Annotated in this window: 46 protein-coding genes, 1 tRNA gene and 3 pseudogenes; 9 read left to right on the top strand and 41 right to left on the bottom strand. The window is 40.0% G+C overall.

The genetic code is table 11. From position 1 onward, the window contains the following. Positions 1 to 53: 53 nt before the first annotated feature. The 3 genes and pseudogenes from FJR77_RS03100 to FJR77_RS03090 all read right to left on the bottom strand — a co-directional run bounded on the left by FJR77_RS03100 (position 54) and on the right by FJR77_RS03090 (position 2685). Positions 54 to 549: pseudogene (locus FJR77_RS03100) on the bottom strand (YkgJ family cysteine cluster protein). A 133-nt stretch (positions 550 to 682) separates the two neighbouring features. Further along, complete coding sequence (gene ptsP, locus FJR77_RS03095) at positions 683 to 2416, bottom strand: phosphoenolpyruvate--protein phosphotransferase (protein ID WP_140860042.1); 1734 nt, start codon at positions 2414 to 2416, stop codon at positions 683 to 685. A gap of 5 nt (positions 2417 to 2421) precedes the next feature. After that, positions 2422 to 2685 (bottom strand): phosphocarrier protein HPr, encoded by a 264-nt coding sequence (locus FJR77_RS03090; RefSeq protein WP_000146947.1) that lies wholly within the window; start codon positions 2683 to 2685, stop codon positions 2422 to 2424. 351 nt (positions 2686 to 3036) lie between these two features. On the opposite strand from FJR77_RS03090, the gene nrdH reads away from it, so the two are divergent. From nrdH to FJR77_RS03070, 4 genes are all read left to right on the top strand, one after another. Then, positions 3037 to 3255 (top strand): glutaredoxin-like protein NrdH, encoded by a 219-nt coding sequence (gene nrdH / locus FJR77_RS03085; protein WP_000259240.1) that lies wholly within the window; start codon positions 3037 to 3039, stop codon positions 3253 to 3255. An 80-nt stretch (positions 3256 to 3335) separates the two neighbouring features. Beyond that, positions 3336 to 5495 (top strand): class 1b ribonucleoside-diphosphate reductase subunit alpha, encoded by a 2160-nt coding sequence (nrdE, locus tag FJR77_RS03080; protein ID WP_140832583.1) that lies wholly within the window; start codon positions 3336 to 3338, stop codon positions 5493 to 5495. Between the two features lie 194 nt (positions 5496 to 5689). Continuing rightward, positions 5690 to 6652, top strand: a complete 963-nt coding sequence (nrdF, locus tag FJR77_RS03075) for a class 1b ribonucleoside-diphosphate reductase subunit beta (protein ID WP_140832580.1) — start codon at positions 5690 to 5692, stop codon at positions 6650 to 6652. Positions 6653 to 6794: 142 nt separating this feature from the next. After that, positions 6795 to 7562, top strand: a complete 768-nt coding sequence (locus FJR77_RS03070; protein WP_000917575.1) for a DeoR/GlpR family DNA-binding transcription regulator — start codon at positions 6795 to 6797, stop codon at positions 7560 to 7562. Between the two features lie 103 nt (positions 7563 to 7665). Here the strand turns inward: FJR77_RS03070 and FJR77_RS03065 are convergent, their stop codons facing one another. The 29 genes from FJR77_RS03065 to gyrA all read right to left on the bottom strand — a co-directional run bounded on the left by FJR77_RS03065 (position 7666) and on the right by gyrA (position 37815). Further along, entirely contained in the window at positions 7666 to 7923 is a 258-nt protein-coding gene (locus tag FJR77_RS03065; protein ID WP_140832577.1) for a DUF3884 family protein, read from the bottom strand. A 42-nt stretch (positions 7924 to 7965) separates the two neighbouring features. Then, positions 7966 to 9372, bottom strand: a complete 1407-nt coding sequence (gene lacG, locus FJR77_RS03060) for a 6-phospho-beta-galactosidase (protein ID WP_140832574.1) — start codon at positions 9370 to 9372, stop codon at positions 7966 to 7968. Positions 9373 to 9709: 337 nt separating this feature from the next. Then, the gene (locus FJR77_RS03055) at positions 9710 to 11401 is read right to left on the bottom strand and encodes a lactose-specific PTS transporter subunit EIIC (RefSeq protein ID WP_140832570.1); all 1692 of its coding nucleotides are present in this window, start codon (positions 11399 to 11401) and stop codon (positions 9710 to 9712) included. Next, entirely contained in the window at positions 11401 to 11718 is a 318-nt protein-coding gene (locus FJR77_RS03050; RefSeq protein WP_001078331.1) for a PTS lactose/cellobiose transporter subunit IIA, read from the bottom strand. Before FJR77_RS03050 ends, FJR77_RS03055 begins: the two co-directional genes overlap by 1 nt. A 35-nt stretch (positions 11719 to 11753) precedes the next feature. Further along, positions 11754 to 12590, bottom strand: coding sequence for a PRD domain-containing protein (locus FJR77_RS03045; protein WP_000285745.1), 837 nt, complete (start codon positions 12588 to 12590; stop codon positions 11754 to 11756). A gap of 234 nt (positions 12591 to 12824) precedes the next feature. After that, positions 12825 to 13805 (bottom strand): tagatose-bisphosphate aldolase, encoded by a 981-nt coding sequence (gene lacD / locus FJR77_RS03040; protein WP_140832567.1) that lies wholly within the window; start codon positions 13803 to 13805, stop codon positions 12825 to 12827. Between the two features lies 1 nt (position 13806). Continuing rightward, positions 13807 to 14736, bottom strand: coding sequence for a tagatose-6-phosphate kinase (locus tag FJR77_RS03035; RefSeq protein WP_060805560.1), 930 nt, complete (start codon positions 14734 to 14736; stop codon positions 13807 to 13809). Positions 14737 to 14746: 10 nt separating this feature from the next. After that, a complete protein-coding gene (lacB, locus tag FJR77_RS03030) occupies positions 14747 to 15262 on the bottom strand; it encodes a galactose-6-phosphate isomerase subunit LacB (protein WP_140832564.1) in 516 nt (171 codons plus the stop codon). A gap of 148 nt (positions 15263 to 15410) precedes the next feature. Beyond that, on the bottom strand, positions 15411 to 15836 hold the full coding sequence (gene lacA, locus FJR77_RS03025; RefSeq protein WP_000029277.1) for a galactose-6-phosphate isomerase subunit LacA: 426 nt from the start codon (positions 15834 to 15836) through the stop codon (positions 15411 to 15413). A gap of 284 nt (positions 15837 to 16120) precedes the next feature. Then, a complete protein-coding gene (locus tag FJR77_RS03020; RefSeq protein ID WP_140832562.1) occupies positions 16121 to 17017 on the bottom strand; it encodes an aldose 1-epimerase family protein in 897 nt (298 codons plus the stop codon). A gap of 101 nt (positions 17018 to 17118) precedes the next feature. Further along, a complete protein-coding gene (locus FJR77_RS03015) occupies positions 17119 to 18594 on the bottom strand; it encodes a PTS galactitol transporter subunit IIC (RefSeq protein ID WP_000382514.1) in 1476 nt (491 codons plus the stop codon). Positions 18595 to 18646: 52 nt separating this feature from the next. Next, complete coding sequence (locus FJR77_RS03010) at positions 18647 to 18952, bottom strand: PTS sugar transporter subunit IIB (protein WP_000590547.1); 306 nt, start codon at positions 18950 to 18952, stop codon at positions 18647 to 18649. A gap of 38 nt (positions 18953 to 18990) precedes the next feature. Then, positions 18991 to 19467: a PTS sugar transporter subunit IIA gene (locus FJR77_RS03005; RefSeq protein WP_000521980.1), complete on the bottom strand. Its 477-nt coding sequence runs from the start codon at positions 19465 to 19467 to the stop codon at positions 18991 to 18993. Positions 19468 to 19728: 261 nt separating this feature from the next. Then, complete coding sequence (gene lepA / locus FJR77_RS03000) at positions 19729 to 21552, bottom strand: translation elongation factor 4 (RefSeq protein ID WP_001047207.1); 1824 nt, start codon at positions 21550 to 21552, stop codon at positions 19729 to 19731. A gap of 78 nt (positions 21553 to 21630) precedes the next feature. Beyond that, entirely contained in the window at positions 21631 to 22359 is a 729-nt protein-coding gene (locus FJR77_RS02995; protein ID WP_140832559.1) for a metallophosphoesterase family protein, read from the bottom strand. Position 22360: 1 nt separating this feature from the next. After that, a complete protein-coding gene (recN, locus tag FJR77_RS02990; RefSeq protein ID WP_140832556.1) occupies positions 22361 to 24028 on the bottom strand; it encodes a DNA repair protein RecN in 1668 nt (555 codons plus the stop codon). Between the two features lie 6 nt (positions 24029 to 24034). Continuing rightward, complete coding sequence (locus FJR77_RS02985; RefSeq protein WP_020900686.1) at positions 24035 to 24466, bottom strand: arginine repressor; 432 nt, start codon at positions 24464 to 24466, stop codon at positions 24035 to 24037. Continuing rightward, the gene (locus FJR77_RS02980; protein ID WP_140832553.1) at positions 24459 to 25274 is read right to left on the bottom strand and encodes a TlyA family RNA methyltransferase; all 816 of its coding nucleotides are present in this window, start codon (positions 25272 to 25274) and stop codon (positions 24459 to 24461) included. The genes FJR77_RS02985 and FJR77_RS02980 overlap by 8 nt, the downstream gene beginning before the upstream one ends. Then, positions 25267 to 26142 carry a polyprenyl synthetase family protein gene (locus tag FJR77_RS02975; protein ID WP_140832550.1) on the bottom strand — a complete coding sequence of 292 codons (876 nt, stop codon included), beginning with the start codon at positions 26140 to 26142 and terminating at the stop codon, positions 25267 to 25269. Before FJR77_RS02975 ends, FJR77_RS02980 begins: the two co-directional genes overlap by 8 nt. Beyond that, a complete protein-coding gene (locus FJR77_RS02970) occupies positions 26139 to 26351 on the bottom strand; it encodes an exodeoxyribonuclease VII small subunit (protein WP_000043226.1) in 213 nt (70 codons plus the stop codon). The genes FJR77_RS02975 and FJR77_RS02970 overlap by 4 nt, the downstream gene beginning before the upstream one ends. Beyond that, a complete protein-coding gene (gene xseA, locus FJR77_RS02965; RefSeq protein ID WP_140832547.1) occupies positions 26329 to 27669 on the bottom strand; it encodes an exodeoxyribonuclease VII large subunit in 1341 nt (446 codons plus the stop codon). Before xseA ends, FJR77_RS02970 begins: the two co-directional genes overlap by 23 nt. Positions 27670 to 27796: 127 nt before the next feature. Beyond that, on the bottom strand, positions 27797 to 28435 hold the full coding sequence (gene udk, locus FJR77_RS02960; protein ID WP_001181376.1) for a uridine kinase: 639 nt from the start codon (positions 28433 to 28435) through the stop codon (positions 27797 to 27799). 112 nt (positions 28436 to 28547) lie between these two features. Continuing rightward, the gene (gene truB, locus FJR77_RS02955) at positions 28548 to 29426 is read right to left on the bottom strand and encodes a tRNA pseudouridine(55) synthase TruB (RefSeq protein WP_140832544.1); all 879 of its coding nucleotides are present in this window, start codon (positions 29424 to 29426) and stop codon (positions 28548 to 28550) included. A gap of 9 nt (positions 29427 to 29435) precedes the next feature. Beyond that, positions 29436 to 30710 carry a DUF2130 domain-containing protein gene (locus tag FJR77_RS02950; protein ID WP_140832541.1) on the bottom strand — a complete coding sequence of 425 codons (1275 nt, stop codon included), beginning with the start codon at positions 30708 to 30710 and terminating at the stop codon, positions 29436 to 29438. A gap of 95 nt (positions 30711 to 30805) precedes the next feature. Further along, positions 30806 to 32086: an O-acetylhomoserine aminocarboxypropyltransferase/cysteine synthase family protein gene (locus tag FJR77_RS02945; protein WP_060805569.1), complete on the bottom strand. Its 1281-nt coding sequence runs from the start codon at positions 32084 to 32086 to the stop codon at positions 30806 to 30808. Positions 32087 to 32232: 146 nt separating this feature from the next. Then, entirely contained in the window at positions 32233 to 33030 is a 798-nt protein-coding gene (locus FJR77_RS02940) for a formate/nitrite transporter family protein (protein ID WP_140832537.1), read from the bottom strand. 291 nt (positions 33031 to 33321) lie between these two features. Next, a complete protein-coding gene (locus tag FJR77_RS02935; RefSeq protein WP_140860040.1) occupies positions 33322 to 34119 on the bottom strand; it encodes a formate/nitrite transporter family protein in 798 nt (265 codons plus the stop codon). A gap of 484 nt (positions 34120 to 34603) precedes the next feature. Next, positions 34604 to 35347, bottom strand: coding sequence for a class A sortase (locus FJR77_RS02930; protein ID WP_049535229.1), 744 nt, complete (start codon positions 35345 to 35347; stop codon positions 34604 to 34606). Beyond that, positions 35347 to 37815 carry a DNA gyrase subunit A gene (gene gyrA, locus FJR77_RS02925; protein WP_140832531.1) on the bottom strand — a complete coding sequence of 823 codons (2469 nt, stop codon included), beginning with the start codon at positions 37813 to 37815 and terminating at the stop codon, positions 35347 to 35349. Before gyrA ends, FJR77_RS02930 begins: the two co-directional genes overlap by 1 nt. Positions 37816 to 38008: 193 nt before the next feature. Here gyrA and FJR77_RS02920 point away from each other — a divergent pair, with 193 nt between their 5' ends. Then, a complete protein-coding gene (locus FJR77_RS02920; protein ID WP_000176427.1) occupies positions 38009 to 38995 on the top strand; it encodes an L-lactate dehydrogenase in 987 nt (328 codons plus the stop codon). Positions 38996 to 39550: 555 nt separating this feature from the next. On the opposite strand, the gene pyk is transcribed toward FJR77_RS02920, so the two are convergent. The 3 genes from pyk to FJR77_RS02905 form a co-directional block, all read right to left on the bottom strand. After that, positions 39551 to 41056 (bottom strand): pyruvate kinase, encoded by a 1506-nt coding sequence (gene pyk / locus FJR77_RS02915; RefSeq protein WP_049535225.1) that lies wholly within the window; start codon positions 41054 to 41056, stop codon positions 39551 to 39553. A 56-nt stretch (positions 41057 to 41112) separates the two neighbouring features. Then, positions 41113 to 42120, bottom strand: a complete 1008-nt coding sequence (pfkA, locus tag FJR77_RS02910; protein WP_140832528.1) for a 6-phosphofructokinase — start codon at positions 42118 to 42120, stop codon at positions 41113 to 41115. Positions 42121 to 42201: 81 nt separating this feature from the next. After that, on the bottom strand, positions 42202 to 45303 hold the full coding sequence (locus FJR77_RS02905) for a DNA polymerase III subunit alpha (RefSeq protein ID WP_181146563.1): 3102 nt from the start codon (positions 45301 to 45303) through the stop codon (positions 42202 to 42204). A 379-nt stretch (positions 45304 to 45682) separates the two neighbouring features. Here FJR77_RS02905 and FJR77_RS02900 point away from each other — a divergent pair, with 379 nt between their 5' ends. Both FJR77_RS02900 and FJR77_RS02895 read left to right on the top strand, forming a co-directional pair. Continuing rightward, on the top strand, positions 45683 to 47965 hold the full coding sequence (locus FJR77_RS02900; RefSeq protein ID WP_140832522.1) for a Xaa-Pro dipeptidyl-peptidase: 2283 nt from the start codon (positions 45683 to 45685) through the stop codon (positions 47963 to 47965). Positions 47966 to 48487: 522 nt separating this feature from the next. Then, the gene (locus FJR77_RS02895; RefSeq protein WP_140832520.1) at positions 48488 to 48958 is read left to right on the top strand and encodes an arginine repressor; all 471 of its coding nucleotides are present in this window, start codon (positions 48488 to 48490) and stop codon (positions 48956 to 48958) included. 472 nt (positions 48959 to 49430) lie between these two features. On the opposite strand, the gene FJR77_RS02890 is transcribed toward FJR77_RS02895, so the two are convergent. The 4 genes from FJR77_RS02890 to FJR77_RS02875 all read right to left on the bottom strand — a co-directional run bounded on the left by FJR77_RS02890 (position 49431) and on the right by FJR77_RS02875 (position 55417). Next, positions 49431 to 51734, bottom strand: coding sequence for a DNA translocase FtsK (locus FJR77_RS02890; protein WP_140832517.1), 2304 nt, complete (start codon positions 51732 to 51734; stop codon positions 49431 to 49433). An 85-nt stretch (positions 51735 to 51819) separates the two neighbouring features. Then, positions 51820 to 53772 (bottom strand): fructose-specific PTS transporter subunit EIIC, encoded by a 1953-nt coding sequence (locus FJR77_RS02885; RefSeq protein ID WP_140832514.1) that lies wholly within the window; start codon positions 53770 to 53772, stop codon positions 51820 to 51822. Further along, positions 53769 to 54680: a 1-phosphofructokinase gene (pfkB, locus tag FJR77_RS02880; RefSeq protein ID WP_060805578.1), complete on the bottom strand. Its 912-nt coding sequence runs from the start codon at positions 54678 to 54680 to the stop codon at positions 53769 to 53771. The genes FJR77_RS02885 and pfkB overlap by 4 nt, the downstream gene beginning before the upstream one ends. Then, positions 54677 to 55417, bottom strand: a complete 741-nt coding sequence (locus FJR77_RS02875) for a DeoR/GlpR family DNA-binding transcription regulator (protein ID WP_140832511.1) — start codon at positions 55415 to 55417, stop codon at positions 54677 to 54679. The genes pfkB and FJR77_RS02875 overlap by 4 nt, the downstream gene beginning before the upstream one ends. Positions 55418 to 55578: 161 nt before the next feature. Between FJR77_RS02875 and FJR77_RS02870 the strand changes: the two genes are divergently transcribed. Continuing rightward, positions 55579 to 55666 (top strand) — tRNA-Ser (locus tag FJR77_RS02870). 111 nt (positions 55667 to 55777) lie between these two features. On the opposite strand, the gene FJR77_RS02865 is transcribed toward FJR77_RS02870, so the two are convergent. Both FJR77_RS02865 and FJR77_RS02860 read right to left on the bottom strand, forming a co-directional pair. Further along, positions 55778 to 57235, bottom strand: a complete 1458-nt coding sequence (locus FJR77_RS02865) for an IS1182 family transposase (protein WP_140832805.1) — start codon at positions 57233 to 57235, stop codon at positions 55778 to 55780. A 120-nt stretch (positions 57236 to 57355) separates the two neighbouring features. Next, positions 57356 to 57544 (bottom strand): annotated as a pseudogene (locus tag FJR77_RS02860) (divalent metal cation transporter); the annotation flags it as partial. 56 nt (positions 57545 to 57600) lie between these two features. Between FJR77_RS02860 and FJR77_RS02855 the strand changes: the two are divergent. Further along, positions 57601 to 57671: pseudogene (locus FJR77_RS02855) on the top strand (transposase); the annotation flags it as partial.

Raw genomic sequence — 57671 nt, 5'->3', positions numbered from 1 at the left:
TATCAGATACTTCCGCCCTAGAATCTTTGTACAAGATTTAGAGGTGTAAACTTCTATAACTTATCCTTTAATTTCTCAACAAAGAGATAGGCTGCTGGACAGGTCAAGGTATTCTTAATCGTCAAATGGTTGATTTGATGGATCTTTTTACGGTCTGTATGGGGGAACTCTCGGCAGGCCTTTGGACGAACGTCATAAATGGAACAGAGGTTATCTCCTCCTAAAAATGGACAGGGCATGGATTTGAAAATCTTATCCCCATCTTCATCTACCTGAAGAAATTCAGCTTCAAAAGCTGGTAATTTCATCTTAAAATACTTGGCAATTCGTGTAATATCCGCTTCCTTGAAGTCGGGACCCAAAGTCTTACAACAGTTAGCACAGGCAGTGCAATCAATCTCCTCAAAGACTTCTTGGTGAATCTGTTGAGCTATCTTATCTAGATTTTTTGGTGGTTTTTTTCTTTAGATTTGCTAAAATTTTACGGTGCTCCTTCTGCTTTTGCAAGGCTAGCTGGTGGTAGTACTCAATATCAATTTCTTTAGACATGGTTTCTCTCTTATTCTATTTGTTTCCCCCTATTATATCATGCCTCTGACTCATTGAAAAGTGGACTTTATAAGAGCATACTTTTCCAAAATGCGTCAAAAAACCTTGCAACTAGGTTACAAGGTTAATGACATTAATCAAAGTTAACGTATTCTTTTTGAAGTTCAAGTACTTCTTCCATTGTTGAACACTCTGTAAGGGCACGGTTAGCGTACTCTTCCATCTTAGCAGTATCCAATTTCTTCATCAAGCTACGTGTACGGAGTACAGATGTTGCTGACATAGAGAATTCATCCAAGCCCATTCCGACAAGAAGTGGAACAGCTTTTTGATCGCCAGCCATCTCACCACACATACCAGCCCATTTACCTTCAGCGTGAGCTGCCTTGATAACGTTGTTAATCAAGCGAAGGATTGATGGGTTATATGGTTGGTAAAGGTATGAAACTTGCTCGTTCATACGGTCTGCTGCCATTGAGTATTGGATCAAGTCGTTTGTACCAATTGACATGAAGTCTACTTCTTTTGCAAATTGGTCTGCAAGCATTGCTGCTGCAGGGATTTCAATCATGATACCAACTTGGATATCATCCGCAACTGCAACTCCTTCAGAAAGAAGGTTTGCTTTTTCTTCTTCATAAACTGCTTTAGCTGCACGGAATTCTTTCAAAAGGGCAACCATTGGGAACATGATACGCAATTGACCATGAACAGAAGCACGAAGAAGGGCACGGATTTGTGTACGGAACATTGCATCTCCAGTTTCAGAAATAGAGATACGAAGGGCACGGAATCCAAGGAATGGGTTCATTTCGTGTGGCATATCAAAGTAAGGAAGTTCCTTATCTCCACCGATGTCCATAGTACGAACAACCACTGGTTTACCATTCATTCCCTCAAGAACAGCCTTGTATGCTTCATACTGCTCATCTTCAGTTGGGAAGTCTTGAGAATCCATGTACAAGAACTCTGTACGGTAAAGCCCAACAGCTTCTGCACCGTTGTTGTTAACACCTTCAACGTCTTTTGGAGTACCGATGTTAGCTGCCAACTCGAAGTGTTTACCGTCAGCAGTCACTGTTTGAGCATCTTTCAAAAGTGCCCATTCAGCTTTTTGTTTAGCATAAGCTTCACAAGCTGCTTTAAATTCCGTCGCTTGTTCATCTGTTGGGTTGATAATCACTTCACCAGTAATTCCGTTAACGGCAAGGATATCGCCGTCTTTCACTACTTCAGTGATGTTATTTGTTCCCAATACAGCTGCAATTTCAAGTGTACGCGCCATGATAGCTGAATGGCTTGTACGTCCACCGATGTTAGTTACAAAAGCTTTTACAAAGTTTTTGTCCAATTGAGCTGTATCAGATGGTGTCAAGTCATGTGCAATCACGATTACTTCTTCGTTAATAGATGCTGGGTTTGGCAATTTTTTACCAAGAAGGTTTGCCAATACACGTTTTGTCACGTCGCGGATATCCGCTGCACGTTCTTGCATGTATGGGTTGTCCTCCATGCCTTCAAAGATAGTGATGAACATGTCAGTCACTTCTTTAAGACCTGCTTCAGCATTAACTTTCTTAGCACGGATTGTTTCTTTAATCTGACCAATCAATTCTGGGTCAGAAAGAACCATCAAATGAGCGTCAAAAACTTGAGCCGCTTCCTCACCTAGCGTACCTACAGCTTTCTCGCGGATAAGAGAAAGCTCGTTTTGAGAAGCTTCAAGAGCAACATCCAAACGAGCCTCTTCTGCGTTTGTATCTTCGACTGAAACAGTCTCGAATGACAAATCCGGTTGAACGAGTAGATATGCTTTTGCAACTGCAACACCGTCAGATGCTGCGATTCCTTTAAGCATTTCTGTCATTTTCCTTATGCCAATCCTTCTTTTTCCATTGTTTCTGAGATTGCAGCGATAGCGTCATCTGCGTCTGCACCTTCAGCTGAGATCGTTACGTCAGCACCTTGGCCAACACCAAGACTCATAACACCCATGATTGATTTAAGGTTAACTGATTTACCTTTGTACTCAAGAGTGATATCTGAAGCAAATTTGCTAGCAGTTTGTACCAACAATGTTGCTGGACGTGCGTGAATACCTGTTTCTGCCACTACGTGGAAATCTTTAGAAGCCATAGTTTGACTCTCCTTTTGTTCTTTCTTTTTTGAGTTATATTTGATAACCCTTACAATTTGGTATTATATCATCTTCTAGGATTTTTTTCAAGTATTTTATGGGATTTATTCGATTTCCTTTTCAGATAACTTGCAGAAAATCTTCTATCTTATGTAACAAAACACAGGATATAGTTTCTTTAAAAACGATTTATAGGATAATCATTGCTGTTTTATAAAACAAACACTACATATTGTGTTTTGTGAGCTTGACTAGAAAAACAGACCACTATATTTAGTTTTAAATCATTGACAAAAATTTATTTTCTGATATACTAAGAAAGTAATCTATTTTGAAAGAGGAGTTACACAATGGTAACCGTTTATTCTAAAAACAACTGTGTCCAATGTAAAATGACCAAACGTTTCTTGGACAGTAATAATGTCGCTTATCGTGAAATCAATCTTGATGAGCAACCTGAGTACATCGATCAAGTTAAAGAGCTCGGTTTCAGCGCAGCTCCTGTTATCCAAACACCAACTGAAGTCTTTTCAGGTTTCCAGCCAGGAAAACTGAAACAATTAGCATAATCTTAGTACATCAACCAGAAGAAACTGCTTCTAGGGCTAACTTAGAAGCCTTTCTTTTGTAATTAGATAAGGGAAATTTTATGGGATTAAAACATCTTGAGGACGTAACTTACTTCCGTCTCAATAACGAAATCAACCGTCCTGTTAATGGACAAATCATGCTTCATAAAGATAAAGAAGCTTTGGATGCCTTCTTTAAAGAAAATGTAGTTCCAAACACTATGGTTTTTGATTCAATCAAAGATAAAATTAACTACCTCATTGAACACAACTACATCGAAACAGCCTTTATCAAGAAATACCGTCCAGAATTTTTGGAAGAATTGTCACAATTTATCAAAGACCAAAACTTCCAATTTAAGTCTTTCATGGCAGCTTATAAGTTTTACAATCAATACGCCTTAAAGACTAATGACGGTGAATATTATCTTGAAAGTATGGAAGACCGTGTCTTCTTTAACGCCCTTTATTTCGCTGATGGGAATGAAGCTGTTGCAATCGATATTGCCAATGAAATCATCCACCAACGCTACCAACCGGCTACCCCTTCCTTCTTGAATGCTGGTCGTGCTCGTCGTGGGGAGTTAGTATCTTGCTTCCTGATCCAAGTAACGGATGATATGAACTCTATCGGACGTTCTATCAACTCAGCTCTTCAACTTTCACGTATCGGTGGTGGTGTGGGAATTACCCTCAGTAACCTTCGTGAAGCTGGTGCTCCTATCAAGGGTTATGAAGGAGCAGCTTCTGGGGTCGTACCAGTCATGAAACTCTTCGAAGACAGCTTCTCTTACTCCAACCAATTGGGTCAACGTCAAGGTGCTGGAGTTGTTTACCTCAATGTCTTTCACCCAGATATCATCGCCTTTCTTTCAACTAAGAAAGAAAACGCTGATGAAAAAGTTCGTGTAAAGACTTTGTCACTTGGTGTTGTAGTACCTGATAAATTCTACGAATTGGCTCGTAAAAATGAAGAAATGTACCTCTTCAGCCCATACTCTGTAGAGCTTGAATACGGTGTGCCATTTAACTACATCGATATAACTGAAAAATACGATGAATTGGTCGCAAATCCAAATATCCGCAAGACAAAAATCAAGGCGCGTGATTTGGAAACTGAAATCTCTAAATTACAACAAGAGTCTGGCTACCCTTATGTAGTCAACATTGATACGGCTAACCGTGCAAATCCTGTTGATGGTAAGATTATCATGAGTAACTTGTGTTCTGAGATTCTTCAAGTCCAAGAACCAAGCTTGATCAACGATGCTCAAGAATTCCTTCAAATGGGAACAGACATTTCATGTAACCTTGGTTCAACCAACGTGGTCAATATGATGACTTCACCTGACTTTGGTCGCTCTATCCGTGCTATGGTTCGTGCTTTAACTTTCGTTACAGATAGTTCGCACATCGTAGCTGTACCTACGATTGATCATGGAAATAGCCAAGCCCACACCTTCGGTCTTGGTGCTATGGGACTTCACAGCTACCTTGCACAACAACTGATTGAATATGGGTCACCTGAGTCTGTTGAATTTACAAGCATCTACTTTATGCTTATGAACTACTGGACCTTGGTAGAATCAAACAATATCGCGCGTGAACGTGGTATTACCTTCCATAACTTTGAAAAATCAGACTATGCTAAGGGAAGCTACTTTGACAAGTATATTACAGGAGAGTTTGTTCCAAAATCAGACCGTGTTAAAGAACTTTTCAAAGATGTCTTTATCCCAAGTGCTGCTGACTGGGCTGAACTTCGCGACAAGGTTCAAGCAGATGGTCTTTACCACCAAAACCGCCTTGCTGTAGCGCCAAATGGTTCGATCAGTTACATCAATGACGTTTCTGCTTCTATTCACCCGATTACACAACGTATCGAAGAACGTCAAGAGAAGAAAATTGGTAAAATCTACTACCCAGCTGCTGGCTTGTCAACAGAAACCATTCCATACTACACTTCTGCTTACGACATGGATATGCGTAAAGTGATTGATGTTTACGCTGCTGCAACAGAGCACGTGGACCAAGGACTTTCACTCACTCTCTTCATGCGTAGTGACATTCCAAAAGGTCTTTACGAATGGAAGAAAGAAAACAAACAAACGACACGTGACTTGTCTATCCTTCGTAACTATGCCTTTAACAAGGGTATCAAGTCTATCTACTACGTCCGTACCTTTACCGATGATGGTGGAGAAGTCGGTGCTAACCAATGTGAAAGCTGTGTGATTTAGTTCTAATCTGAGCCAACTAAATTTCCTCAGATTACTGATTAAGTTACTCGCCAGATAAAACTTGATAAGTATCTTAAATACTATGAAAAACTAAAAAGTCGGTCTTCCGACTTTTTGTGCGATACTCTTCTCAGACTATGATAAAATAGAGATGATCCGATAATCGCATTATTACATACAGAAAGAGATTTTAAATGGAAACTTACTACAAAGCCATTAACTGGAATGCCATCGAAGATGTCATCGACAAATCAACTTGGGAAAAACTAACAGAGCAATTCTGGCTCGATACACGTATTCCCTTGTCAAACGACTTGGATGACTGGAGAAAGCTATCTAACAAAGAGAAAGACTTGGTCGGAAAAGTCTTTGGTGGTTTAACCCTTCTCGACACTATGCAATCTGAAACTGGGGTGCAAGCCCTTCGTGGAGACATCCGTACACCACATGAGGAAGCTGTTTTCAATAACATCCAATTTATGGAATCTGTCCACGCAAAATCTTACTCATCAATCTTTTCTACCTTGAATACTAAGGCTGAGATTGAAGACATTTTCGAATGGACCAATACCAATCCTTACCTACAAAAGAAGGCTGAGATTGTCAACGAAATCTACCTAAACGGTAGCCCACTTGAAAAGAAAGTTGCCAGCGTCTTCCTCGAAACCTTCCTCTTCTACTCTGGTTTCTTCACTCCCCTCTACTATCTCGGTAACAACAAGCTAGCCAACGTTGCGGAAATCATCAAACTGATTATCCGAGATGAGTCTGTTCACGGAACTTACATTGGTTATAAATTCCAACTTGGTTTCAATGAATTGCCTGAAGAAGAGCAAGAAAAGCTAAAAGAATGGATGTACGATCTGCTCTACACTCTCTACGAGAACGAAGAAGGCTATACAGAAAGCCTCTATGACGGTGTTGGTTGGACGGAAGAAGTCAAAACCTTCCTTCGCTACAATGCTAACAAGGCACTCATGAACCTGGGACAAGATCCACTCTTCCCAGACTCAGCTGATGATGTCAACCCAATCGTTATGAACGGTATTTCAACAGGAACTTCCAACCACGACTTCTTCTCTCAAGTCGGAAATGGTTACCTTCTTGGCGAAGTTGAAGCCATGCAAGACGATGACTACAACTACGGTTTGGACTAATTCAATTATCCCAGAACTGATAACAAATATCATGGTTTGTTTAAAACAACCATGATATTTTTGTTTTTGTTTTCTTTTGTTTTTTAAATTGATTGATTGAACACTTTATGATAAAATAGTAATAGAAATAGAGGTGATAACGATGTTAAAGCAGGAAAAACTAGATAATATTCTAGAAACGGTAAATACAAAGGGAACTATTACTGTAAAAGAAATCATGACTCGCTTGGATGTATCAGATATGACTGCTAGACGCTACTTGCAAGAGTTAGCAGACAAAGATCTACTGGTTCGAGTGCACGGGGGAGCTGAAAAAATTCGCACAGGCTCCATTTTAAACAATGAACGTTCCAATATTGAAAAACAAAGCTTACAGATTGCAGAAAAACAAGAAATTAGTCGTTTTGCAGGCCATTTAATTGATGAGGGTGAAACTATTTTTATCGGCCCTGGTACCACCTTAGAATCTTTTGCCCGTGAACTTCCAATTGATAATATTCGTGTTGTAACAAACAGTTTACCAGTCTTTCTCATCTTAAACGAACGAAAACTAACAGATTTGATTTTAATCGGTGGAAACTATCGCTCTATCACTGGAGCATTTGTGGGAACACTAACCTTGCAAAACTTAGCCAATCTTCAATTTTCTAAAGCTTTCGTTAGCTGTAATGGTATTCAGGACAATGCGATTGCGACCTTTAGTGAAGAGGAAGGTGAATCACAACGTATCGCCCTCAACAATTCCAATAAAAAATACTTACTAGCTGACAATAGTAAGTTCAATAAATTTGATTTTTATACCTTCTACAATATCTCTGATATTGATACCATCGTTTCAGATTCTAAACTGAGCAAAGAAACGTTTGAACAACTTTCAAAACAAACAAAAATTATTCTTTCTAAACCATAAAACTGAGGATTAATAAAAATAAAATGCGTCATATCAAGAAAATAAGAATCTTGATATGACGCATTTTTGGATGAAGATTTTTACAAAGAGTTTTCTAGATTCTTTATGATTGTTGAAACGGCATAAAATCTGAATCAAAGGAGATATTATCCCGTTCTTCAGGACTGATAAAATTTAAAAAGATATTTTTAAATTCTTCCAGCTCATAGTCTGAATGACAAATCCATTCTTTACCAGTAGAGACATACCATTTCCCAAGTTTTTTCATCTCCTCATTAGTTAAACAAGGTATTTGAGAACATTTATCAAAATTGATAATATAAACTTTTTCATAAATAGATTGGATAAAATCTTTGAACATCTTTTTGCCTCACTAAAATTCTATATCTAATTACTCATTCTACTAGTCTATAATCTGACTTTCCGCTACTTTTTTGTACCAATGAGCTGACTTCTTAGGATAACGTTCTTGAGTTTCAAAGTCTACATAGAAGAGACCGTAACGTTTCTCATATCCATTTGACCAAGAGAAGACATCCATCAATGACCAAATGAAGTAACCTTTTACATTAGCGCCATCTGCAATAGCATCAGACAAGACTTCCAAGTGTTGCTTCACGTAATCAATACGACCATCATCGTAAACAGTATTATCAACGAACTCATCTTTATATCCAAGACCATTTTCAGTGATGTAGATTTTCTTATAGTTAGGATAATCTTTCTTCACGCGCATGATTTGGTTATATAAACCTTGAGGGTAGATAATCCAATCCCAATCCGTACGTGGTACATAGTCAGGAGCTACACGACGACCCACACCTTTGATTTGGTATTTAGAGCTTCCTTTCTCACCCTTACCATTATGGATGATTTCTGTCTCGCCATCAAATGCTTCCATCCAGTCACTCATGTAGTAATTAATTCCAAGGAAGTCGTTCAAATCTTTAGCTGCTTCAAGTGCTGCAAAGTCTTCGTCACGAAGATCCAAACTACCACCATTGACTGATAAGATATGGTTGACACCTTCCATGGTTTCATCGGAATAGCAACCTAGATAAGTTGCATCCAAAATAAATTTGTTGTGAATAATATCTTCCAACTCAGCTGCACGAACATCTGCTGGATTTTTAGGATCTAAAGGATATTTGGTTGGCAGTGCGTGAACAACACCAATTTCACCTTTATAGCCTTTATCTTTATATAGCTTGACTGCACGTGCATGCGACACCATCATATTGTGATGGGATTGGAAAACTTTGGCAAGGTCGTATTGAATACCTGGAGGGAATTTACCAACCAAGTATTGACCATCACCGATTGGCCCAATTTCATTAAAGGTTGTCCAATAGTTAACTTCTGGGAATTCTTCAAAACAGAAAGCCGCATATTCTACAAAGTGTTCAATATTTTCACGGTTTAAGAAGTCTCCATTTGAGTGGAGAGCTTCTGGCGTGTCAAAGTGATGAAGAGTTACAAAGGGCTCAACATGACGTTTGTGACACTCTGCAAATAGATTATGATAAAACTCAACACCTTTAGCATTTACTTGACCATAACCAGTCGGGAAAATACGTGACCAGGCAATAGAAATTCGAATACCATTGACACCATACTCTTCTGCTAGCTTGAGGTCAACTGGATATCGATTGTAAAAGTCACTGGCTGGTTCTGCAGTGTACCAGTAGTTATCTTCAAGATATTTATCCCACGCTACTGGTCCTTTACCATCAGTATGTGTAGCACCTTCTGCTTGATAGGCAGCTGTTGCGCCACCAAAAATAAAGTCTTTTGGTAATGTTTTTGTCATTTTTTTCACCTATTTCTTGATTTAAATAAAGTAAAAGTGAGAGGAGAGGAGTCAGTGAGCCATCCTTCTCCATCTCACTTTTTGTACCAAGTCACCGAATTGTGACATGAGGAGGTAAAACGTTATCTTTTTACCAACGAATTAACAAGGCGATTAGGAAATTCGCCATAGCGATTTCCGTAACGATAGGAGACTATTTCAGAGTCCCTAGCCTTAATCGAATTGTGACATGAGGAAGTAAAAACGATGTCTTTTTACCGACGAATTAATAAGGCGATTAGGAAATTCAACATAGCGATTTCCGTAACGAGAGGAGACTATTTCAGAGTCCCTATCGTTAATCAAATTGCGCTTGTACAAATGCTAGAGCACCTTTTCCATCACGAGTTAATTTGATGTATTGAGCGCCTTCTGTTTTCGCAAGTTTAATACCGAGCTTATCTGTTTCTGCTTTCATGTCTTCAAAGTTTGAAGCAACTTGAGGGGCAAGGATAACTAGATCAAACTCTGGTAACATTTCACGGTGAGCACCATAGCCACCTGCTGCTGCTTTCACAGGGACATTGTATTCTGCAGCTGCCTTGTTCAAAGCATTTGCAAGAAGTCCACTTGTACCTCCACCTGCACAGAGAACGAGGACATTTGTTTCTTCAGTGATGGTATTTTGTGTTGCTTCTACACCCGCTTTTTCAAGAATAGCATCTGCTTTTGCAGTGTTGAAGTTGGCAGCAACTTTGTCTTTCAATTCATCATTAGACTTACCTGAACGCTCTTCTTCGAGAATTTGTTCATCATATACTTTAAGGAATGGATAGTAAATGATTACGTCAACCACGATTAGAAGGGCAGCAAGAATGAATGATAGAACTTGGAAGTTAGTTCCAAGAACTAGACCTAGTGGAGCTGGAGTTGTCCATGGTAGATTAGCAGTGAATGAGTTCATTCCAAGTGTTTCAATAAAGAATTTAAAGATCCATACGTTTACGATTGGAGCAAAGATAAATGGAATGAAGAAGATTGGGTTCAATACAAGTGGTGCACCAAACAAGATTGGTTCATTTACACCGAAGAAGGTAGGAACTACTGAAGCACGTCCGATTGCACGGTTACGTTTTGATTTCGTTAACCACATGAACATGAATGGAACAACCAGTGTCGCACCAGTACCACCCATGGTAACGATAAACATTTGTGTACCAGAAGTAAGAATCTTGTCAGCGTGCATCCCTTGTTGGAGAAGGTTCAAGTTGACTTCGGCATTGGCATAGGTAATAGCTGCGATAGCTGGTTCAACGATAGATGGACCATGAATCCCAACAAACCAGAAGAAGGCAAAAGCACCAAAGATAATGGTAATACCAAGATAGCCATCAGCTGCAGAGAATAACGGTGCAAAGAATTTACCGATTGATTCAGCTACGCTTGCACCCACAAAATGACGAGCTAGTAAATCAAGAGCATAAAGTGAAACAACTGAGAGAGTGAATGGAATCACATCTTTAAAGACTTGTGAGATATTTGGTGGAACTTCGTCAGGCATACGAATAGTGACGTTGTTCTTAACACAAACCTTATAGATGGCTACAGTAACAAAGGCAGCAAGGAAGGCTGAAAGCAAACCTTTTGTCCCCAAGAATCCAGTAGCTAGACCATTTTCGATAGGGTCAGCTGCCAACATCAACAAACCAACAATTGCTGCCAACAATGTTGACATATAGTTGATTTGATTTGTTTTCTCCATGCTACGGTTAACTGAGTCCGTCAATGACTTGGCAGTTGTACCAGCTACTAAGAGAGCCAGAATTCCCATTGAATAGCTGTAAGGTTTCATCAGAAAAGCTACAACTTCATCAGACCATTTAAAGCCCCATGAGTTTGGTACAAAAGCAATCAAGATAAAGATACTTGAGAAGAGAATAACAGGCATACCTGCAATAAAACCATCACGAATAGCACGAAGATAGATATTACGAGATAGTTTCTCAAAGAAAGGCTTTCCTTTCTCAATAAATGCAATGAGTTTATTCATTATTTAACTCCTCTCTTGTAGAGTTCGATTAAGTGGTGCATCAAATCTTTTAACAAGATGGTTGTCATCAAGTGGTCTTGGCCATGCATCATGGTCACACTATAAGCTAAGTCTTCACCAGAAGCTTCCTTAGTCAATAGACTTGTTTGAGCGTGATGAGCCTCTGCAATACAGCTACCAGCTTCCTCTACCAGAGCGTCCGCTTTTTCAAAATCACCAGCTTCAGCAGCCTTCAAGGCTTCCAATAGTTTTGAACGAGCATCGCCAGCATAGGCTACGATTTCAAAACCTAACAATGTTACTTCTTCTCTATTCATGATAGAATTCTCCTTATATATTTTTAATTAAATTTTTATGACAATAAACGTTGGATATGTAGAACTAGATAAACTCGTTCACTTTTATACAAATCAAGACCCGTATGTTGCGTAATTACATCGTAAATCTTGGAGCCAACTTCGAATGCTTTTGGATAAGATTGTTTGATATGGTCTTCCATATCTAGAAGTGATTGATTATCATCTCTGGATCTATCCAAATAATCCAAGAAATAATTCAAATGGATCATAAAGCGATCATAGAAATGGTTATTCTCTTTAGTTCGTTGAATTGCATAACCCTTTAGCACTTCCTCAACATTTCTGAGAATTTCTTTCCTTTTATCAATCGATTCAACCATTTGGACTTCATTCTCACCCTCAGCATTGATGAAATGATAAGCAATCCGAATAATTTCGTCCTCAGGAAAATGATCTGCTAGCTTCTGACGATAAATTTCAAAAGCCTCACTTGCAATTCGAAAAGCGACAGGATACTTGGTAGAAATATCTGGCAGATTACTATCCTTGTACCTTCCTTGTGTTAGAGCTTGGTAAGAACAGTAAATATGATCTGTCAAGGTTACATAGAGATACTCTTGAATCGGATAGTGATATTTCTTGGAAAGCTTATCAATAATCTCATAGGTCACTGTGATAAAATCAAGCGGAACATCTTTGAGGAGAGCCATAAAGTTTTCTCTGGACTCTTCGGTCTTCATCCGAAAGATTTTCTCAACCTGATGTTCAGCAATCAAATCCCCCTTCTTCTTTCCGAATGCAATCCCCTTACCAATTACAATCACCTCTTCTCCTTTATAATTTCTGACAAGTGAAACATTGTGATTCATTGGATTTAGAATTCGATACATGTCAACCTCCTTTTATATTTTAAAGGTATATGAGTATAAAAAATGACCACAAATGAACTAGAAAATCAGCCGATTTCTAATTCACCTGTGATCATGCCTAATATTACTTAGTAACACTCACCTTGTATTAACTTGTGATTTAAGTATAGCACAAGTAAGTTGTTTTGTAAACCTTTACATACAACTTTTTTTTAAAAATTTTTAGATTCATGTTCCTAACCTAGGAGGACTTTCTTACACGCGTTCTTTCCATGAAGTTGCTGTTGTTTGAAGAACTTTGTTGAGTTCGTCAATGTTTTCAAATCCAGTTGTGCGAAGCCATTCGCGAGCTGCTGCTTCACCATCTTTGATGTAAGCTTCAACTGAACCAGCCCATGTAGCACGGCCACAAAGAACTCCGTTGAAGTTTGCACCTGATTCATGAGCAAATACAAGAGTATCTTGGAAAAGTTTAGCTGATACACCAGCACTCAAGTAGATGTATGGCAAGTTTGTTGCTTCATCTTGAGCTTTGAAGAAGGCTGCTGCTTCTTCACGTGTATAAACTACTTCACCTTCAGCGAAGCCTTCAACATATTTAATGTTAACAGGAACTTCTACTTTCAAGACATCAATGTTAAAGCGTGGGTCTGAGAAGACTTTCATAGCACCGATAACTTTGTGTGGTTTTACTTTCGCATATTCTACAGAACCTGCGTCAGCAATTTTTTCATCGTAAGCAAGGATTTCAAGGAAGAATGGGATGTCTTCAGCCACACACTCAGAACCGATACGTTCAATGTAAGCTTGTTTTTCTTGGTTGAGTTCATCTGAGCTATCTACATCATAGTAAAGCAAGAATTTAACTGCATCTGCACCTTCTTCTTTAATACGTTTTGCAGACCAAACATCCAAGCAGTCTGGCAAGCGTTTTGTACTTGTTGTGTCATAACCTGTTTTTTCATAAGCAAGGAGAAGACCAGCTTTTTCATCAAGAGCTTTAGTAGCTGGAAGTCCATACTCAGGGTCAAGAAGCATAGATGAAGCGTATTTAGTCAATTCATCTGCAACCAAGACTTTCAGTTCTTCCATTTGATCCACTGTTGGTTCTTCTGTTTGGTGTTGAGCCATGAGGCGTTTCAAAGCACCACGTTGGTCAAAAGCAAGAGCTGAGATGATACCATTTTCATCAGAAAGTTTTTCTAAGCGTGCACGTTTTTGTTCTGTTAAAGCCATTTTATACCTCTTTTACTATTAATTGATCATATAGAGCTTGATAGTTGGCCATGTTGACATGACCAGTCATTTTTTCTTGAGCATTGAGCATACCAAGGACATTTGCCTTGATGAGTAATTCTGCATCCGATTCTTTATGAAGAAGTCCTGAAGAAATTCCTGCCACAGTAGAGTCTCCAGATCCAACAGGATTTACCACCTGAATTCTAGGAATATCTACCTTGTAGAAAATATCACCATGTTTGGCAAAGGCACCGTTAGCACCAAGTGAAACGATAATCCATTCAATACCTGCAAACAAAGGTTCTTGAAGTACTTCTTTTAATTCATCCAAATCCTCAGAAACTTCTCTTCCAAGAAGCTGAGACAATTCCTCATTATTTGGTTTGATTACTGTGGGTTTATGTGGTGATTCAAGAACCGCCTGAAGTGCTGCACCAGAGCAGTCCAAAACAACAGGCTTACCAGCTTGATTAGCAAGTTCTACCAAGCTCGCATAGTAATCAACTGGAAGGCCAGCCGGCAGACTACCTGAGATAGCTACTACTTCAACTGACTCTAGGAGATTTTTAAAATGTTCCAAAAAGTCTTGACCTTCCTGTTCCAATACTTCAGGACCTTTTTCAAGAACTTCTGTTTGGTTGTCTCCGTGAAGAATAGCGATACAGTTACGAGTTTCTCCCTGAATAGAAAAGAAATCTTTCTTAACATTATCATCAATATTTTCAACCAAAAACTCACCAAGTTTGCCACCCACTAAACCAGTAGCAAGCACAGAGTCTCCAAATTCTGAAAGTACTCGTGTAACATTGAGGCCCTTACCACCAGCCGTTTTGGTTACATCTACCACACGATTGACAGTATCGATCTTCAACTCATCCAAAGGATAGGAAATATCGATGGACGGGTTCATTGTGACTGTTAAAATCATAGGTCACCTCTTAGTCGTGGTATTCTCCGCGATCCCATTTTTCAAGGAATTCAGTGAAGAAGTTTGCGTCTGTTTGTTGAACATTGTGACTTTCAAGGTGTTCAATTTTCGCAATCAATTTCTTGTTTTCTTCAGATGGTTTGTATTCAGCATGGATGAAAGCTTCGATGATATCACACATAAGCAATTCACCAGTAATCTTACCACCAAAACCAATAACGTTGGCATTTAATTGTTCTTTAGCATAAAGGGCTGTTGTCATATCACGAACCAAGGCAGAACGGACACCTGGAACTTTATTTACAGCGTTGTTGATACCAACACCAGTACCACAGATACATACCCCAAGATCAGCTTGACCGCTAGTTACAGCTTCCCCTACTTTTTTACCAAAGATTGGGTAGTGAGTACGTGTATGGTCATATGTACCAAAGTCAATGACTTCATATCCTTTTGATTTCAAAAATTCTGAAACCGCCATTTTTTCATCTGTTACGATGTGGTCACATCCAATTGCAATTCTCATTAGTTATTCCCTCCGATTAATTATATAAATCTAATATCATTTATCCCTACTCAAAAAAAATCAAGATTAGCTTAGGAAGCGAGCTGCAAGCATAACTGAGGTTAGCTAAAGTGAGCTGACAACAGATTATCTTGATTTTTGAAGAGTATTAGCACATTTTGTTCAACATATCGACCCTAATTTGGTGACGTCCACCATCGTATTTACCGTTAACAAATCCTTTAGCGATGTTTTTAGCTAATTCATCACCAACAAGTTGTGCACCCATAGTGATCATACGTGAGTTGTTGTGACCACGAGTCATATAAGCTGAACGTTCGTCAGATACTTCTGCAGCGACCATTCCTTTGATCTTAGTTGCAACCATAAATGGACCAGCTCCATAAGCATCAATCACGATACCAAGGTTTTGTTCTTCTTTGTTTACTTCTGCAGCAACAGCAAGAGTCACATCGACAAAGTCTTGACCTTCAGCTGTAACATCCACAACGTGGAAGTTTTCTTTTTCCAAGAAGTCTTTCACAACTTCTTTCAATCTCAAACCTGCAGCATCTGCACCGATAACAATAGACATATTGTATACTCCTTTTTATTTTTCTAGGCTAGTAAAACCTCTTATAGTTAGCAGTTTACCTACAAAAGCTTTCTAGCAGTTTATTGACAAATTGGATTGAATGAGATGAATGACACCTTATTCAAGTTTAGGAAACCAGTTTCCTAGAAATAATCCTTCTCCACGAAAGAGAATATAACAAGTGATTATTTGTTTGTTACAAACATCATTTGTTGCTTACAAACATAATATACTCCTATTTCCTGAAAAAGTCAACAGTTAATGTTTGTTTTTGTGTTTTTTAACTAAAAAATTTCGATGTCAAAACCAATTTGATCCACTTGACCAGGTTCTAGGAGACGAACATTCTTCTTATCTTCTAGATGATCTCCTTCGTCAAGGGATGTTGACAAGCCTGACCATGGTTCAAAAGCAATGAAAGGTCCTTTATTCAAAGTTGACCAGATAATGAGATTTGAGAACTCTGCAAAGTGCACTTTCAATCCCTTATCATGTTTACGAGAACGAAGCGCAATTGTTCTAGATTGCAATTCATCTAAGGTGACTGCATCCGTGCTGAAAAGATCATAATTAAGATCTAATTCTTTTTGACCCTCTAGCCATGGACTTCTATCTTGAAAATCCAGCATACCCGTTTCTGGGAAAGGACGTGGAACAGAGCAAGTCTCTTCCTTCTCAAACTCTAAATAGTAGTCTTCATAGACTTCATCATCCAGTAGAGGACAATTAAATCCTGGATGTCCACCAATAAAGTAAGGCAGGACCTTACTAGTTTCTTTATTAAATATTTTGTATTGAGTTCGTACTGTCTTGCCAGTAAGGATATAAGTGATTTCTAGGCGGAAATGATAAGGATAGTTTTGATAGCTATTCTCATCGTCTTCAATTGCAAAAGTTACACTCTTGTCTGTCTGTTCAACTAATTCAAATTCTTTCTTACGAACCAAACCATGACGAGGAATCTTTCCTTGGCTTTCTTGTCCCTTCTCATCTATATAGAGTGCTGTATCCTCTCTCAATGAACCACAGATGGGGAAGAGAACAGGAGCTTGTCCACTCCAATAAGTGGCATCCCCTTGCCACAAATACTCAAGTCCCTCAGCATCTTTTATAGAAGAAAGAGCCCCACCAAAACTGTTAAATTGAACTCTTAATTGTTCTGATTTTAATTCAATTACCATTATTTTCTCCGATTTCTTGATAGTTTATAAAAAACTAGGCTGTCACTCCTATCAGGAAAATGACAACCTAGCCTTAACAATTTACATTTTATAGGAGCGCATTATTTTGCTTTTGCTGCGTACTCTTCGTTACGTTTGATCATTTGTTTTCTGTACCAAGCAAAGATACCGATATAGAATACAAGGAAGACTACAGCACCAAGGATTGCTTTGATATCACCAGTTGTAGTGTTACCAATTGTCCAACCAAGAAGTTTTTCGATTGGTCCTTCAAGAGTTGAGTGAGTAATCAATTGCGTTTGGCTCACACCTTCTGGGAAGGCACCTACACCTTTAGCAAGTTCTGTCGCAAATGGTGCGATAAGTGTACCTGAAAGAAGGAAGAGTGGCAACAAGAGTGTTCCGAAGATAATCATACGGAGTAATTTACCACGAGTTACAACCAAGAGAGCTGGAGTAACACCCATAGCGATGATACCTGCAAGTGGCAAAATACCATTTCCGACTTTTGAAAGAAGCACAGCTTCAATCAACATGATTGGTGCAAGTACGTTGGCACAAGCCCAGATTTCAGCACGACCAGCGATGAATGGCCAGTCAAGACCGATATTAAACTTACGTCCTTCCAAACGTTTAGTAGCAACGTTTGTAATACCTTGTGAAAGTGGTTCTACGGCAGCAATGAACCATGAACCGATTAGTGAGAAGAGTTCCAAAGCTACACCGGCTGTCAAACCAAGAGACAACCAACCTTTGATAACTTCTTGCCAGTTTGCAGCATCTTTAAGTCCTTCAACAGGATGTGGAGTCCCCATCAAACCGATAACGATACCAAGGATGAAACCGATGAAGAATTTAGATCCCCAGAAACCGATTTTCTTGTTCAATTTAGCGGCATCAAAGTCATATTTATCAAGACCTGGGAAGAATTTTTCAAAAATCTTATCCAAAACCATGATAACTGGGTTCATCATGTAGTTCATGTGAGTTGAAGTCATTGGTGATGAACTTGGTGCGTTAAGAAGGTCATCGAATGTAGGTTTCATCAAGTCAGAGTTGATAATTTTAAGAACCCCAACAAGTACAACTGCTGCAGTAGCGATGAAGAGTGAAACTCCTTGGCTCACACCATTGTTGTCTGCATACCATTTAATCAAAAGACCTGTGATAGACAAGTGCCAGATATCAAAGATATCAACATCAAGTGTGTCAGTTTTCTTCATAGCAAGCATCACTACGTTGACAATCAACATGATGAGCAAGAAGTAAAGTGTCCAAGCAGATCCCCAAGTGATTGTGGCAAGTGGCGCCCAACCAACGTCGGTGATGTTCAATTGAATACCAGTGTTTTCAACGAATTTTGCAAGTGATGCTGAGAAAGCACCGTTCAACATTCCGATGATAGCCCCGATACCTGTAAGAGCGATGGCAAGTTTAATACCACCTTCTAGCGCTTTGGAGAATTTCACTCCAAAAAGTAGAGCCAATACTGTCAAAATGATCAGCATGATGATTGGTCCACCCATGTCCAAGATAGGTTTGAACAGCTTATTGGCTAGTTCGATAATGACATCCATAATAGTTCCTCCCTTTTTATGTTGTATGAATGTTAACTAAATAAAGTATTTATTAGCTTAATCCGTGTTCTTTAATGGCTGCTTCAATATTGTCAAATACTGGAGCACTCATCGCTGGGATACGGAACAAGATTGGTCCAGCTTCGATTACTGGAATACCTGGGTCAAAACCAAGGTCTGTCGCGGCAATTGGTGTGAAGATATCATAACCTTTGATAAGGTCTTCGTTAACGTCTTTAACCATTACTGCATCACAGTGAACATCAAAACCGCGGTTTGAAAGTTCTTCTTCAAGAGCACTTTTAATTTGGTGGCTTGAGTTAACACCTGCACCGCAGGCAGCAAGAATTTTAATCATATGGATTTCCTCCGATTTAATATTTTTAATAGACAAGATTATGCAGTTGCTTCAGCTATATAAGCATATAGGGCTTCTGGTTCTGAAATTTTTGATAGGTCTTCAAGATGACCATTTCCAGTAAAGAAGTCCATCAACTGAGCAAGAATGTTCGTTTGACTTGAACTTGAGTTATTAATGATAAAGAAGAGCAAGGATACTTCTACTTCCTTATCTGGCGCAATCATATTGTGGAAAGTCACTGGTTTTTCTAATCGAACAACCACAACTTTTTCAGCTAGATTATGAACAATATCTGTGTGAGGAATAGCTACATTCGGCAAATCCTTACCCAAAAATTCCATATCTAAGCCAGTTGGAAATGACTTTTCACGCGTGATCAAGGCTTCACGATAAGTTGGAGTTACGATTTCTCGTTCTTCCAATAAAGTTGCAACCTGATCAAAGAGTTGTTCTTGATTATCCGCTTCTAAGCAAAACACAAGGTTTTTGTCAAAGAAATGATCTAATCCCATAAGGTTTTCCCTTCTTTCCATTAACTTTATGCTATAAGTATAACACTATATGAAACCGTTGTCAATATTTTTCTGTTCTTTTTTTGTCTCTTTTTTTATATTTTTGTTGTTTTTGTAGTTTGTTATGTAAAAACAAACAATTAAACAAACATCCAAAATATTTCTTATGTTCCAGAATCGAAAAAAGCAGACCATTTTAGTCTGCTTTACGATTGATTCTGATATAAATTTCCTGTAAACAAGGAAAAGCAATTATGACAACTATTCTTCATCCATACTCAAGACGCTGAGGAAGGCTTCTTGTGGGACTTCTACTGATCCTATAGCTTTCATACGTTTCTTACCAGCTTTTTGTTTTTCTAGAAGTTTACGCTTACGAGAAACGTCACCACCGTAACACTTAGCAAGTACGTTCTTACGAAGGGCCTTGATATCTGTACGAGCCACAATCTTGTGTCCAATAGCTGCTTGGATTGGCACCTCAAATTGTTGACGAGGGATGATTTTCTTGAGCTTATCAACGATGAGTTTCCCACGTTCATAGGCAAAGTCCTTGTGAACGATAAAGCTGAGGGCATCCACCTTGTCTCCGTTGAGAAGGATATCCATTTTCACCAGCTTAGATGGGCGGTACTCTGACAATTCATAGTCAAAGCTTGCATAACCACGAGTTGAAGACTTGAGCTTATCAAAGAAATCAAAGACGATTTCAGCCAGTGGAATTTGATAGATAACATTAACACGATTGTCATCGATATAGTCCATCGTCACAAAGTCCCCACGCTTGCGCTGAGCTAATTCCATCACTGCTCCGACGAACTCCTGTGGTACCATGATTTGCGCTTTAACATAAGGCTCTTCAATGGTCGCAATCTTAGTTGGGTCTGGGAACTCAGACGGGTTCGACACATCCATAGATTCGCCGTCTGTCAGATTTACTTTATAGATAACAGACGGAGCTGTCATGATGAGGTCGATGTTGAACTCACGTTCCAAACGTTCTTGGATAACATCCATATGGAGAAGTCCAAGGAAACCACAACGGAAACCAAATCCAAGTGCCTGAGATGTTTCTGGTTCAAACTGAAGACTAGCATCATTCAGTTGCAATTTTTCAAGGGCTTCACGAAGGTCATTGTACTTGTTTGATTCGATTGGATAGAGACCTGCAAAGACCATAGGATTCATCTGCTTGTAGCCATGTAAGGGCTCTGCTGCAGGATTGGTTGCCAAGGTAACAGTATCACCCACACGAGTGTCCTGAACTGTCTTAATAGAAGCCGCAATATAACCAACGTCACCAGTCGCAAGGAAATCACGACCAACTGCTTTGGGTGTAAAAATACCGACTTCGGTCACATCAAAGGTCTTACCATTGCTCATAAGCTGAATCTTATCGCCAGGTTTGACCACCCCATCCATGACACGCACTTGAAGGATAACCCCACGGTAAGCATCGTAAACCGAGTCGAAAATCAAGGCCTTAAGAGGCGCCGTCACATCACCCGTTGGTGCTGGCACTTTTTCCACGATTTGCTCGAGAATTTCTTCAATACCAATACCAGCCTTGGCAGAAGCCAAAACTGCTTCACTGGCATCCAAACCAATGACATCTTCAATCTCTGTACGCACGCGCTCAGGATCTGCAGCTGGCAGATCAATCTTGTTAATGACTGGCATGATTTCCAAATCATTATCCAAGGCCAGATAAACATTGGCAAGGGTTTGAGCCTCAATCCCTTGGGCAGCATCAACTACCAAAATCGCTCCCTCGCAGGCAGCTAGCGAACGCGAAACTTCATAGGTAAAGTCCACGTGCCCCGGCGTGTCAATCAAATGGAAAATATAAGTTTCGCCATCTTTTGCAGTGTAATTCAGCTCGATAGCGTTGAGTTTAATGGTAATCCCACGTTCCCGTTCTAAATCCATACTATCCAAAAGTTGGGCCTGCATTTCACGACTTGAAACGGTCTCTGTCTTTTCCAAAATGCGATCTGCTAGAGTCGACTTTCCATGGTCAATATGGGCGATAATAGAGAAGTTACGGATCTTCTCCTGTCGTTTTTTCAATTCTTCTAAGTTCATGATTCTCTTCCTTTCAGGGTATCTATTTATTATAAATTGTTTTTGACATTTTGACAAGACCATACCCTGCTAGGAGTACTAATCTTCAGCGATAAAGCCGTCATTTTCGATAAAGTGGTGTTCTGTCATTCCTTGGTCAGTAAAGACAATCCCATGAAGGACACCACCATAGACAGCTCCTCCATCCATCCCAATCTTGCCATCTTCTGTAGTCCAAAGCTCAGCAGTACCACGCTCTTGCTTTAACAAACCATAGACCGGTGTATGACCAAAGACAATGATTTTTCCGGTATGATTTTCTGCTTCGTGGAATGGTTTTCTAAGCCATACTTTCTTGTAATCTGTGGTTTCATGCCAGTCGTCTAAGGTCAAATCAATACCTGCGTGCACAAAGATATACTTGTCTGTCTCTACCACAAACGGCATTTGACGAACAAATTCGACCAAGTCTGCCGCTTCAGTAGCAACACGCTTGGCATCCTCAACTCCATCAACTGGTGCATCCAGAGGACGACCTAAGATAGAGTTAATGGTTGTATCACCACCATTACGACGATAGTGGTCATAGCTTTCTTCAGGATCATCGAGCCAAGTTAAAAACATATACTCATGATTTCCAGACAAACAGATAGCTCCTTGATTATCTACTAAGTCCTTAACCATCTCTAGGACACGGCGACTATCTTCACCACGGTCAATCAAATCCCCTAGAAAGAGCAACTGGGTCTGACCATCCCATGTTTTGAGAAGGTCTTCCAGCATCCCTGCTTTTCCATGAACATCTCCAATTACATAATAGTCTGTCATCTTATTTCTCCCTGTTTCTCAACAATTCTCTAGCTTGCGTCAGGGCTGCTTCCGTCACATCATCACCTGCCAACATCTTGGCAACTTCTTCCACGCGCTCTTCAACCGTCAAGAGACGAACAGTCGAAACCGTTGAATGCTCATTGCTAATCTTCTCAATAAAGAATTGATAATCCGCAATTGCAATCACTTGTGGCAAATGGGAAATAGCAAGGACCTGACCATGCTGACCAATCTTGTGAATCTTCTGTGCAATAGCCTGAGCTACACGGCCTGAAACTCCCGTATCCACCTCATCAAAGACAATGCTAGTCTTGCCCTCTTTACGTGAAAAGGCAGACTTAATAGCTAGCATGAGACGAGATAATTCCCCACCAGACGCAACCTTAACCAAGGGTTTAAAGTCTTCACCAGGGTTGGTTGAAATGTAAAATTCGACCGTTTCATTTCCCTCACGACTGAATTTCCCCTTGCTAAAACGAACCTGAAACTGGGCTTTTTCCATATAAAGGTCCTGCAGTTCTTGTTTAATCTCAGCTTCGAGCTGCTGAGCCAAGTCATGACGAGCAGATGCAAGCTGACCTGCCAAGTCGACAAGATTGACTTCCAATTTTTTAAGCTCTGCTTCCATGTCCTCAGACGAAAGGTTATTACCTGTCAAGAGATTGTATTCATCCGTAATCTTAGCAAAATAAAGCAAGACATCGTCTACAGTCCCACCATACTTACGGGTAATAGTATGAAGGAGGTCCAAGCGATTCTCGACCTGCATGAGACGATTGCCGTCAAAATCAAGGTCCTCAATAATAGCTTCCATACGCTTGCTAATGTCTTCTAAGACATAGTAGGTCTCAGACAGTGAGCTTGAAATTTCACGGTATTCAGGATCATACTCTTCAACACTTTCCATGTCATTCATGGCTGAACGAACATTGGCCAGACTTGAAAAGTCTTCATTGTCCAACATACTGTAGGCATTGGTCAACGTATCAGCAATATTTTTATGGTTGAGCAGTTTATCTCGCTCTTGATTGAGAGTCAAGTCTTCACCTGCTTGCAAGTTGGCTGCCTCAATCTCTGCCATTTGAAATTCTAACATTTCGATACGAGCCTTGTGTTCCTGTTGGTTTTTCTTGACTTCCAGAACCTGCTTACGCATTTTTCGATAGGCATCAAAACTCGTTTGATAGGTTTCTTTCAAGTCCCAAAAAGCTACGTCACCAAATTCATCCAACATCTGGATATGAAGTTGAGGTCGCATTAACTCTTCTTGGTCATGCTGACCATGAATGTCCACCAGATGTTGCCCAATAGCACGCAAAACAGACAGATTGACCATCTGGCCATTGACACGACTAATACTCCGACCATTTTGCAAGATTTCTCGACGGATGATAATCTCATCCCCCAATTCCAAACCTTGCTCATTAAAAATTTCCTGCAAAAGGCGACTATTCTCAACGGAGAAAAGCCCCTCAATCTCTGCCTTTGGCGCACCATGACGAATAACATCTGTCGTCGCACGAGCTCCCAACATCATATTCATGGCATCAATGATAATCGACTTCCCTGCACCCGTTTCACCAGTCAAGACAGTCATCCCCTTTTCAAAATTGAGGGAAATAGCCTCAATAATGGCAAAGTTTTTTATCGAAATTTCAAGTAACATATAGACCTACCAATTTTTTACTTGTTCAAAGATTTCCTCAGCTAGACTTTCACTTCTGGCAATGACTAAAATCGAGCTATCATCAGCCAAACAGCTAAAAATCTTATCCGCAAAAGTCTCAATTAACTGAGCTTTTACAAAAGCTGTATTTCCTGGGATAACCTGGAGATTGATCATCTTGTCCATCAATTCAGCTGACTCAATATTGTCTTCAGCCAGTTGCAAACTTTTTACGATTGATTTTGGCAATTCGTAGACATAGGTGTTGTCTCTCAAAGGAATTTTGACAATACCCAGCTCTTTGATATCTCGGGATACCGTCGCTTGAGTGGCGGTGATGCCTGCTTCTTTCAAATGTTCTACGATTTCTTCTTGCGTACCGATTTGATAATCTGTCACAAATCGTCTAATTTTTTCAAGTCTCTCTTTTTTATTCATTTTTAAATTGACTATGCGCCCTCTCTACTACTTCTTCAATCTCAGCAAGAACCTGATTGCTTGCTGACTCTTCTTTTTTCAAATACGCTAAAAACTCAATATTTCCATGTCCACCTTGGATGGGAGAAAAGTCCAAACCAAGGACTGAAAAGCCTTCCTCTACTGCCATAGCTGTGACAGATTCAAGGACATGTTGATGGACCTTGGCATCACGAATGATTCCATTTTTCCCAATCTGCTCACGTCCTGCCTCAAACTGAGGCTTAACCAGAGCCACAACCTGACCTTGCTCGGCCAACACACGGTGCAAAGCTGGAAGGATCAGACTGAGGGAAATGAAACTCACATCAATGCTGGCAAAGCTCGGTTCCTGCTCAAAATCAGTCTTTTCAGCATAGCGGAAATTAAACTGCTCCATGCTGACAACCCGTGGATCTTGGCGTAATTTCCAAGCCAACTGATTGGTACCGACATCGACTGCAAAGACCAACCCGGCACCATTCTGCAACATGACATCGGTAAAACCTCCAGTAGAGGCCCCGATATCAATCGTTGTAGCTCCTTCCACTGACAAATCAAAGACCTGCAAGGCCTTTTCTAATTTCAAGCCACCACGGCTGACATACTTGAGTTTTTCACCCTTGAGTTTTAACTCGGTGTCATCTGGAATTTTCTCTCCTGGCTTGTCAAACCGCTCTCCGTTAAGAACTGCTACAACTAGACCAGCCATGACACCGCGCTTGGCCTGCTCTCTCGTTTCAAACAAGCCCTGTTTATAAGCTAGTACATCCACTCTTTCCTTAGCCATTGATTCTCAAACTTTCTACTACACTTACAATCGATTCTATTTCAAAGGGAACCTGCTGGGCAATTTCTTCTAATTTAGCATTAGCTTGATCCAGAGTTTGGTTACAAAAGGCAATGGCTTCTTCCAAGCCCAACAAAGCAGGATAGGTTGATTTTTCTGCCTGTAGATCCTTTTGTGGTGTCTTACCGATTTCCTCAAAACTAGCGGTCACATCCAGCACATCGTCTCTGACCTGAAAAGCAAGCCCAATCAATTCACCAACAGTTTTCAGCTTTGCCTGCATTTCAGGAGCCAATTCAGCAATAATAGCAGCCGCTTGGAAGGGATAAGCTAGTAGTTTTCCAGTCTTATTAGCATGAATGGTCTGAAGTTCTTCCAAAGACAAATGCTGATGTTCACCTTCCATGTCCAAAACCTGCCCTGCCACCATGCCTAGACTTCCTGAAGCAAGCGATAATTTAGCAATCAAGTCCACCTTGATTTGACTTGGCAAATCTGCCTGTGCTATCAAGGCATAGGGATCTAGGAATAAAGCATCTCCTGCCAAAATGGCCATTGCTTCGCCAAATTTCTTGTGATTGGTTAACCGCCCTCGACGGTAATCGTCATCATCCATAGCTGGAAGATCATCATGAATCAAGCTCCCTGTATGGATCATTTCCAAGGCCGCAGCTACCTGCGCGTGAGCCGGTTTAATAGCGACCTGCAAGGCTTCCAGAACTTCTAGCAGAAGAAAAGGTCGAATACGCTTGCCACCAGCATGAATGGAATAGAGAACAGACTCTCGCAAACTAGAGGCAAACTGCTGGTCTCCATAAAAGGCTTCCAAAGCCGACTCGACAAGAGCTAATTTTTCTTGCTTTTTCATTCAAAATCACTTTCTGTTCCGTCTTCTTGCATGACCTTAACCAAGGTTTTTTCAGCCTTGTCCAGCGTTGCTTGGAGTTCTTTTGATAAGACCATGCCCTTTTGAAAGGCAGCAATCGCATCTTCCAAAGCAATCTCACCATTTTCCAAACTTTGGACAATGGTTTCCAGTTCTGCTAGATTTTCCTCAAATTTCTTTTGTTTTGACATCTTTAACCTCTAATTCTACTTGACCATCTCGCATCAAAAGCATCACTTGGTCTTTTTTCTTCAAACTCTCAACCGAATCGACTACGGAATCTTCTTTTTTGACAATAGCATAACCACGCGCCACGATTCGACTGGTATCCAACATCAGCAAGGCTTCTGATAATCTCTTGACCTCAGCAACTTTGGCATCATAAATCAGAGCCATTTGGCTACAGAGAAGCTTGTCCAACTGACCTAGAAGGTCTTGATAGCGTTGGATTTTGGTAACAGGCGATAATTGAACCAGTCGATGCGTCCTTGCTTGTACTATCTGTTTGTTATCAGAAATCCGTGTTCGCAAACTTTGTTTCAAGCGCAGTTGTAGTTGATCCAAGCGTTGCAAATAACCGTCATACAAGCGCTCTGGCTGTCTAAAGATAACAGACTTACTGCATTTTTTCAAAGCTTCTTGTTTCTTAGATAGAACATTTCGGACTGCTGTTGCCATCCGTTTTTCCTGATTTTGTAAATGAGCTAATACATCCAACTTGGTCACAGGTGTTGCCAGTTCAGCAGCAGCCGTTGGTGTCGCAGCGCGACGATCTGCTACAAAATCTGCCAAGGTCACATCAGTCTCATGCCCCACACTAGAGATAACTGGCAAACGAGATTCAAAAATAGCTCGTACCACAATCTCTTCGTTAAAGGCCCAAAGGTCCTCGATAGAACCTCCACCACGACCAATAATGAGCAAGTCCAAATCGTCCCGTTGATTAGCACGCGCAATATTACGAGCAATTTCCTCCGCAGAACCCTCACCTTGCACCTTGGTCGGATAGAGAAGAATGTCGACACCTGGAAAGCGTCTGCTAACGGTCGTGATAATATCTCGAATAACGGCTCCACTGCGACTGGTCACTACACCAATTCTCTTAGAAAATTGGGGCAGAGCTTGCTTGAAGCGTTCTTGAAACAGACCTTCTTCTGTCAATTTTTTCTTGAGTTGTTCAAACTGAATCGCAAGCGCACCAACCCCATCAGGCTCAGCCTTTTCAATGATGATGGAGTAGCTACCACTTGGTTCATAGACCTGTACACGCCCAATCACATTGATTTTCATTCCTTCTTCCAGGTCGAATCCTAATTTCTGATAAATCCCAGACCAGATAGTCGCTTGAATGACTGCATGGTCATCCTTTAGGGAGAAATATTGGTGAGTAGGTCGTTTACGAAAGTTGGAAACTTGACCAGTTAAATAGACCCGTTCCAAGTAAGGGTCTTTATCGAATTTCATTTTCAGATACTTGGTCAAAGTTGTTACCGATAAATACTTTTCCATCTCCACCTACTACTCATTTTCTTGCTCTTTCATGGGTATTATTATACCAAAAATATGCCTAAAAATCTCCATTTATGTACCATTATGAGGGAAAAATAGAAAAAGGAGGCAAGGCCTCCACATCTGTTTATTTGCTGTTTCGAGCTTCTTCCAAAATCTTTGCAATCTTGGTTGTCAAAAGGTCAATAGCGACAGTATTGCTGACTCCCTCAGGAATGACGATATCAGCATACCGCTTGGTTGGCTCGATAAACTGATGGTACATGGGTTTGACAACACCTAAGTACTGGTCAATAACGCTATCAAGGCTACGGCCACGTTCTTCCATATCACGCTTGATACGACGAATAATGCGCACATCATCATCTGTATCCACAAAAATCTTGATATCCATCAAATCACGCAGACGCTTGTCCTCCAGGACCAAAATCCCTTCAACGATAAAGACATCTTGAGGCTCCTGACGATAGGTCTTGCTGCTTCGTGTATGCTCTGTATAGTCATAAGTCGGAATGTCGACCGGACGCCCTGCCAACAACTCCTTAATCTGTTCGATCATCAAGTCTGTATCAAAGGCAAAAGGATGGTCATAGTTGGTTTTGACACGCTCTTCAAAGGTCAAGTGAGACTGATCCTTGTAATATGAATCATGCTCAATCATGGAAATCTTTTCATCAGGGAAATGCGATAAAATGGCTCTTGAAACACTGGTCTTACCTCCACCAGAACCACCTGTCACTCCGATAATGATTGGTCTATTTTGCATGCTATCCTCCGTTTTTTTATCCGTCGTCTATTCTATCACATTTTTTACAAAATTTATAGTCTGGTTTGGATAGTTTAGGAGAAACAATTCCAATTTCTACACTTCAATTATACTAGCTAAAAACCTTCCTTGGCTTGTAAAGATCCCCCCGTTTTTCAAGAATGGCTAGTAATTTGTCATCTTCAAAGGCAGCCAATTCTTGTTCTGTTTGGTCGAGCTCTATAAAACGACCAAAGCGCACTTCTGTAGCCTCTTCTGGACTTAGGAAAACTTTGACAAGATCCCCCGTCCCAATCTCTAGAGGATGGAGAAAGTCAAGTTGACCATCCTCCACTTTTGAAGCAATTTCTTCCAATGTAAGAGCATCCTCTAGCTGTAAACCGGCTGCACTAGTACGAGTCAGATGTGACATATGAGCTGCATAACCAAGTTTCTCTCCCAAGTCAACTGACAAGGTACGAATATAAGTTCCTTTGCTACATTTCACACGAAAAGTGAATCGCGCAAGATGTCCATCATAAGAAATCGGACTTGTTCGCTCAAATTGATAAATGGTCACCTGACGTTCTGGACGTTCCACTTCCTGACCAGCACGCGCATACTCATAAAGCTTGCGACCATTGACCTTGACAGCCGAATACATAGGCGGAGTCTGTTTGATAAGCCCAGTCAAGCTAGCAATCGCTTCATCGACAAGCTTTTCATCCAAGGGCGACAAAACAGGAGTCTCTGCGACCACTTCTCCACTGGCATCCTCAGTCGTTGTTGAATAGCCGAGAGTAATCTCCCCCTCATAGACCTTGCCCTCATCCTGCATAAACTCTACCATACGGGTCGCCTTGCCAACCGCAATGGGCAAAACACCCACTACATCCGGATCCAAGGTCCCACCATGTCCAATTTTCTTGGTTCCCAAAATCTTACGCAGTTTAAAAACCGCATCATGCGAGGTCATTCCCGCTTCTTTTTTTAAGTTAATAATACCGTTCATTCTTACTTTCTACTCCCCCTTCAATGCTTCAAATTTAGCTTTCATGGTTGGATTTTTTCGAGTTAGTTTTTTTACTGAAACGTCTTCCAGCTTATTATTAGCTAGTCTGAGTTGGTTTTCCGATGTTGTCAGGAATTTCTTAACTTCTTCCATGCGCTTAATGGCCTTGTCGATTTCATCAATGGCTTTACCAAAATTGGTTGAAGCAGAGTTGTAATTCTTGGCAAAGGCTAGTTTAAAGGCATCCAAATCTTCTTCAAAATGAGTGATATCAATATTTTGCTCCCGAACCAAGGCCAACTCCTGCTTATATTTTAGAGAATTAAGCGCAGCATTACGCAAGAGCCCGATCAACTGGATAAAGAACTGAGGGCGAATCACATACATCTTTTCATACTCATGGCTAACGTCTACAATCCCTGTGTTAAAGTAGTCGTTATCAGCTTCAAGCATAGACACCAAAACCGCATACTCACAGTTCTTCTCCCGACGGTCCTTGTCTAATTCCTTGTAAAAATCTGCATTCTTGTGCTTCTTCTCTGTTCCATCTGCTTCATTTTTCATCTCAAACATGATGGAGATAATCTCTACCCCATTTTCATCGCATTCACGGAAGATAAAGTCTCCTTTGGAACCACGCGCAGAGACCTTGTTATCCTTCTCAAAGTAAGCATTTGGAAAGGCAAAACTACGGACCTTGTTAAACTCACTCTCTGCATAGTGTTCCAGACTTTCCCCGATGGCTTTTGTAGATTGTTGGGCTTTAAAATTCTTATAGAACTCGACCTGTTCACTAGCTGCTTTGAGCTGTGCTTCATAGTTTTGTTTAACAGAAGCCAAAGACAACTCGTTTTCCTTTTCTTGCAAGAGGAGCTGATTTTTGACCTGATCACGTTCTTTTTCAAGGTCAGAAAGGGTCTTTTGTAGTTGATTTTCATGTTCCAAACGCAAGGTAGCCAATTGGTTTTCCAAGGCCTGTACTTCCTTGTCCTTTGCTAATAAAGCCTCATGGCTTGTCTGTTCAACTTCTTTCTTGGCCAACTCTTTCTCTGTATCAAAGTTTTGGATTTGACTCTGCAATTGTGCAATTTCTTGGTCTTTTTGAGCCAGTTTAGACTGTTGTTCATTCATGGCCTTTTGCTCAGCCAAGGCCAGTTCCTGCTTCATCCGATCATGTAGTTCCTTATCAAACTCTGCTGTTCTCACTTGGGACAGAAGTTCCGCATACTGACTCTCATTTACTGTAAAGACTTCCCCACAGTTGGGACATTTGATTTCGTTCATATCGTTCCTCTTTCTAGACTTCTTTAACCATTATATCATGCCTGAGGGAAAATCAAAAACAGCGAGTCGAAACCCACTGTTTATCTTCTTTTACTTTAAATTTTTTCCAAGGCCAAGCGCAAGTCTTCAATCAAATCATCTACATTTTCAAGACCGATTGACAAACGAATTTGGTTTGGTGTGACACCTGCTGCTTCTAGATCTTTTTCTGACAATTGACCGTGAGTAGTTGTAGCTGGATGGACAACAAGCGATTTGGCATCTGCAACGTTTGCTAGGTCAGAGAAGATTTCTAAATGATCAATTACCTTGCGTGCTTCTGCCTCCCCACCTTTGACATGGAAGGTAAAGATGGAACCCACACCTTTTGGTAAATATTTCTCAGCCAAGGCATGGTAAGGACTATCTGCAAGTTTTGGATAGTTGACTTTTTCTACCTTAGGATGGTTGACAAGGAAATCAACAATTTTCTCTGCATTTTGCACATGACGTTCTACACGAAGAGAAAGGGTTTCAAGTCCTTGTAGCAAGAGAAAGGCATTAAATGGCGACAAGGCCGCCCCTGTATCACGGAGCAATTGAACACGGACAGCGATAATAAAAGCTGCTGCACCCACATCACGAGTATAGCTCAAGTTATGATAACTTGGGTCTTCCTCAACAAATTGAGGAAATTTCCCTGAAGCTGCCCAGTCAAAACGACCGCTGTCGACAATCACTCCACCAATAGTTGTACCATGCCCACCGATAAACTTAGTCGCAGAGTGAATGGCAATATCTACACCGTGAGAAAAAACATTAATCAAATAAGGTGTAGCAAAGGTATTGTCAGAAACGAGTGGAATCTGATGTTTATGCGCAATCTCAGCCAATTTTTCCAAGTCAGGAATGTTAATCAAGGGATTCCCCAAGGTTTCAATCAAGACAAGCTTGGTATTGTCATTGATAGCTGCTTCTACTTCCTCCAAATTATCTACATCCACAAAGGTTGTTGTGATACCATAACGAGGAAGGGTTTCTTTCAAGAGATTAAAGGTTCCACCGTAAATAGTTGATGCTGCTACTACATGATCACCAGCATGTGCAAGAGCCAAAATCGTATAAGTAACCGCGGCCATACCTGATGCTGTTGCAAGAGCTCCAACGCCACCTTCAAGGGCAGCAATTCTTTCTTCAAAGGCAGCTGTTGTAGGGTTGGTGATACGAGTATAGATATTACCTGGTTTTCTCAAGGCAAACAAATCGGCACCTTCCTGCGTGTCATCAAAAACAAAGGATGTTGTTTGATAAATAGGCACTGCACGAGACTTAGTTGCTGGATCCACAACTTGACCAGCGTGTAGTTGCAAAGTTTCAAATTTAAAATCACGAGTCATAAAACGACCTCCAAATAGTTTGATTAAGGATATTGTAACACCTTGAGTTATAGTTTACCAATATCAATTTTCTATATTTTGATATAGAAAATAGCTATTGCCCTATTTTAAAAACGAAAAAGCACGACTCAATCGTGCTTATTTTCTTAATCTACATAAGTATCTTCGTTTTTATTGAGGAAGGCATATGGAAGACCCATCAAGAGACCACCGCCAATCAAGTTTCCAACGAAGGTTACACCCCAGTGACGAAGCATATTTCCAACACCGAAGTTAGCAATTGAATCAGCAGCAACACTGAATTTTACAATCGCAAAAGAAGCAAAGTTCGCAGCAATGTGTTCGTTTGTTAAAAATACAAACATGTAAATTGCTGATAAAACGAGCCAAAGTTTAGCACCACCGTCTTTCACCAAAACAAATGAAAGAATCGCAATATTTACGAAAATATTTGCCAAAATCGCCTCAAGCAAGACTAGCTCATTGGAACGGCCTAACTTCATCTCAACAACACCTGAGATGAAACTATCGTGAGTCAGATTTGCATAGGCTGCCGAATGAGCAAAGCCCCAACCTGCTATCAAAGCCCCGATAAGGTTGAACAAGGTACAGTAAAGTAAAATCTCAGCTGTTTTTCTCCAAGAAATTTTTTTCAAGAAACTACCAGCAGTTAAGAACATCATGTTTGATGTTACCAACTCAGCATTCAAGAAAACAATGTAGGCCAATCCCCAAGCAAATACAAATGGGAAGAGGAAGCGTCCACTACCTGGTGCAATTTTATTAATCAAGTCAGCTCCAACTGCACCTGCGGCAGTACTGAAGGTTAAAAATGCACCTGCGAACATGGAACGAATCGCATACTTCAATTTGCTTTGACTATAAAGACTTTCTTTCTTCTTGCAAGCAAATTCAATCTTTGAGATAAATTCTGAAGAAACCATAATAAACTCCTAAAGCTTTTATTTGTGATAATTATAACATAAAATAGCTATAATGAAAAGCCTTTCCTAATTCTATTTTTGATAAATTTAAAAATTCAGCAATCGTTTACATAGTTTTAATAACAAGCTTTTAGAATTTTTAATTATCAGAATATCGTGATTTCATGGACTAACTTTTATTCTATTTAATATATTTTATTGTTACAATTTAAAAACGATTTTCTCTGCAAGCCTATTTTGTAAAAGAAAAAGAGAGAATCGTTCTGATTCTCCCTGATACACTAACTCTTCTTAATCAACATATATATCTTCATTCTTATTTAGAAAGGCATACGGTAAACCAATCAGAAGACCTCCACCTATAAAGTTAGCAATGAAAGTTACATCACAATGTCGAAGGATATTTGGAAGATCAAAGTGAGGTACTTGATCAGCAATCATGCTGAATTTCATAATACTAAAGGAAGCAAAATTGGCAGCAATATGCTCATTGGACAAGAAGACAAACATGGAAATAGCTGATAAAATAATCCATAGTTTAGCGGCACCATCTTTAACTAGTATAGATGAAAGAATGGCAATATTTACAAATACATTGGCAAGAATTCCCTCAAGTAAGACTAAATCACTTGGACGCGCCAATTTCTTGGCTACAAGCTTAGGAAGGAAACTATCATGGGTCAAATGGGAAAAGGCCGACGAGTTGGCAAAGGCCCATCCAGCTACCAAGGCACCAATGAGATTAAACAAAGTACAATATAGTAAAATAATCATTGCCTTTTTCCAATCCATCTTTTTTAAAAATGCGCCTGCTGTTAGGTACATCATGTTGGAAGTTACCAATTCCGCATTTAAGAAGACAATATAAACCAGCCCCCAAGCAAAAACAAATGGGAAAAGGAAATACCCACTACTTGGAACAATACTATTAAGTAAATCTGCACCAATAGCACCAGCAGCTGTACTGAAGGTTAAAAAAGCACCTGCAAACATGGAACGAATAGCATATTTGAACTTACTTTGCTTGAAAAGACTTTCTTTCTTATGGCAATAATAATCTATCTTCGAAATAAACTCTGAAGAACTCATAAACATCTCCTAACTCTTTATATTTGTTATTATAACATAAAAAATAAACAAATAATAATTTTTTTAAAATTTAACTATTTATATCTACTTTAAGATTACACACTTTGTATTATTAGTTATGGTATAAAAAGAGTCAACAACCTCCACCTTTGTTTCACTCTGTCTTTAAAACATTTCTTAAGGATAAAGATAAAATCATCACCATCCCTCAATGAGAGTATTCCAAAACTAAGTAAGATTACTAGTAACATCATTAAACTTAATATTTTTGATTTTCAGAATATTATAGTAGATTGAATCTAGAATCTCACAATATCTCTTCTAAAATATTTATAGAAATTGCTTTAAATTCCTTAATCAATTTGTTCAGATTCTATTTCAATATACTATAACAACTGCAATAAACAAATTTTCATAGCTCTAAATATAAAATGGAGAAGACAAGGATTGTCCTCTCCAGATATCATCTTTTCACTGACTTATCTTAACTAAATTGTTTATATGGTTGATTGAAAGCTGTTAAAATTTCATCAGATGTCTGCGAATAATCTTTTGTTTCTTTCAAATCACCTTTTACAATAATACGTTCTGTAGCAGCAAGGTCTTCACAGGTTACTAATGTGATCTCATTGACCCCTTCTCTATCATCAACCTCATCAACACGATCTGGTGTAACACGTTTGACTTCACGTATTTCATAAGTATAAACTTTATTTTTATCAGTTAGATAAATTTTCATACCATTTTTAGCATTATCCAAAGGAGAGAATAACATTTTATTAGCATTATCAACACCAAAAATATGATGACTAGCTAGACTATAATTTCCTTCTCCCATCACTTGGTCACGCTTCATAGTACCAGCACCATAATATAGATTTACGTTATTCAATCCTTTAAAAATCGGCAGATTCATTTCTAATTCAGGAATAGCAATTCCACCAATAACTGGTAATTTTTGAGTATCCCATTGAGAAGCTAAAACAGCTTCAGAAGAGATTGCTTTGACCGAGTCAAAATCAAAATTTCCTTCTGTTTCTTGATTTTCTTCTAATTTCTCTTTTGAGACCTGACTAACTTGGTACTTATTCGTATTCCAAACCATGACCATATCACGCAGTTTAGCATTAAAAATCAAAGCAATTGATAATAGAATTAAGAATCCTGCTAAAATATTGATTAGTAAATTTTTACGGTTTGTTTTCTTTTTTTTATTTTTTTGAGACATTATGCTTCACCTTCTGTTTTGTTTTCTGCCCCAACTTCTTCTTTTTCTGCCGCTGCAACCGTCGTAAAGGTCACAATTTTGGCATCTTGGTCCAGGCGCATTACTTTAACTCCCATAGTTGAACGCCCTGTTTGTGAAATATTGGCAACATTAGTTCGAATCATGACACCAGTATCAGTGATAATCATCAAGTCTTCATCACCTTTCACAGTCAAGAGACCTGATAGAGGACCGTTTTTCTCAGCAACGTTGGCCGTCTTCATCCCTTTACCACCACGACCTTTAGTTGGGTATTCAGTAGCAACTGTACGCTTACCATATCCTTTTTCAGTAATGATAAGAACCTCATCTTGATCAGTAATTACGCTAGCACCAACTACTGTGTCTCCCTCACGGAGATTAACACCTTTCACACCTGTGGCGATACGACTCATGCCGCGAACGGTTGATTGATTAAAGCGAACTGCATAACCAAACTTGGTACCAATGATAATATCCGTATCTTCTTCCGTCAACAAGACATTAATCAACTCATCTTCATCCTTGAGGTTCAAAGCCTTGAGACCATTCTGGCGAATGTTAGCAAATTCCTTAACACTAGTTCTCTTCACAATACCATGACGGGTTGTGAAGAAGAGATAAGCGTCATCGCTACGTTCAGATTCAACATTGATGATGGTCTGAATGCTTTCACCTTCATCCAATTTCAAAAGATTGACGACTGGCAAGCCCTTAGCTGTACGGCCATACTCAGGAATTTCATAACCTTTAAGACGATAGACACGTCCTTTATTTGTGAAGAAGAGTAAATGATCATGAGTGCTAGTTGACACTAACTCTCTGACAAAATCATCATCTTTGACACCTGTCCCTTGAACACCGCGACCTCCACGTTTTTGAGCAGTAAATTCATCCTGATCTAGACGTTTAATGTATCCTTTGTTAGAAAGAGTGATCAAGACATCCGATTCTTCAATCAAATCCTCATCTTCGAGGCTTAAGACTTCACCAACCATCAATTCAGTACGGCGTTGGTCGCCAAACTTACGCTTGACTTCGTCTAATTCATCTTTAATGATTTGAGAAACACGTTCTGGTTTAGCAAGAATATCTGCTAAATCCGCAATCAGAGCCAAGAGGTCATCATACTCAGACTGAATCTTATCACGTTCTAAACCTGTTAAACGACGAAGACGCATATCAAGGATGGCCTGACTTTGACGTTCAGAAAGTTTAAACTTGCTCATCAACTCAGCTTGTGCTTCCGCATCTGTTTCACTAGCACGGATGATACGAATCACTTCGTCAATATAGTCGAGTGCGATTAAGAGACCTTCTAAGATATGAGCACGCGCTTCCGCTTTTTCCTTATCAAAACGGGTACGACGAACAACCACTTCTTTTTGGTGCTCGATATAGGCATCCAAAATCTGACGAAGAGACAAAATCTTCGGTACCCCATTTTGGATTGCAAGCATATTAAAACCAAAGTTGGTTTGCATCTGGGTCATCTTGAAGAGGTTGTTGAGGATAACATTGGCTGAGGCATCACGCTTGACTTCAATAACAAATCGAACCCCTTCACGGTTTGACTCATCACGTACTGCTGTAATCCCCTCAATACGTTTTTCCTGAACCAAACGAACAATATGCTCGTGCACCTTTGTTTTGTTGACCATGTAAGGAAATTCTGTTACAACGATGCGCTCACGGCCTGTCTTAGTTTCTTCGATTTCAGTACGAGAACGAAGAACAATCGAACCTTTACCTGTTTCGTAAGCCTTACGGATACCTGATTTCCCCATAACAAGGGCACCAGTTGGAAAATCTGGCCCAGGCAAGACTTCCATCAAGTCCTTCGTAGTCACTTCAGGGTTGTCCATAACTAACTTCACTGCATCAATGGTCTCACCCAGGTTATGAGGTGGAATATTGGTTGCCATACCGACAGCAATACCAGTAGCTCCATTAACTAAAAGGTTTGGAAAACGAGCTGGCAAGACCAAGGGTTCACGTTCATTGGCATCATAGTTATCAACGAAATCAACCGTATTTTTATTGATATCACGAAGCATCTCCAGAGCAATCTTACTCATGCGTGCCTCTGTATAACGCTGAGCGGCAGCACCATCACCATCCATGGAACCAAAGTTCCCATGGCCATCTACAAGCATGTAACGGTAGCTCCACCATTGAGCCATACGGACCATGGCTTCATAGATAGAGGAATCCCCGTGTGGGTGATATTTACCCATGACATCCCCTGTAATACGAGCCGATTTTTTATGGGGTTTATCTGGAGTAACACCTAATTCATTCATTCCGTAGAGAATCCGACGGTGAACAGGCTTCAAGCCATCTCTAACATCAGGAAGAGCCCGCGCTACGATAACACTCATGGCGTAATCGATAAAGCTTGTTTTCATCTCCTTTGTCAGATTGACATTCACTAAATTTTTATCCTGCATTAATAAATGCCTCATTTCACAATTAGTAATCAGGTATATTATACCATATTGTATCCTATATTTCAGCCATCTACCCTGCTAAAACGTTTACATCAAGAACTGAAAGGCATATTCGTGACAAAGTTTTTTAAAAGTGATAGAATGAATCTATCTGGGAAAATCCCTAAATAAAATTAAGGAGATGTTTAGACAAATGACACTAACTAAACAACACAAAAAAGTTATCCTTGTTGGTGATGGTGCCGTAGGTTCATCTTACGCTTTCGCTCTTGTTACTCAAGGAATCGCACAAGAACTTGGTATTATTGAAATTCCTCAATTGTTTGAAAAAGCTGTTGGTGATGCTGAAGACCTTAGCCATGCGCTTGCATTTACTTCACCAAAGAAAATCTACGCTGCTAAGTACGAAGACTGTGCGGACGCTGATCTTGTTGTTATCACAGCCGGTGCTCCTCAAAAACCAGGTGAAACTCGTCTTGACCTTGTGGGTAAAAACCTTGCAATTAACAAATCTATCGTTGAGCAAGTTGTTGCTTCAGGTTTTGATGGTATCTTCCTTGTTGCAGCTAACCCAGTAGATGTCTTGACTTATTCAACTTGGAAATTCTCTGGATTCCCTAAAGAACGCGTTATCGGTTCAGGTACTTCACTTGACTCAGCTCGTTTCCGTCAAGCACTTGCTGAAACTATTGGTGTTGATGCTCGTTCAGTTCACGCCTACATCATGGGTGAGCACGGTGACTCAGAATTTGCCGTTTGGTCACACGCTAACGTTGCCGGTGTTAAATTGGAACAATGGTTACAAGCTAACCGTGACTTGAATGAAGCAGACCTTGTTGAACTCTTTATCTCAGTTCGTGACGCTGCTTACTCAATCATCAACAAAAAAGGTGCAACATACTACGGTATTGCAGTAGCCCTTGCTCGTATCACAAAAGCTATCCTTGATGATGAAAATGCAGTTCTTCCACTTTCTGTATTCCAAGAAGGTCAATATGGTGTTGAGAACGTCTTTATCGGTCAACCAGCTATCGTTGGTGCACACGGTATCGTTCGTCCAGTAAACATTCCATTGAACGACGCAGAAACTCAAAAAATGCAGGCTTCAGCAAAAGAATTGCAAGCTATCATTGATGAAGCATGGAAAAATCCTGAATTCCAAGCGGCTTCAAAAAACTAATCTAGCTATAGACAACTCCTTGAATCATCAAGGGGTTGTTTTTTTCTGTATTTTAACTTATACTCAATGAAAATCAAAGAGCATACTAGGAAGCTAGCCGCAGGTTACTCAAAGCACTGCTTTGAGGTTGTAGATAGAACTGACGAAGTCAGCTCAAAACACTGTTTTGAGGTTGTTGATGAAGCTGACGTGGTTTGAAGAGATTTTCGAAGAGTATTAATATCTGTTTTACATTCGTTTCTACAAGACAGCAGAGCTTATTTAAGCCATAGAAACGTTATAGTTCGTTGAATCAATAGCAGGACAAATCAGTTTATAAAATATTATGAAAAATCAGTTTGAATTTCTCAATCAACTTGTTCATATTCTATTTCAATCTACTATAAAACAACAACTGTAATTTACACTCATATTACAAATGTCATGAAAGAATCAGTGATTGATTCACTTGATACTGTCTCATTAAATAGCAAGTAAAAAGTTTTGCCCCATAGACAAAAAAATAGCCCACCATACAGGCTAGAAGCTTGATATGATAGACTATTTATCTTTTAATTAGCGAACTGTACGGATACGCATTGTATTTGTACGAACAGCTTCTCCTACTGGTACACCAGCAACGATAACGATATCATCACCTGATTCAACAAGACCTGCTTCTACCGCTTTACGTTCAGCAATTTCGAACATATCGTCAGTTGATGATGGAGCATCTGTCAACATTGGGATAACACCCCAGTTCAACATCAAACCACGTTCTGTAAATTCGTCGAATGTCAATGCCAAGATATCAGCATTTGGACGGTATTTAGAAATCAAACGTGCAGTGTGACCTGTCTTAGTAAGAGTTACAACCAATTTAATATTCATTGAGTTAGTAGCATCTTTTACAGCTGAAGCCATTACTTCTGTCTTAGAGTTACGTTCAAATGAATCTGAGTTCAAACGTCCGTATTCGCTAAGAAGAGTTTGAGCATTCTTATCAATTGTAGCCATTGTAGTTACTGACTCAAGAGGGTATTTACCATTTGCAGACTCACCTGAAAGCATTGTAGCGTCAGTACCGTCGATAACAGCGTTAAATACGTCTGATACTTCTGAACGAGTTGCACGTGGCTTTTCAGTCATTGTTTCAAGCATGTTTGTTGCAGTGATAACAACCTTACCTGCAGCATTAACTTTCTTGATAATCATTTTTTGGTAAACTGGAACCATTTCGAACGGTACTTCGATACCCATGTCACCACGAGCAATCATGATACCATCAGCAGCTTCGATGATTTCATCCAAGTTGTCGATACCTTGTTGGTTTTCGATTTTAGCGAACAATTGAACATGTCCATTTCCAGTTTCTTCACAGATTGCACGAACTTCGTCAACGTCTTTTGCAGTACGTACAAATGAAATCGCGATGAAGTTGATACCTTGTTCCAAACCGAAACGGATATCAGCGTTATCACGTTCAGCAAGAGCTGGGAAAGGAATTTTAGTGTTTGGGATGTTTACACCTTTTTGTTTAGCAATAACACCGTCATTTTCAACTACTACTTCAAATTCACGAGTTGCATCGTCTTTTGCGAAAACACGAAGACCGAGTTTACCATCGTCAACCAAAACTTGGTGACCAACTTCAACATCATCGTAGATATCAAGGGCACCAGCAACGTTCAAAGCAATCACTTCACGAGTTGATTGGATACCTTGTTTAGTAGCAACACGGATTTTTTCACCAGTTACGTAAGAGTATTCTTTAGCATCGCCTTCGAATAATTCTGTACGGATTTCTGGTCCTTTAGTATCAAGAAGGAAACCAACTTTTTTACCTGCAAGTTTTTCAGCAAGTTTAACAGTTGCCATACGGTCACCTTGTTCTTGATGGTCACCGTGTGAGAAGTTGAAACGGAATGTATTAGCTCCAGCTTCAATCAATTTAGCAATGTTTTTAGCAGAAGCTTCAACATCAAGTTTTCCACTCCAGTATCCGTCATCACCAAATTTTTTACCACCACGGATTTCTACCGCAGGACCTAAGGTTGCAACGATTTTTACACGTTTGTTCATGATTTTTGTGACTCCTTTATATATGACCTCTTTGGTCTTATTAGCTAATTTTTTAATTATGACAAGCTCTTATTCAAGCTAGATAGCTCAATGTCGGCTTTATGTGGATTATTAACAACAATCTTACCATCTTCAGTAAGACTAAACAATGCACCTTCTTCTGCAGTACCAAGAATTGGATTTTCAACCATTTTCTCGTTACGAATACCAACCGCAACACCACCAATACCTTCTTTAAGAAGTTTAACGGCATGGGCACCCATACGTGACGCCAATACACGGTCACGAGCAGTTGGAGAACCACCACGTTGAATATGTCCAAGTTCTGTTACACGAAGGTCACTTGTGTCTCCAGCTTCTTTTAGTTTTTGACCAAATTCAGCCGCTGACATCACACCTTCTGCCAAGACGATGATATTGTGTTTTTTACCACACTCATAACCACATTTAATGCTCTCTACGATATCTTCAAACTTGAAACCTTCTTCAGGAATGATGATTTCATCAGCACCAGTTGCAATACCTGCCCAAAGAGCGATATCACCAGCGTTACGTCCCATAACTTCAATAACAAAAGTACGACGGTGACTTGATGATGTATCACGAATCTTATCGATAGCATCCATAGCAGTAGTAACCGCTGTGTCAAAACCGATTGTGAAGTCAGTACCAACGATATCATTATCGATTGTACCTGGAAGACCGATAGCTGGGAAGCCATGTTCAGTCAAACGCATAGCGCCGTGGTAAGATCCGTCACCACCGATAACAACTACACCTTCAATTCCGTGTTTTTTCAATTGCTCAATCCCTTTAAGTTGCCCTTCAAGTTGAGCGAACTCTGGGTAACGAGCTGAGTGAAGGAAAGTACCACCACGAGAAATGATGTCTCCTACTGAAGCTGCATCTAGGGGATGAATTTCACCGGCAACCATACCAGCATATCCGTCATAGATACCGAATACTTCCATTCCTTCTGAAATTGCTTGACGAACAACTGCACGGATGGCAGCATTCATACCAGGGGCGTCTCCACCACTAGTTAAAACAGCAATACGTTTCATTTGGTTTATGCTCCTTTTTCTTTTAACATTCTTACTGATTATATCACATTTAATTGGAAAATTCTTCTATTTTCCGTAATTTTAGCGATAAATCGTTTTCATAACGATTCCACCTAATTTCGCTTCTAATTCATCAGATTTAGCTACAAAATGCTGAGGAGATATAATGGTTTTCCGTTCCTCTTCATACCTGATGATGACTGGAATTGGGCCTTTATATTGCTCTAAAATACGTGAAATTTCTTGATCCAATTCATGATTTTTCACCTGAATCCAAAAGCGCTCAGCCACTGCTTCTCTTATTTCTTGTGCAATCATTTGCAGACGGCCATCACGTGACTGGACTTTCCCTTTGATATAGTAGAATGCTCCCTCTCTTACTTCCTGACCAATCTGTCGATATAAGTCTGAAAAGAGGGTAACATCCAATTTTTTCTTACTATCATCTACCTGTAAGAAGGCCATATTTTCACCCTTTTTGGTACGGATCACTTTTATTTTCTGAACTTCAACCAAAATAATAGCATAGCTATTTTCTGACAAATTTCCGATTGGGGTAATTGGGTAAATAGCTTTACTTGCAATAGTTTGTAGGGGATGTTTGCTGACACCTATCCCTAAAAGCTCCTGTTCCATATAAAATTTTTCTTGTTCCGCCCAATCTTCCGATTCTTGCCAACTATAAATTGTATCACCGAACAAGCTACCTAACTCTTTCACAAATTCAAATAGATTAGCTAAATTATTCAATACTTTTTGACGATTTTTTTCAAATGAATCGAAAAGGCCAACTTTTACCAAAGGTTCTAGCAGAGGAAGTTTCAGATAATTCTCAGGTAATTTAGCTATAAAATCTTCAATGTTAGAATAAGGTCTATTTTCAATAATCCAAAGTGCCAAATCTTTGCTGACTCCTTTAATCGATTTCAAACCTAGATAGATGGACTTATTGGTAATTTTATCGTGATAGGGAATGGTGTTGATAGACAGAGGCGCCACTTCAAATCCTGCTTCTAGGGCATCCATTAAGTAATCACTGTTGGCAGAATTCAACATGACTTGATAAAAGATGGCTGGATAATGTGTTTTGAAATAAGCCAACTGGAAGGCCAAGGCTGAGTATGCATAGGCATGAGATCGGTTAAAACCATAACCTGCAAACTTCTCCATAACATCAAAGACCTGCTCTGCCTTTTCTGCAGTATGGCCAGCTCCTAATGAACCTTGAATAAAGGAAGCCCTCATCTCATGCATGGCAGAGGCATCCTTTTTCCCCATAGCCCGACGCAAAATATCGGCCTTCCCAAGACTAAATCCAGCAAATCGCTGAGCAACCTGCATAACCTGCTCCTGATAGAGCATGATACCGTAGGTTGGAGCCAAAATATCCTCCAGCACTGGATCCAAAACAGTCACTTCTTCCTGCCCATGCTTTCTTGCCACAAAATTATTGATATAGTCACTAGCACCTGGTCTATTTAGAGAAGTAGTTGCTACGACATCTTCAAAGCAGACTGGCTGCACACGCTTGAGCAAGCGAATGGCACCAGGTTGCTCAAATTGAAAGATACCTTTTGTATTACCAGAGGCAAATAAAGCTAACGTTTCTTTATCTTCCAAATCAATCTCGTTGATAGCTATCTTAACACCTTCTGTTTCAGCAAGCAATTCTTGCATCTTCTGGACAAAGGTCAAATTTCGTAGTCCCAAAAAGTCCATCTTCAAAAGTCCACTAGCTTCAACTCCATGAGCATCATACTGAGTCAATGGAATTTCATCCCCATGCTTTAGAGGGATGTAGTTGGTCAAATCTTGGTCACTAATCACAACACCAGCCGCATGGACAGAGGTTTGTCTGGGATAGCCCTCTATCTTGCAAGCAATCTCAAAGGCTTTTTGGTATTCTAACTTACTATTGATTTGCTGACGAAACTGGAGGTTACTCTCATAAGCCGACTTAAGATTGTCACGAAAACTGATTTTCTTGGTAATTGCAGATAATTCATACTCGGGCACACCAAAGCGTTTCAATACATCTCGTAGAGCTTGCTTGGCTCCAAAGGTTGAAAAAGTAACGATTTGAGCAGCATGTTTACTGCCATATTTATTACCAACATACCTGATAAAATCTGGACGATAAATATCTGGAATATCAATATCAATATCAGGCATAGTATAACGTTCACGATTGAGGAAACGTTCAAAAATGAGATTTTTCTCTACTGGGTCAATCCCTGTGATATCCAAGGCATAGGAAACCAAGCTACCAACTGCAGAACCCCGTCCCATTCCCATATAGTAGCCATTTGAACGTCCAAAACGCAACAAATCCCAAACAACCAAGAAATAATCATCAAAGCCCATATCATGAATAACAGCCAATTCTTGGTCTAGACGGTCTTGATATTCTTTACTAGTCAACCCCTTCTGAGCAAGTCCCAGCTCAGCACGTTCTCTCAACTCTTCTACTGCTGGTCTCGCTGGATTAAAGCGAGGCAGTTTCAAACTAGTATCCAAATCATAATAAACACCTGAAATAAGTTTTTCTAAATTGTCCAAGGCTTGCGGAAAACGTTCTTGAAATAGTTTCTCTAAAGAACTTGCTGATATAAGGACATCTTGTCGTGAGCGTAAGGGAACTTCTCTGAGTGGTAGATTTTCTTTAATCGCTGTTAACACTTGTAGAACTTCTCTATCCCTGCTTTCAAAGGCATTGACCCGATAAAGGGGCAAGATTGGATGATGAAATTCGCTGGCTAGTGTTTCTGGGTAAACCCCAATATAGTAATCACAGCCTAGTTCCAACGACTCAAATCCATCAAAATAAGGTACAATAACTGCGATATCCTCCAGATACTGGGACAGGACTGACCATGTTTTCTCCCCCTGCATCTTGGCTGTTGAAAGCTTCATCAACTGCTGATAGCCCACACTAGATAAAGCTAAAAAGCGCAAATTCACTTCCTTCTCATCCACTAAAAGAGTCATTTCAAGCCCTAGTAAAGGATAAATGCCGTATTTTTTTGTAATCTCTAGAAAGTCGAAAGCCCCATAAAGGTTATCAATATCCATCATAGCCAGATGAGTGTAGCCATAGTCTTTAGCTGCTCTCACATACTTGTCTATCGAAATAACGCTCTCCATAAAACTATAAACTGTTTTTGTATCTAGTTGTGCGATCAATTTACACTTCTCCTCTATCCTTCTCACTATATTATACCATTTTTCAAAAAGAGAAAGACAAAAGCATTGACTCCTGTCTATATTTTATCCTTAAAGTAAAATTTTTTGAACGAAAAAAGTAAAAATACATTTAAAGAATCAAATGATCCGGTAATTTTTTTACTTTTTATCCCAAGAAGTGAATATATCTTTTAAAATAGAAAGATATATTCACTTAATCTGTTTACTATGATAATTTGTTTTAGACTATAGAGTTTTACCTGTTTTTCATATAAATAATATTCATTATTCTTTAATTAATTTCTTTCTCACTTAATGATTCCCTTTCTCCCATTTTTTTGATATAATAACCTTAATTATTATTTTACAAGGAGGTTTTATGCGCTTTAATCAATTCAGCTATTTATCACTTCCAAGAGATACTATTTTATGTGATTTAAAAAAGTATGGATTTGATTTACCAGTCAACATTACAAATAAAAAAATGTTTGAAGCGTTTCTTATTCGTTTCTTTTTTAATTATAAGGATAGCACCTATCCTCTATCTAATTTAGCAGTTGATAAAGAAACTGACTTACTGAAATTTTTTCAGTCAGACAAGGATTTAACTGCAGATATTTTTTATACTGTTGCTTTTCAACTTTTAGGCTTTTCTTATTTAGTTGACTTCGAAGACAGTGATGTTTTTCGTAAAGAGACTGGATTTCCCATTATATATGGTGACTTGATTGAAAATCTCTATCAGTTACTCAATACTCGCACCAAAAAGGGAAATACTCTTATCGACCAACTTGTTAGTGATGGTCTTATTCCGGAGGATAATGACTACCACTACTTTAACGGCAAGAGTTTGGCTACTTTTTCTAGCCACGATGTCATTCGAGAAGTGGTCTACGTTGAATCTCGTGTGGATACTGACCAAAAGGGGTTACCTGACTTAGTCAAGGTCAGCATTATTCGTCCTCGTTATGAGGGACAAATCCCTGCTATCATGACGGCCAGTCCCTATCATCAGGGAACAAATGACAAGGCTAGTGACAAGGCTCTCTACAAGATGGAGGGCGAACTTGAAGTTAAACCTGCTCACAAGATTGAGCTAGAAGAACCTCAACTAAATCTTGTCCAACCTCATGGTCAAGCTGAACTTGTAGCAGAAAGTGAGGAAAAGCTAACTCACATTAATGCTAGCTATAGTCTCAACGACTACTTCCTTCCACGAGGGTTTGCTAATCTCTATGTGTCAGGTGTTGGTACCAAAGACTCTACTGGTTTCATGACTAACGGAGACTACCAACAAATCGAAGCTTATAAAAATGTCATCGACTGGCTCAATGGTCGTTGCCGTGCCTTTACCGACCACACGCGCCAGCGTCAAGTCAAGGCTGACTGGTCAAATGGAAAAGTAGCCACAACTGGACTTTCTTATCTAGGTACCATGTCCAATGGTCTGGCGACTACAGGCGTCGATGGTTTAGAAGTAATCATTGCCGAAGCTGGCATTTCTTCATGGTACAACTATTATCGTGAAAACGGTCTGGTAACTAGCCCAGGCGGTTATCCAGGTGAGGATTTTGACTCCCTTGCTGAACTAACCTATTCTCGTAATCTCTTGGCTGGCGACTATATTCGTGGTAATGAGGCTCACCAAGCTGATTTGGAAAAAGTAAAAGAACAACTTGATCGTAAGACTGGGGACTACAATCAGTTTTGGCATAACCGAAACTATCTGCTCAATGCCCATAAAGTAAAGGCAGAGGTTGTCTTTACCCATGGTTCTCAGGATTGGAATGTCAAACCACTTCATGTTTATCAGATGTTCCATGCTCTACCTACTCATATAAACAAGCATCTCTTTTTCCATAATGGTGCCCATGTTTATATGAACAACTGGCAGTCCATTGACTTCCGTGAATCTATGAACGCCTTATTGACTAAGAAATTATTGGGGCAAGAAACAGATTTTCAACTTCCGATCGTTATTTGGCAGGACAATACCGCTCCTCAGACTTGGTTATCACTTGATAACTTCGGTGAGCAAGAAAACTTTGAAACCTACTCACTTGGTCAAGAAGAGCAAATCATTCAAAACCAGTACCCAGATAAGGATTTTGAGCGCTATGGTAAAACATACCAGACCTTCAATACAGAACTCTATCAAGGGAAAGCCAATCAAATTACTTTTGACCTTCCTGTGACCAAAGATCTCCACCTGAACGGTCGCGCTCAGCTCAAGCTTCGTATCAAATCCAGCACCAACAAGGGGCTATTATCAGCCCAACTGCTAGAATTTGGACAAAAGAAATACCTACAGCCTTACCCAGCTATTTTAAGTGCTAGAACCATTGACAACGGTCGCTATCACATGCTGGAAAATCTCTGTGAATTGCCATTTAGTGCAAATACACAACGAGTCGTGACAAAAGGCTACCTCAATTTACAAAATAAAAATGATTTACTGTTGGTAGAGGATATTACTGCAGATGAATGGATGGATGTCCAATTTGAACTGCAACCAACTATTTACAAGCTAAAAGAAGGAGACACTCTCCGTTTAGTTCTCTATACTACTGACTTTGAAATCACGATCCGTGACAATACCGCTTACCACCTGACTGTCGATCTTGAACAGTCTACTCTTATCCTACCTTGTCAAAATGTATAAGGTACCTGACTTTCAATATGGAAGGTTTCTAAGGACAAGTCAATCCAAGACCCACTGACCTTCCTAGCATTAGAGACACCCACTTGAACAGTCGAAAAAAACTACAACTTGGTATCAAATCCAGTTCAAATTAAGGTTATTAGATGTCCTACTACTGGATCTTGAACAAAAGATACCGCCCCATAACCAACATGTGTGACCCTCTATCATACACGCTACCACACCACATGTTGGACAAACTCTGTGAATTGCCATTTGGCGTAAATTCACAACAAGTCGTGACAAAAAGCTACCCTAATTTAATGATTTACTGTTAGTAAAGAACAGCAATGTAGATGAACGAATAAATTTCTCATTTATCTGCACCCAACTAGTGACAAGTTAAAAGAAGGAGATTCTCTCCGTATCGTTCTAAATTACTACTGACTTTGAAATCATCATACGTGACAATACCGCTTACCACCCGACTGACGATTTCGTTCAGTCCACGCTTTCTGTACCTTGTACAAGGAGTAATATTTTATGAATAAATCAGAACACCGACACCAACTCATAAGAGCTCTTGTAACGAAAAACAAGATTCACACACAAGCTGAGTTACAATCTCTTCTTGCCGATAATGACATTCAAGTTACACAAGCAACTCTTTCAAGAGATATTAAAAGTATGAATCTCTCAAAGGTACGTGAGGAAGATAATTCCTACTACGTTCTCAATACTGGTTCCATCTCAAAATGGGAAAAACGTCTTGAAATCTACATGGAAGATGCTCTCGTCTTGATGCGCCCAGTTCAGAACCAAGTCCTGTTGAAAACTCTTCCTGGACTTGCTCAATCATTCAGTTCTATCATTGATGCTCTAAGTTTCCCTGACGCTATCGCTACCCTCTGTGGTGATGATGTCTGTCTGGTCATCTGTGAAGATGCAGAAGCTGCTCAAAAATGCTTTGAAGAACTGAAAAAATTCACCCCACCATTTTTCTTTGGTGAGTAAACAGAAACTAAACTCAAAATCTACAAAACTCTCAAAATTTTAAGCAGCAGTATATTGATGTCAGCTAACATCTGGAGAATACAATAGCTGATGCCTACTAAAAAGTAAGCTATGTAGTTTAATAAAACAGAAGAGAGAAATCTAACTCATACTTGATTACAAAAGCTCCCCTTATAGTGGACAGTGAAAAAACAAACATTCACTAGAAACTATAGGGGGAGTCTTCATATATCTAAAAGAAATTCTAAATCCGTTTCATCTTGATATATAGTAGATTGAAACAAGATGTGAACAAATTTATTGAGAAATTCAAATCAATTTTATGTTTTAGAAGTGGCATTGTACTATTCTAGATTCAACTCACTATAGTATAGAAAAAAGCCATCAAGTGATGACTTTATCAATGAATTCTAACGATTATCCTCTCCAATTTTATCTTTTGTTAAACTCAATATAAGTGACAAAGAGAAATTTATTGCTGCAATACTTTTCTTGGTTTTGTACCTTCAGCTGGACCAATGACACCTGCCATCTCAAGTTCTTCCATAAGGCGGGTTGCACGGTTAAATCCAACTGACAAACGGCGCTGAATCATGGATGCGCTAGCTTTCTGGGTCTCAATAACTAGAGCCTTGGCTTCTTCAAAAAGCGGATCTCCACCAGATTCACCATCTGAAAATTCTCCTTCATTTTCAGACACCTCACCGGGATCAAAACTCTCATCGTAGTCCGCATCTGCCTGAGCCTTGATGAAGTTTACGATGCGTTCAACATCATCATCCGAGATAAAGGATCCTTGCAGACGAACTGGATGATTTTCATCAATCGGTTTAAAGAGCATGTCCCCTCGACCAAGCAGTTTTTCTGCTCCATTTTCATCCAAGATAGTACGGGAGTCTGTCCCTGATGAAACCGCAAATGCGACACGAGATGGGACATTGGCTTTGATTAGACCAGAGATGACATCAACCGATGGACGCTGTGTTGCAAGAATCATGTGGATGCCGGCAGCACGCGCCTTCTGTCCAAGACGAATGATAGCGTCTTCCACTTCCTTGCTGGCTACCATCATAAGGTCAGCCAACTCATCTACAATCACAACGATGAGTGGCAGTGGAATCTGCTTGTACTCAGATTGAGCATTAAATTCCTCGACCTTGGCATTAAAACCTGCAATATTCCGAACTCCCACCTTGGCAAAGAGTTCATAACGATTTTCCATCTCATCCACAACCTTTTGCAGGGCCTTGCTAGCCTTGCGTGGATTGGTCACAACTGGAATCAAGAGATGAGGAATGTCATTGTAAACAGACAACTCAACCATCTTAGGGTCCACCATCATAAATTTAACTTGGTCAGGTCTCGCCTTCATGAGGATGCTAGCGATAATGCCGTTAACTGCTACTGACTTCCCTGAACCCGTTGAACCTGCGACTAGCAAGTGGGGCATTTTAGAAAGGTCAAAAGCTCTTGCGGTTCCATTAACAGCCTTCCCTAAAGGAATTTCCAAGAGATTTTCAGCTTTCGTTTGAGATTGTTCCCAAAGTTCACGGAAAGAAACTGTCGCAATTTCAGAGTTGGGTACTTCGATTCCGACTAGGGATTTCCCTGGGATAGGTGCTTCGATCCGGACATCTTTGGCTGCCAAGGCTAGAGCGAGGTCATCTGCCAGATTGGAAATGCGGTTGACCCTTACACCTACTGCTGGCTTGACTTCATACTTGGTTACTGATGGTCCAATTTCAGCCCGTTCAACCGTCACCTTGATACCAAAGCTAGCAAAGGTTTCTTCTAGAATTTTGATATTTTCTCGAACAATTTTCTTCTCTTTCGACTGGTCTTTTGGTTTATCTGGGGCAAAGAGTTGTAAGCTTGGAAGTTTGTATTCAAGAGCCTCCTTGGCTGAAAAATCGACCTGAATATCTTCATCATCAGAGCCATCTTCCTGTTCAGCGAATTCAAGTTCAGCTTGAGGTAGGATGATTTCTGGTTCCACCCAGTCTTCTTCTGGAAAAGGTGGAGCGTCAAGTACAACATCTGCTGTCAGAATTTCACCCGTTTCCATATCAATAGGAGGCAAATCGAGTAAGGCTTTTTCAGCCTCTTCTTGTTCTAATCTAGCCTCTTCCTCAGCCTTTTGGCGAACTTTTTCTTCTTGTTTGACAAAGCGTTCCTCTTTTCGACGCTCATGCCCTTCTCGCCATTTGGCAAATCCTCTACTGAAGAATTCAGCAATATCGTAAACAGACCAAGGACTGATTAGGAGAGCGCCTGCTAAAATCAAGATAGAACCAATAAAGTAAGTGCCGATATTTGAAAAGAGAAAGGCAGTTGGCACATAGAGTCCAACACCAATCAAGCCCCCTCCAGCAAAACTGGTCGTTCGAAAACCAGTCAAATCCGTCACAACCTGAGCCATGGTTCCTTTTAGAACGGACTTATCCAAACCATATTTCCAAACTAAGTAGGCCTCCAAAATCAAGAGCAAGCCAGCAAATATGGTGAAAAAGCCAGATAGGAGCCCTTCCTGTTTTCGTATCCACTTGAAAAAGAAGAGGTAGAGCAGAATACCAAATATTGCTAGATAAGCTAGGCTACCCACCAGTAAGCGAATTAAATTGTAAAGGGTTATACCTGCAGCCCCTAATTTGAAGGCTGCGAAAATCAATAAAAGCGCGATTCCCAACGAAATCAACATTCGTTGAATCGCTTCTTTTCTTTCGAGTTCTGCTTTAGACGGTCTCCGTCTTGTTTTACTTGTATTCTTGTTTGCCATTCTTCTATTATATCATATTTCACAGGCATTTCGGAAAGAGAAAAAGACTGCACCAAACGGTCCAATCTTTTCATTTTTCTATTTTTTATGCTTGTGGTTTGCGTAGGTAACCATAGACCACACCACTTACGATTGCTCCTACCAAGACAGCAACGAGGTAAAGGAGAGCATTTGAAGTAAGGGCGATAACGAAGATTCCTCCGTGTGGCGCCATGAGTTTGATACCAGTAAGACCAACGAGTCCACCTGCTACTGCTGAACCAAGGATGAAGCTTGGGATCGCACGAGCTGGGTCAGCGGCACCAAATGGAATCGCTCCCTCAGTGATAAATGACAAGCCCATGATGATGTTTGTCAAACCAGAGTTGCGTTCTTCTTTGGTAAATTTATCTTTGAAAAGAAGAGTTGCGACAAAGATGGCAAGTGGTGGCACCATTCCTCCAGCCATAACTGCTGCCATAGCTACAGAACCACCTGAAGAAACAGTTGCTGCAAGCGTACCTGTACCAAAGACATAGGCCGCTTTGTTAACTGGTCCACCCATGTCAACAGCCATCATTCCACCAAGGACGATACCAAGAAGGACAGCTGAACCGCCTCCAAGACCGCCTAGGAAGTCATTCATAGCAGTGTTGATTGCTGCCATTGGGATGTTAACAGCTAGCATAACAAATCCAGTCAAGATTGTCCCAAGAAGTGGCAAGAGAAGGATTGATTTTGCACCTTCAAGTGAACGAGGAACTTTAACGTATTTCTTGATAGCAAGAACCAAAGCACCTGCAATAAATCCACCAACAAGGGCACCTAGGAAACCAGATGAGACACCTGCAAGAGTTGAAGTTGCTTCACCACCTGCAGCATAAGGAATTTTACCAAATGCAAAACCTTCTTTGGCAATAGCACCAGCCACGAAACCTGCTACCAAACCTGGTTTTTCAGCGATAGAGTAGGCAACATAACCTGCAAAGACTGGGAGCATCAATCCAAAGGCTGCACCACCAATTTTCATGAACATAGAAGCTAACTCATGGTAAGAACCAAGATTACCAAGGTTTTCATTCGGAACACCCAAAGCACCGTCAATCAAGAAGGCAAGGGCAATCATGATACCACCACCGATAACGAATGGCAACATTTGAGAGACACCACTCATCAAGTGTTTGTAGAAGGCACCACCAAGACTTTGTTTTTCGTTAGAGGTTGTTGCGGCTTTGGCTCCATTAGCAGCACGGTAGACTTCAGCATCTCCAGAAAGAGCCAAGTTGATCAACTCTTCTGTCTTGCGGATACCGTCAGCAACTGGACGATTGATCAATGGTTTGCCATCGAAACGATCCATTTCAACGGCCTTGTCTGCCGCAATGATAACAGCTTTAGCCTTGCGGATATCTTCTGCAGTTAGTTGATTTCCAACACCGCTAGCACCGTTGGTTTCGACCTTAATTCCAACACCCATTTCAGTAGCTACTTTTTGAAGAGCTTCTTGGGCCATGTAAGTGTGGGCAATACCTGTTGTACAAGCTGTAACAGCAACGATAAAGTCACCAGAGTCATTGGTAGGTACTTGAACAGGTTCCTCAGTTTTTTCTGAAGCTTGGTCAAAAAGCTCAATGACTTGGTCAGCTGATGTTGCTTGGCGAAGTTTGTCAGCAAATCCATCTTTCATCAAGTATTGAGACAATTCTGCCAAGGCAGCCAAGTGAGTGTCATTAGCACCTTCTGGAGCTGCAATCATAAAGAAGAGGTCGGTTGCTTGTCCATCCAAGCTCTCGTAGTCAACACCCTTGTTTGACTTGGCAAAGAGAACTGTCGCTTCTTTGACAGCAGCGTTTTTGCTGTGAGGCATAGCGATTCCGTCACCCAAACCTGTAGAAGTCAGAGCTTCACGCGCCAAAATTCCTTCTTTAAAAGTTTCAAAATCTGTCACATAACCGTGATCTGTCAAACTTTTAATCATCTCGTCGATGACAGCTGTTTTTTCAGTTGCCTGCAAATCCAGCAACATAACATCTTTTCTCAATAGGTCTTGAATTTTCATCGTTTTTCTACCTCAACTTTTTCATATGTTTCTTTAATAAATTCCGCCGTTGCCAAGTCGTCTGAGAAGGTGGTTGCCGTTCCACAAGCTACTCCCCATTTGAAGGCTTCTACTGCGTCTTTGGATTTGACAAATTCACCTGTAAATCCAGCGACCATAGAATCACCAGCCCCAACTGAATTTTTCACGGTTCCCTTGATTGGTTTAGCGAAGTAAGCTCCCCCAGATGTTACCAGAAGGGCACCGTCGCCAGCCATAGAGACGATCACGTTTTGAGCACCTTTAGCCAGTAACTCACGAGCGTATTTCTCAATTTCATCTAAACTTTCGAGTTTCACTCCAAAGATAGCTCCAAGTTCATGATTGTTTGGTTTAACCAAGAGCGGTTGGTATTCCAAACTATCAATCAAGGTCTGTCCTTCAAAGTCACAAACCACTTGCGCACCCGTCTGGCGCGTCAAGGCAATCAAATCCTTGTAGATAACATTGCCTAGATTTTTAGCACTTGAACCAGCAAAGACAACTGTATCTTCTGCAGTCAAACTAGATAAAATAGCTTTCAATTCTTCTAACTGGGCTGGTTCGACATTTGGACCCGTTCCGTTGATTTCTGTCTCTTGGTCTGCTTTGATCTTGACATTGATACGAGTATCTTCTGCCACTTGGACAAAACGTGTCTCGATTGCTTCATCAGCCAAAGTATCTGTGATAAATTTACCAGTAAAACCTCCGATAAATCCAGTCGCTGTATTTGGAATATCCAAACGTTTCAAGACACGACTGACATTGATTCCTTTCCCACCAGCAAACTTATCATCACTGTCCATACGATTGACACTACCGACTTGGACTTGGTCCAAACGAACGATATAGTCAATGGATGGATTGAGTGTGACTGTATAAATCATACTTCTATTACCTCCGTTTTCTCCTTAATAACCTGCAAGAGCTCATGCCCTTGACTTGTGATAACAATAGCTCGTTTGAGTGGTGCTACCTTGGCAAAGCAAGTTTGTCCAATTTTAGACGAATCCACCAAGACATAGGTCTGTTTGGCATTCTCTAAAATAGCACGCTTCACAGCCCCCTCTTCCATATCAGGAGTCGTATAATAGCCATCGTCCACACCATTCATCCCGATAAAGGCACGGTCAAAGTGCAATTGGTTAATCTGGTTAAGAGCAACGCCCCCGATGCTAGCATCTGTCGCCATCTTGACACTTCCTCCAACCATGACAGTTGGAATTTGCTTTTCAACCAACTGTGCTGCATGGTGAATCGAGTTGGTCACGACTGTAACATTCTTATTGATCAATTCATGAATCAAAAAAGCAGTTGTTGTTCCAGCATCGATAAAGATGACATCTTGTTCCTTGATGAGAGAAGCAGCTTTCTGAGCCAGCAACTTCTTTTCTTGAAGGTTTTTGACAGATTTCTCTTGAATGGTTTCTTCTTCCTGTAAGGAATGGGGCAATTCTGCTCCACCATGCACGCGACGAAGCTTGTTCTCTGCTTCCAACTCATCCAAGTCTCTTCGAACCGTTGATTCTGACGTTTCTAACAAACTAACTAATTTTTCTAGAGAAACTACATAATGTTGATTTAACTCCTCTAAAATCAGTTGTTTCCGCTCTGTTTTTAACACTGAATCACCTCCTGTTATCGTTTACACTATTTATTCTATCACACTTTCTTTCAAAGTCAAGCATTTTTTGCCATTTTCTTTCAAAATCTATCATTTTTCTTATTTCTAGAATTTTTATTGCAAGATAAGGGTCTTTATGGTAGACTATTTGAGTAAGTATTGGAAGATTACTCAAGAGGCTTAAGAGGCCGTGTTGGAAACGCGGTAGGCGTGTAACAGCGTGCGTGGGTTCGAATCCCATGTCTTCCGTTTATTTTAAAAAAGATACCCAAGAAATCGAGTCCACTGAAAAAATAGGTCTCTTACTTTTAATGAAATGAAAACCGGGGAATCTCTCGTTAATTTGAGCGAGTTCCTCGGTTATTTTGTATTTATTAAGGTCATAATTCGTTTCATATTGACCACGAAGATGGTTGTGGCTGCCTGTAACTCCATGCTGAAAAGACCCGATGCTCTCGCGACATCAAAGCCATGTCTCTGTTTTAGTTCGGCATTCTTTGCTTCGATTTTATAGCGATGTCTGGCCATTTCTTTAAAATAAGGTGTTTCCTGAAATTTCTTCTGGAAAAGATGGTCGTCACTCTTAATGGCTATTGAATAAGTTTTAGACTTTGCCCCCTCCTTATAACATCCTTCCTTGGAAAGGCAACTCTTGCACTTCTCAATGTCAAAGTAATGAGTGACAACTTGATTCTTATTTTGATATTTTTTCCCTGTCCTTGCTTTGCGAACAGCCATGTGTCCTTCTGGACAGACAAATAGCCCTGCATCTTTATTAAATTCAAACGCATCCTCTTCTTTACGGTAACCTTTTGAAACAGAAGGATTCAGTTTTGAAACCAAATGAATCTTTTCTTTGCGAGCTAGTTGAATGTTGTCCTTTCCTGAATAAGCCGCATCACCAATAATAGTCTCGATGTCCAGACTATTTTCCTTTGTTTTGGCATATAACTCAGGTAAATATTTCCCATCGCTTTGTTCACCAGAAGTGACCACGCAAGCAGTAATAATCCGTTCATCCGTCATAGCGATATGACTTTTATATCCATAGAAAGAGGTATCGGCTGTCTTATGTCCAAGCCTAGTCTCCTCCTTAACAGAAGCTTCCAAATGTTCTAAGTCGTCCTCGACAGCCTCTTTTAGGTAATTGAACTTTTGAGAAACAGCCGGTAGGGCTAAGAGTTCCTTGTGTTTTTCAACCACAGCCATTAACTCCTCTGTATAGGTCAACTCTGCTTCGAGGTTATCTTCTTGAGGTTTCTTTGGAAATTCTATTTTGATATCTTCTGAATGTTGATAAATTGTTTTACGTAAAGCTTTTGAACGCTCTCTAAGGATTTCTTGGGGTTTCTTATGATTATAATGAGATTTGGTGTGAGTGGCATCCACAATGAGGATTTTACTCTTAATCAAGTTATGTTCGAGTGCAATTTGAACAGACTTCTGAATCAATACATCAAGCAGTTTATCATCTTTAATTCTTAGCTTTCTAAATTTCGTCAGAGAGGATGGCTCGATAACAGAATCTTCAGGAGCTAGACCAAGAAAAAATTTAAAGGCCATATCTGACAAGGAACGTCCTACCACATCTACATCTGATAACTTATAAATATCTTTTAACAAGAGATATTTGAATATCATAATCGGTGAATAAGCTTTACGCCCAAAATCGGGACGATAATTCTTTTCTAGTTCATCATAAATAAAGCTAAAATCACAGAGTTCAGTTAGCTGACGTAAAAAGTGGGTTTTAGGAACCACGATATCATACAAACTAGAATAAGGACTGACATCCATAGTTAACTGATTATCAAGCATCATCTCACCTCATCTCTAGTATAACAAAAAAGCCATCAATTTGATGACTTTTTCAGTAGACTCAAGAAATCTTGGGTATCTTTTTTCTTATATGCTTGTTTTATAACTCGGGTGAATTTCTTAGAAAATATCAAATAACAATTTCACATTGAGAATTGTTAAGATAATGGAAACGATATAGCCAAGGATGGTATTCCATTTGGCATTGGTAAATTCTCCCATCAGTGATTTCTTAGAAGTTAAATAAATCAAAGGGAAGATTGAAAACGGAAGAGCGATTGAAAGAAAGACCTGTGAATAGACCAATAATGAACTGCACCCCAAAAGTTAGACAGAAAAAATCTAACTTTTGGGGTGTTTTTATTATGAAATTAACTTATGATGATAAAGTTCAGATCTATGAACTTAGAAAACAAGGATATAGCTTAGAGAAGCT

The sequence above is a fragment of the Streptococcus shenyangsis genome, assembly GCF_006385785.1.
GTDB lineage: Bacteria > Bacillota > Bacilli > Lactobacillales > Streptococcaceae > Streptococcus > Streptococcus shenyangsis.
The sequence above is the reverse complement of the archived record's forward strand: the minus strand, read 5'-3'. Positions and strand labels throughout refer to the sequence as shown.

Excerpts from the sequence above, each read along its gene's own strand:
- ptsP (WP_140860042.1), bottom strand. The coding sequence starts at position 2,416 with ATGACAGAAATGCTTAAAGGAATCGCAGCATCTGACGGTGTTGCAGTT.
- FJR77_RS03090 (WP_000146947.1), bottom strand. The coding sequence starts at position 2,685 with ATGGCTTCTAAAGATTTCCACGTAGTGGCAGAAACAGGTATTCACGCA.
- nrdH (WP_000259240.1), top strand. The coding sequence starts at position 3,037 with ATGGTAACCGTTTATTCTAAAAACAACTGTGTCCAATGTAAAATGACC.
- nrdE (WP_140832583.1), top strand. The coding sequence starts at position 3,336 with ATGGGATTAAAACATCTTGAGGACGTAACTTACTTCCGTCTCAATAAC.
- nrdF (WP_140832580.1), top strand. The coding sequence starts at position 5,690 with ATGGAAACTTACTACAAAGCCATTAACTGGAATGCCATCGAAGATGTC.
- FJR77_RS03070 (WP_000917575.1), top strand. The coding sequence starts at position 6,795 with ATGTTAAAGCAGGAAAAACTAGATAATATTCTAGAAACGGTAAATACA.
- FJR77_RS03065 (WP_140832577.1), bottom strand. The coding sequence starts at position 7,923 with ATGTTCAAAGATTTTATCCAATCTATTTATGAAAAAGTTTATATTATC.
- lacG (WP_140832574.1), bottom strand. The coding sequence starts at position 9,372 with ATGACAAAAACATTACCAAAAGACTTTATTTTTGGTGGCGCAACAGCT.
- FJR77_RS03055 (WP_140832570.1), bottom strand. The coding sequence starts at position 11,401 with ATGAATAAACTCATTGCATTTATTGAGAAAGGAAAGCCTTTCTTTGAG.
- FJR77_RS03050 (WP_001078331.1), bottom strand. The coding sequence starts at position 11,718 with ATGAATAGAGAAGAAGTAACATTGTTAGGTTTTGAAATCGTAGCCTAT.
- FJR77_RS03045 (WP_000285745.1), bottom strand. The coding sequence starts at position 12,590 with ATGTATCGAATTCTAAATCCAATGAATCACAATGTTTCACTTGTCAGA.
- lacD (WP_140832567.1), bottom strand. The coding sequence starts at position 13,805 with ATGGCTTTAACAGAACAAAAACGTGCACGCTTAGAAAAACTTTCTGAT.
- FJR77_RS03035 (WP_060805560.1), bottom strand. The coding sequence starts at position 14,736 with ATGATTTTAACAGTCACAATGAACCCGTCCATCGATATTTCCTATCCT.
- lacB (WP_140832564.1), bottom strand. The coding sequence starts at position 15,262 with ATGAGAATTGCAATTGGATGTGACCACATCGTAACAGATGAAAAAATG.
- lacA (WP_000029277.1), bottom strand. The coding sequence starts at position 15,836 with ATGTCTATTGTTATCGGTGCAGATGCTGCAGGTTTGAGATTGAAAGAA.
- FJR77_RS03020 (WP_140832562.1), bottom strand. The coding sequence starts at position 17,017 with ATGGTAATTGAATTAAAATCAGAACAATTAAGAGTTCAATTTAACAGT.
- FJR77_RS03015 (WP_000382514.1), bottom strand. The coding sequence starts at position 18,594 with ATGGATGTCATTATCGAACTAGCCAATAAGCTGTTCAAACCTATCTTG.
- FJR77_RS03010 (WP_000590547.1), bottom strand. The coding sequence starts at position 18,952 with ATGATTAAAATTCTTGCTGCCTGCGGTGCAGGTGTTAACTCAAGCCAC.
- FJR77_RS03005 (WP_000521980.1), bottom strand. The coding sequence starts at position 19,467 with ATGGGATTAGATCATTTCTTTGACAAAAACCTTGTGTTTTGCTTAGAA.
- lepA (WP_001047207.1), bottom strand. The coding sequence starts at position 21,552 with ATGAACTTAGAAGAATTGAAAAAACGACAGGAGAAGATCCGTAACTTC.
- FJR77_RS02995 (WP_140832559.1), bottom strand. The coding sequence starts at position 22,359 with ATGACAGACTATTATGTAATTGGAGATGTTCATGGAAAAGCAGGGATG.
- recN (WP_140832556.1), bottom strand. The coding sequence starts at position 24,028 with ATGTTACTTGAAATTTCGATAAAAAACTTTGCCATTATTGAGGCTATT.
- FJR77_RS02985 (WP_020900686.1), bottom strand. The coding sequence starts at position 24,466 with ATGAATAAAAAAGAGAGACTTGAAAAAATTAGACGATTTGTGACAGAT.
- FJR77_RS02980 (WP_140832553.1), bottom strand. The coding sequence starts at position 25,274 with ATGGCTAAGGAAAGAGTGGATGTACTAGCTTATAAACAGGGCTTGTTT.
- FJR77_RS02975 (WP_140832550.1), bottom strand. The coding sequence starts at position 26,142 with ATGAAAAAGCAAGAAAAATTAGCTCTTGTCGAGTCGGCTTTGGAAGCC.
- FJR77_RS02970 (WP_000043226.1), bottom strand. The coding sequence starts at position 26,351 with ATGTCAAAACAAAAGAAATTTGAGGAAAATCTAGCAGAACTGGAAACC.
- xseA (WP_140832547.1), bottom strand. The coding sequence starts at position 27,669 with ATGGAAAAGTATTTATCGGTAACAACTTTGACCAAGTATCTGAAAATG.
- udk (WP_001181376.1), bottom strand. The coding sequence starts at position 28,435 with ATGCAAAATAGACCAATCATTATCGGAGTGACAGGTGGTTCTGGTGGA.
- truB (WP_140832544.1), bottom strand. The coding sequence starts at position 29,426 with ATGAACGGTATTATTAACTTAAAAAAAGAAGCGGGAATGACCTCGCAT.
- FJR77_RS02950 (WP_140832541.1), bottom strand. The coding sequence starts at position 30,710 with ATGAACGAAATCAAATGTCCCAACTGTGGGGAAGTCTTTACAGTAAAT.
- FJR77_RS02945 (WP_060805569.1), bottom strand. The coding sequence starts at position 32,086 with ATGACTCGTGATTTTAAATTTGAAACTTTGCAACTACACGCTGGTCAA.
- FJR77_RS02940 (WP_140832537.1), bottom strand. The coding sequence starts at position 33,030 with ATGGTTTCTTCAGAATTTATCTCAAAGATTGAATTTGCTTGCAAGAAG.
- FJR77_RS02935 (WP_140860040.1), bottom strand. The coding sequence starts at position 34,119 with ATGAGTTCTTCAGAGTTTATTTCGAAGATAGATTATTATTGCCATAAG.
- FJR77_RS02930 (WP_049535229.1), bottom strand. The coding sequence starts at position 35,347 with ATGTCTCAAAAAAATAAAAAAAAGAAAACAAACCGTAAAAATTTACTA.
- gyrA (WP_140832531.1), bottom strand. The coding sequence starts at position 37,815 with ATGCAGGATAAAAATTTAGTGAATGTCAATCTGACAAAGGAGATGAAA.
- FJR77_RS02920 (WP_000176427.1), top strand. The coding sequence starts at position 38,009 with ATGACACTAACTAAACAACACAAAAAAGTTATCCTTGTTGGTGATGGT.
- pyk (WP_049535225.1), bottom strand. The coding sequence starts at position 41,056 with ATGAACAAACGTGTAAAAATCGTTGCAACCTTAGGTCCTGCGGTAGAA.
- pfkA (WP_140832528.1), bottom strand. The coding sequence starts at position 42,120 with ATGAAACGTATTGCTGTTTTAACTAGTGGTGGAGACGCCCCTGGTATG.
- FJR77_RS02900 (WP_140832522.1), top strand. The coding sequence starts at position 45,683 with ATGCGCTTTAATCAATTCAGCTATTTATCACTTCCAAGAGATACTATT.
- FJR77_RS02895 (WP_140832520.1), top strand. The coding sequence starts at position 48,488 with ATGAATAAATCAGAACACCGACACCAACTCATAAGAGCTCTTGTAACG.
- FJR77_RS02890 (WP_140832517.1), bottom strand. The coding sequence starts at position 51,734 with ATGGCAAACAAGAATACAAGTAAAACAAGACGGAGACCGTCTAAAGCA.
- FJR77_RS02885 (WP_140832514.1), bottom strand. The coding sequence starts at position 53,772 with ATGAAAATTCAAGACCTATTGAGAAAAGATGTTATGTTGCTGGATTTG.
- pfkB (WP_060805578.1), bottom strand. The coding sequence starts at position 54,680 with ATGATTTATACAGTCACACTCAATCCATCCATTGACTATATCGTTCGT.
- FJR77_RS02865 (WP_140832805.1), bottom strand. The coding sequence starts at position 57,235 with ATGCTTGATAATCAGTTAACTATGGATGTCAGTCCTTATTCTAGTTTG.